Origin of the sequence: Sphingobium nicotianae, from assembly GCF_018603885.1 — a bacterium.
In the GTDB taxonomy this organism is placed as follows: Bacteria; Pseudomonadota; Alphaproteobacteria; order Sphingomonadales; family Sphingomonadaceae; genus Sphingobium; species Sphingobium nicotianae.
This window is the reverse complement of record NZ_JAHGAW010000005.1, coordinates 282,549-336,115: the sequence shown is the minus strand read 5'-3', so window position 1 is coordinate 336,115 and position 53,567 is coordinate 282,549. Positions and strand designations below refer to the sequence as shown.

Genomic DNA, 53,567 nt, shown 5'->3' with positions numbered 1-53,567 from the left:
AGGCCGGCCGCGTGCTCCTTCAAGATCCCGATGATCTGCTCTTCACTGAACCTCGATCGCTTCACTGCCTGTCCTCCTCTTCAAGGAACAGGCTAACCTCAATCCGAGGACATTTCAGGGGAGCAGGTCACCCCGGCAGTCCGGTGACCTCGCAGACAACCATTGGCCAGCGGTGGAGGAGATACCAATGTCGAAATCAATTAGACAACAATCTGGACTGTCAGCTTATTGACGCAGATCATACAAAGCGGTCGTCCAATCAAAACTAGGCAGCGACCTGTTTCGCCGTCCCGCCCGTTCATCCCTTTCGCTTTAAACTGCGCTCAATCAGCCTAGGAAAACGCTGAGCACTACAAGAGCAATGAACGCCCATCCTAAGCGCTGTGGGCCGCGTCGGAAGCGGGCCTGAAGCCCCGGCTGGCCGACTGACCAGTATTGCCTGTCACTGCCGTCCTGTTTCCTTAGGCGCCAAATGCCAGCCCATGGGCGCGTCGTATCGAACTCAACTCCCGCGAACATTGCAACCATACAGCCGGACATGCCCAGAATTCCGATGCAGAACAGTGCGATCGAAAGCCGTGCTTGAGTCATGCTCCCCACTCCCTTGCTGCCACAGCCTTGTTGGATAGAAGGCTCGGGGCCGCAGCTATCAGACCTTTGACGGGTCATGCTCCCTCGTTGTCGCTGGCGTGCCGGCCCAGCCGAATGCGGTGTGAATGTCATGGAAGAGCTGGATCGCTTGGCTCGACTGGTCGATGAGCTGCTCGCGGTGATATTGCAGATCGATGAGGCGGAAGGTGCGGATGATATAGGCGCCCTCGTCATCCGCCTCCGCAGCAGCAACGCGATCGAATTTTCGGAAGATGAAGCCAGCATCGCCTTCCGGCGTATGATGAAACTCGCAAAAGCCGTGAGCCAGCGGGTTCCGGATCTCGTGGTTCCCTTCGAACGCATCGAGCAACGCGATAAATTCGCCAGCGAACTGCTTCATCGGTCCGTCTAAGGCCAAGATCGAACGCACCCTGCCCACCCGCGTCATGGCGCTGTGGCTCACAGTCTTCGTGTATTCCGCATACTCCGGAAACACCCGGCAGCGCATGATCAGATCGCCCAGCAGATATTCGATCTGGGCGTAGGAATTCGAGATCCAGCCCCGATGATGGGTGCCTTGCTCGATGATGGCTTTGATTTTCGTTTCGTCCAACGCCTTGGTCCTAATGCCGTCGCAAAGCCTCGCTGCAATTGTTCAAATTCAAGGGAAATCAAAGGACTGCTGCTCAGATCTCAAGATCGGAAAGTTTCAGCAGGACGTGATCGCGGCTCAGCATTTCGCCGGCGTCGATCTTTCGCTCGGCGGCTGCTTTGGCGGCCTTTTGCCATCCCAGCGGCATGACGTAATGTTGCTCAGGCAGTTGGAGCTGAATGACGATCTCATCCCCATTATCTCGCCAAGCAGTGGCTTCTTGAAGCGCGCCATCCGGCCGAAGAAATTGGCGCTTCCAAGGGTTATCCCTCATGAGCAGAGTGGTTGGCATCTTTCCTCCTAGTTCCGCCAGGCCTGACCAAGCTCCTCGTCGAACCAGCGCTCTGCATCTTCCATAGCGCCTATCGTCGACCTGAAGTCGAAATAATGCCCGTATCCTTCTGACCGCGCCCACGAGACGAACTCGTCAAAGTCTGGCATGTCCCGTTGCCCCTTCACGACGCCAGCCGCTCTCGCCCACTTCGTGGCCATGTAGCGGATAGCTTTCTCTGCCTCGCTCTTGGTCATTTGCTCTCGTCATTCTCGGACCGCAGCAGGTCGGTGAATCTCGACGTCCGTCTGATCCGGCCGAATAACCCAGTTACAGGACCGGCCCTTGTTCCCAACTGCTTGAAGTCCTCAGCGGTGCGCTTGTCCACGAACAACTCTGCAACATATGGCGCTAACGCAGCCAAGCTGCCGTCGACCACATCGCTCCCAGAGCTGCGGATTCTTTCCTGGCCGAACTTTGCCAATGCCCGCTGAGTTTGCCAGCTAGGTAGCATGCGCATGTCGATCGTCGCCTTGAGTTGTGCGAACGGCACGCCAATGTTGTCGGCGACGATCTCCAGTCTTTGACGAAACACACCGAGTTCGTTCAGCTCTGAAAGAACGATGTCATCCCTAATTTCAGTCACGTCGATCCCCTGAGCCGTTAGAGCGATTTCCAGTAGGCGCCTCACAGTGAGCCCCTCCGGAACCGCCAACTTCAACACGTCCGCCATGAAATCGCCGGCCATGGCGGCGGGGTCAGAAATTTCGCGGTCACCCCGATTCTGAATGTGGTCGGAAATTTGACCTCGGAGCTGCGCGAACATTATCGCCTGCTCATTGAGTGATCTGATTGACCCCTTCGAAATTTCCCCGACTGTCCTGCTTTCGTCAAAGAGGGGAATTCTTTTAGTTGCCGCGATGAGCTTAGCATTGTCTCTTCGCTCGATGAATTCGGTCCGCAATACGTCCCAGACCCATGCTTCTGAACCAATAGCCTGCACTCCCGGTCCGGTTTTAATCAGCCTCGTCCGAGCACTATCGCGGATTTGCTCAAGCGATCGTGCGCCCTCTAGGACTGCAGCAACTTCGGAGCTCAGAACGTCAACCACCGAGCCAGGATGAGCACCGTCGGGCGAGAATTTCGGATAAGCAACAAGCGGAAGGGCTTGAATGTAGGCAATGCGCCTCCTCGCCCAATGCTCATCTTCGATCGCCAGCAACTCTTCTAGATGATGCCACGACAGCAGCGGAATGCGCCCAGCAGAAATCATGGCGGTATACAGACCGATCGCCGCGGCATGATCGGGCGAAGTGGATGACAGCGCTGCATCTATCCATTTAGCCCAGTGGGAAGTGTCAGGGACTATGACACGGACCGAAAAAATGGACATTGCTCCCCCCCCTCCCCGTCACGGATCCTAGCGCCAAGCTCTCAGCACTGCTAGCCTTCGGCGTTGATCAGCCAGGAGGGGAAAATGGCGAACGACAACAATGAGAACGAAAACGCGGTGGAAGCAAGGGTACCGCGAAAGAAACTCCTCAAAACAGGCGTCATGGCCCTAGCCATACTTGTGAGCGTAGTTTGTCTTATCGGCTGAAATGCATCTATAACATGGCCGGTCATGCAAGCCCTGCGGCCATCTTAGTTCGCGCTCTCAACTCATGGCAAAATACTGTTTTGCCATGATTTCGGCTGAATGCTGTCAAATGTCGGCTATGCCGTGTTTTGCGGTCGAAGAATTATCTGCAAGTTAGTTTCTATCCAGATTATTGATGGATAACAGAAGCTGCTGATGGTATCGATGCTAAGTCTGGCAACGGCGTGGACATGATTTAAATATACAGTCCATGTCATTTTGGGGAGAACGCCATGAAATATTTTACTGTATTGCTGTCGCTTATTTCGACTGCAACATTCGCTCAGGGCACGCACACAGTTACAGGGTATACGAGGGCGGACGGAACGTACGTAGCGCCACACGTTCAAACGAACCCCAACGCGACGAAGCTCGACAACTGGTCGACGCGCGGCAATGTAAATCCGATCACCGGTCAGGCCGGGACCGTCGACCCATATAAACCGACAACCAAAAATCCCGATGGTTCGCCTTACAATTCGGGAATTGGCGGCACGTCTACCGACAAAAAACACTAGGACTTCGGATTGAAGCGTCGCTGCAGTCGCCACCGAGCAGCAGCCGATTGAATCGCGAAAGTCACGACCGGTCCCGGGAATGAAAACCGCTTGACGCCTCAGCGGGGATTGTCGTTTGAGGAGCGCAGGTCACCCGGGATCGGCCCCAACAAGAGGGGACAAGATGAAGTGGTTTTTGGCAGCCTTGGCGCTAGTGGCGGCGAGTACGCCATCGGCCTCCGAGGCACGGCAACATCTGCAAGTTCAAACTGACTGCGGATCTGGGACTTATGTCGCCAAGAGCGGCCATCGGGTCTGCCGCCCTGTGCGAGCTGCCCGCACGCCAGCGGGGGCAAGCGCGCAATGTCGGGATGGCACGTGGAGCTTTAGCGAGAGCAGGCGCGGCACCTGTTCGCACCACGGCGGCGTCGCCCGCTGGCTCTAATGCTGCCACTCATCACGCTGGGCAGCACCAGTCCAATCATTGCGTACCACTAAAGCCGCACTGCTTTTGCTCCATCGCGATCTGTTTGGTGATGCGGCTGGCGTTCTGACCATAGGCCTCAGTCACCGATCCATGATTGACAGTCTTACCGCGGAGCGGACTGACCCCCTCGCAAAGATGGAACACATGCGGCGTCGACGAGGTCTTGGCACCGTTTTCTGGGGCAATCCAGTACACTACATCTAGGCCGGCCGGGTTTGTTGCGCTCTTCGTTGCGTCCGCCACCGTCTTGGAGTCCCTGACGATGTCTTTTGCTTGTTCGGCAACTTCCGGTGAACAAGCCGTGGTGGCCTCATTGGCTTTGATCTGAGCTGCGCACTTGTTCATGTCCTGCGTGTATTGCTCGACCGATGGCGGGTTGAAGCTAATCCCAAACAGCGTGGCGATGGCGGCCAGTGCGATGCCAATGCCACCGGCAATCTTCTTGTTCTTGGGGTCCGTGTCCTTGTCCATGAAGATCAGGACAATCAGTGGAAGGAAGGCGATCAGTGTGACGATCGCACCAAGCTGATTCTGGATGAAGAACTTGAATGGTTCGGCCTTGCTGGCCGGATCATGCTTGTTGGCGGCCTTCCACATCAAGCTGCCAGCAATCGCAAAAATCGCGACACCGACCAGCATGCCGATCAACAGCGCAAGGTTTCCATGGTCGAACGTGTGCCTGTAGAGCAGGATGATCCCGGCGATTTCGCCACCGATGGCCACAATCCAAGCGAGCGCGGCATAAATTCGGAGGCGCTTGGCGGCCGACTGTTGACCCTGCGTTGCTTGCCACGCTTTGGTCACGTCGACATCTGCAAGCGGCTTATCATCGGACATAGTTGAACCCCCTATAGGCATCTGCACGGCGGCGGCGTCACCACGCCCAATTGCCTCGCGCAGTTTCTTCGCGGGACCGTGAATGTCTAACAGACTAACCGACGTGGATGGTCGAAACCAGCAATAATCTGTCATCGGCCTCGCTTGAAAAGCGCCTGTTCCGTTGATGAGCGAAGCGGCCTCGCAACATTGCTAACATTCGATACGCCACAGCGCCGCGTTCAGCGATCGCGGTCGATGCGATCATAGTCCGCTTGAATGTCCTTTGGCGGATCTTCAAAACTTTCCCAGGGAAGCTCTCTTTTGCTCACCAGCGACCACCGCTCGAGCCAGTCGATGCCATCGCTCCCGATATAGTGGTCGCGCGTACGATAAGCAGGATCTCTCATTGCTTCCGCCAAGGTGACCCCACGCAGTCGATGGCGCTTGAGCAGCGCCGCGAAGTCATCGATGCAATCGGCGTCGAGACGGGTAGCATGAAGCAACATGACGTATGAAATGTCGCGCCGAAACAGCGCACGGGCGGCCTTCTGATACCAGTTGATCATCCGATCTGTATATTGTAGGTATTGCTGCTTGATCCGTTGCTGGCGACGCAGATCGCCCTGTGCAACAGCATCATCATAAGGTTCAGAAAACTCCCAATCGTCGGCGTTCATCGTCACGGGGGCAATGCGATAATGATGTTGGATCAGCCACCGCTCAATGGCGTGTTTGACGGCCGCCGTATTGCCAGTTTCAAGGTAGGGAAACCGATACCACGCGAGAGTTTTATGGAACTCTGCCAGTAAGGCACGGGTCACAGGTTCGCCGCGCGCGATATCCTCGACATATGCATTTGCGCCAAGGCTATTTGGCGATTCATGTGAGAAACTGTGATTACCCAGATCCAAGCCTGCTTCGAGCCAGCTTCTCAAAACGGCGATCTGTGCCTCCCGATTAAGCTCATCTAGCTTGCCTTCCACGACGAAACCAGTGGCGGGGAGATGATGACGCTTCAGGCCGCTTAAGAGCCGTGAAGTCAGATCGTTCACATAAGATTGGTCAGTGGACAGCGTAAGTGCTGGCAGGTCGTCGAATGTGAGAGCGATCTTGCCGCTACCGGCATGCGCGGCGCTTCCTCCGGCCGCAACAGACATCATGACGAGCCCCATCAATTTGGAACGCAATTTTTGGAGCGATACACCCTTCTCAGAACGGGCTGAAATTATGCGAATGGGTGCGATGGATATGCTTTTGAGCCTTGTCATCTGCCGAAAGCGCTAACGAAAATCGCCGGTCGCGACCAGAAGGATTGTGCGCGTCAACCGGGCTGAATCGCTAATGCGTTGGCACCTCGAAATTGCGATGTGCCATTGGATGGGGCTCTTTATCGCCAGTTGGATAACGCACTCGGTGTTCGAATGATCCGCAGAGGCGATCGCAGCTTGCAACCCGTCCCTGTAACCCTGTAGTTATATCGATGATGACCTCGGCTGCGATCGCAGCAGCAGGAGGAAGGAAGTCTGTTTGATTGCAAATGACGACTTGCCTGCAGAACGCGACGATTCCCGTCAGGGAACGATAAACGAGCTGCGGATGAAGGTCGCAGAACTAGAACAGGTCGTCGTCGCCACCAATGATGCAGCCTGTGGCCTGAGCGGTATCCTGTTCAGGGTTGCGGTCGACTCTGGCCTCATCAGCAGAGAGGCGCTTTCCGATGCGATCGAGGCACGGGCGGGCAGCATCGGAAGTGATGATCACAATCCAATCCTGCTCGCCTTCGCGCGCGCAATCCGGATGAATTTCCCAGGCGGCCGATTTGAAGTCATCGAAGGCGGGCAATCACAAAAGAGCGACGGTGACTGAGAAAAAAAAAGACACCATCTACTTCTTCACTCAAACAGTAGGCAGGAGAGACAAGATGCTTCGACTCATGAAATGGATACCGGCAATCATTGGCGCCGGCCTGATGTTTACCGCGCCGGCTCAGGCCCGGAATTACGACTGCTCTAAGGCAGGCAATGCTAACAAGGCGGCCTGCAAGACAACGTCCCCCGCCCCTGCCAAAGCGGCCCCAGCCAAGGCTGCTGCGGCGGCGCCCGCCGCGACCGCCAAACCCGTGGCGACCCGCAATTACGATTGCTCGAAAGCCGGGAACGCCAACAAAGCAGCTTGCAAAACGGCCGCAGCGGTAGTGCCGTCGCCCGCCGCGAAGTCGGCTGGCACGCGCAACTATGATTGCTCCAAAGCGGGCAATGCAAACAAAGCCGCCTGCAAGGGCGTTGCGTCCGCCCCGGCGCCTGCGGCGTCGAAGCCAGCTGCGCCTCGCCCGGCTGCCACGTCCAAGCGGGCGGTGGCGGTAGGCCCTGCTGGCGCAACGGCCCAATGCAACGATGGAACCTACAGTCAAGCGGCCACGCACGCGGGCGCTTGTTCGCATCATGGCGGTGTGAAAACCTGGTACAAGTGATCAAATTCGGCGGCGTCGCGATCGCGTGACGCCGCCATCAGCTTCGGCGAAATGGGGACAGATATGGGAATGCTCGACGAATTGATGGCCCAGGCCGGTGGAAACATTGATCTCGCTGCGATCGGCGCAAAAGTCGGGCTAACGCCTGAACAGGTCCAGCAGGCTGCCGGCCACCTGCTTCCTCAAATTGCCGACCCAAATATCGACAATCAGACGGCGATCGACGATGTGGCGACCAAGACGGGATTATCCGCGTCTTCGCTTTCCGAGTTGGTGCCTGCTTTGGTTCAGGCTGCAGGTCAAAGTAGCGCATCAGGCGCAGGCGGCGTGTTAGGATCGCTGCTTTCGGGCTTGGGGGGTGCCGGGCTCCAGCAGGGCGGGATGATCGGCACGGTCTCCAAAATGCTTGATCGCGATGGCGACGGTAATCCTATCAATGACATTCTGGGCATGTTCGGTAAAAAGTAGCGCACGTAGGGTCCCAATAGCGGCTTGTGCGGCAATCCGTGAGACTTGCTTGGGTCGGATCCATCGGATTTTCAGAGTCTATCACGACAAAGCTTCGTGATCGTCGCGATCGAAGCGGATATAGCTCCAGTCATGAAATCATGGGACTTCATGGCTGGTCTTTCCGTCGCCGGCCTGATGCTGCCCGAGGCAATCGGATACGCCGGGATCGCGGGGCTTCCGGCACAGCATGCCATTTTGGCGGCCTGCGCTGGCGCATGTGCCTACACTATTCTCGGCCGCAGCCGTTTCGCCATCGTCGCCCCGACATCGTCGTCGGCCGCAATCCTGGCTGCAACGCTCGCCACCTTGCCTCTCGGCGCAACAGGTCGCGCCATGGCGGCTGCACTTGTCGTGGCGTTGGTCGGAATCATCTTCGGCGTCATGGCCCTCGCGCGTCTCGGTGGTCTTGCGAGTTTCATATCGCGCCCGGTGTTGCGTGGCTTCGCACTGGGCCTGGCCATAACGATCATCATCAAGCAGTTACCGGTGGTCATCGGGTTGCCGCTCCATGCCGGCAATATCGGCGAACTCCTCGCAGCAATTTTCGTGAGCTTCCGACAATGGCACTGGATGAGTGTGCTGACCGCACTCATCGCTCTCGCCTTCCTCTTCGGTCTTCGACGCTTTCCCTCGATGCCGGGGGTATTGCTGGTGCTGGCAGGCAGCATCGTCGGCTCAAGCATTTTTGACCTTCGAGGGCACGGCGTGGCGAGCGTGGGCATGATCGACCTCATGCCGCAGTGGGATCACATCCAGTGGCCCTCATCCAGAGAATTGCTCCTTCTTCCACAATTGGCGCTGCCAATCGTCCTCATTCTGTTTGCCGAAAGCTGGGGAACGATGCGAACCTTGGCATTGCGGCATGGCGATCTCATAAATCCCAACAGGGAGCTAGGCGCGCTGGGCCTGTCTAACCTTGCATCTGCATTTGTCATGGGAATGCCAGTGGGTGCGGGCTTCTCGGCCGGCTCCGCCGCCGAAGCTGCGGGAGCAAGCTCACGATGGACAGGGCTGATTGCCGCCGCGGGCCTCGGCGCCCTCATTCTCGTGGCGATGCCGCTAGTCGCCGGTCTCCCCGAGCCAGTGCTCGCGGCAATCGTAATAGCAGCCCTCGTTCATGCTCTCGACCCCGCGCCCTTCGAGCGATTGTGGAAGGTGCGTCGCGATCTCGGCGTCGCCGTTGGCGCCGCGGCAGGCGTTCTGATCCTCGGCGTGCTCGATGGCATGCTGTTCGCCATCGCTTTGTCTTTGGCAGTGTTGATCCGCCGCTTGGCCGCGCCTCATCTGAGCGAGCTTGGCCGGCTCGGTACGAGCCGTGACTACGTCGATATCGCCTATCATCCCGACGCCGTACTACCAGCCGATATGGCCATCTACCGCCCGGCCGAGCCGCTCTTTTTTGCCAATGCCGAACGCGTGCTCGGCCGCATTGCCGCGATGCAAGCGGCGCAGCCGGACCGCGAGCGCATGGTGCTCAGTCTCGAGCAGAGCTTTGACCTCGACAGCACGGCGCTCGACGCCCTCGCAGAGTTCTCACAACTCATGCAGCAACGGCACGTCGTCCTAAAGCTCGCAAGGGTTCGCGATCATATCCGCGCCTTGATGCGCCAAGCCGAGATGCCGGATTTGCTCGCTCGAAGCAGCTATAGCGTTGATGATGCCGTTCAGTCTTTCGCGTTGAGGCAGGAGTGATGAACATGCGGGAAGATCGCCTAGAACCTCGTCTTCAATCCGTTGCCCTCAATGATCTGCGTCCGACGCAGATCACGGTCGGCTTCCTCGAGGTCGCGCGCAAACGCCATGAGTGGAGCATTCGCGAACGCGATGAACGGCCTGGCTTCCTGGGACGTCATATGATCCCGGTCGTGGTTGGCCCAAAGGGCCGCCGATGGATCATCGATCATCACCATCTCGCGCTCGCCCTTCATGAGGAGGGTGTCGAGCATGTTCTGGTAAGTGAAATTGCGCACCTCGATCATCTGACGCCCGCCGCGTTTCTGACGTTCATGGACAATCGAAACTGGCTTCACCCGTTCAATGACGAAGGTCATCGTCAGAATTACGACGTCATTCCGCGCACGATCGGAAAGCTTGTCGACGATCCGTATCGTTCACTTGCTGGCGCGCTGCGCCGCGCGGGAGGCTACGCCAAGGTCGAAACGCCTTATTCAGAATTCCTCTGGGCTGATTTCCTTCGCGGAAGGATCAAACGAGCGAAGCTGAAGGAGCGTTTCGACGACTGTGTGATCAAGGCGCTCGCAATTGCCAATTCGCAGGAAGCTCGGCATTTACCGGGCTGGGCAGGGATCACGAACGACTAAACTTTTCTAATCTCGATGAGCTGAACGAATAACCACTTCCCACCCGTATCGACATTTGGCGACCGACCGAATGAACGACCGCTTTCGCGACACGCGCATCGCAGTCGGCATAGCAGAGATCAGGGGAGAATCCTGTCACTAAGGCGAGCGAGAATGTTGCTCGTGACTTTTTCGCCATACGGCTGCGCCCTAACTAAGTCTGGCGCTTCACGAAATCCACGAAAGCGCGCAGCGGGGCGGGAAGATAATGACGACCCGCATAATAGAGAAACGGACCTGTAAAGGCTGGGCACCAGTCCTCCAGCACGGGTTCGAGGACGCCGCTGTCCAGTTCGGCGCGCATCCAGTCTTCGAACATGGCCAGAAGCCCGAGCCCGCCGACCGCCGCCTGGATCAGCAGATCTGACGCGCTGCCTGGCTGACTGATCAGCGGACCATCTGGATCGATGCGGACGATCTCGCCATCCTTTTCGAACTCCCATGTTGCCAATCCGCCGCCGGCGAACCGGCCGCACAGGCAACGGTGCCGGAGGAGGTCGCGCGGATGCCCCGGCCGGCCATGCTCGGCGAAATAGCCGGGCGTGCCGACGACCAGGATGCGCTGCGTCCGTGGACCAATCGGCAGCGCGATCATGTCCTGCTCGAGGCGTTCGTCATAGCGGATACCTGCGTCATAGCCGCCGCCGACCATATCGATGAAGCTGTCTTCAGCGGTCACCTCGATCCTGATCTCGGGATATTCCTTCAGGAATGACACGATGATCGGCGCGAGGACAGTGCGCGCGACATTGGCGGGCACATTGAGGCGCAGCGTGCCCGCGGGGCGGTCGCGGAAATTGTTCACGGTATCGACCGCGCGACTGACCTCGCCCAGCGCGGGGCGGAGGCTTTCATAAAATTTTTGGCCGGCTTCGGTCGGGGTGACACTCCGCGTCGTACGGTTGAGCAGGCGAACACCCAGCCGAGTCTCCAGTCGTCTCATCGCTTCGCTAAGCCCCGACGCAGATACACCCGAGGCACGCGCCGCGTCACGAAAGCCGCCCGCCTCAACGATGGCGACGAAAGTGGCGAGGTCGTCGAGCTGCCCGATCATTGTCCGAATTATCGCACAGGCCATGCGGAATCGCACGGCTTATCGCTCAGTAATCGAAGGTGCATATGGGATTATCACCAAGGAGACCCGCGATGATCACCAAGACGTTTTCCTTTGCCGGCCGCAGCATCAACCGCATGGGCTACGGCGCCATGCAGCTTGCCGGCCCCGGCGTCTTCGGCCCCCCAAAAGATCATGACGCCGCGATCGCTGTGCTGCGCGAGGCAATGGCGAACGGGGTCAATCATATCGACACAAGCGACTTCTATGGCCCGCACGTCACCAACCGGATCATCCGCGAGGCGCTTCACCCCTATCCCGGCGACCTCGTCATCGTGACCAAGGTTGGCGCGGTGCGCGGCGACGACGCGTCGTGGAACCCGGCGCTGTCACCCGACGAACTGCGTCGCGGCGTTGAGGACAATCTGGCCAACCTCGGACTGGATGCCATGGAGGTCGTCAATCTGCGCGTCATGGTGCCGGGCACACATGACGTCGGCACCCCGGCGAGCGGATCGATCGCGAAAATGTTCGAACCGCTTGCCGAATTGCAGCAGCGCGGCCTGATCCGGCATCTCGGGCTCAGCAACGTCACTTCGGCGCAGGTCGCGGAGGCCCAAACGATCGCGCCGGTAGTGTGCGTGCAGAACCAGTATAACATAGCCCTGCGCCGCGATGACGCGCTGGTCGACGAGTTGGCTTTGGCGGGCATCGCCTATGTGCCTTTTTTTCCGCTCGGTGGGTTCAATCCAATCCAGCTGGACGGGCTCGCCGCAATCGCGAATGAGGCCGGCGTGACGCCGATGCAACTGGCGCTCGCCTGGCTGCTCCACCGCGCGCCCAATATCCTGCTGATCCCAGGCACGTCTTCCGTCGAACATCTGCGGCAGAACCTGGCGGCCGCAACCTTGTCCCTCGACGATGAAATGCTCCACGGGCTGAACGCGATCAGTCAGTCAGGGCATTGAGCGCGGGTCGAACAATCTGGTCGTCCCGGCGACTTGCCGAGGTGCTAGGTTTCGGCTGAACAGATGGCAGGTTTTAAGCTGCTTCGCTAACCACTCAAATGACCGCTAAGAAGGCGATAGCTGGCTGTCAAACAGGATCTCCAAACCTGCCAGCTAGTCCATTCTTTCCATGAAAGTGAGACTGCTTCCTTCCCTGAAACCAAGTTTTCGATACAGGGCAGCAGCGTCACGGGTCAGGAGTGTGACCCGCCGAACATCGGTCAGATCTGGATGAAGGAGCATCCAGCCAGTGAACCGCTCACCTATGCCTTTGCCGCGCATACGGCCTGCAACCACCACATCGGTCAGATAGGCGAAAGTCGAGCGATCAGTCACAATTCGCCCGAAAGCGACGAGCGCGCCATCTTGCAAAAGTCCGAAAGTGAGAGAATTGGCAACGGCCAGAGCCAGCGTCTCAAGTGTCAGGCTCGTGGCCCAATGGGTTGTTTTCAACAATTCTAGCGCCGCGCCCAACTCTATTCGCGTACGATCGGTGGTTGCATCAAAATTCCCAAGGCGCGTGCTGATCGGGATGTCTTTCAACCTGCCCTCCTTCAAACTTTCCGTGGATTGTCACGACTTGCCGTGGATCTACTTGAATAAAATCAATGCGGTCCTACATATTTGATATGACTAGCTTGTTGCTCCATTTGAACGGTTTGCTCCAATACGGAGCCTAGGCCGGGCGCGGCTACGGCCCCGCGCCCGGCGAGAGCGTCTTTAATCAGGCGCGCCTCACTTTGGCGGAGCATGCGCATCGCGCTTGGCCGAAACCGCCGGATCTTCATCCGGAGTATTTCATGTCATATATTCAACTAAGGCACCGTCGCCCATTCGACGCTTCGACCGAGCGCTTCATTGAGCTGCTTGAAAAGTACCCGCACGTCCCGCCCGTCGAAATCGAGGAGATGGTCGGCCTTTATTCTCGCCTCACCATTCTGGACCTCGGCCTGCTGTCGAGCGACAGCTCGCTTTCACTTCCACTGGACTCCTTCGTGGCCAAACACTCACAGCGACTGAAGAGCTGGTGGAAGGATCATCTGGTATTCGCGGTGACGATGATCGGTACACTTGCACTGCTCGTTGGCCTCGCTGCATTTGCGTTCCGCTGACGTGTGACAAATTGCGCGTGCGCCCGCACTGGGCGCACACTTACTCGGATCATGGCCAGTCACGCCGCCCGAGTTCCGTAATTTGACTTTCGCGCCAGAGAGGTCATGTTGAGAATATGGACGCAACCATTCCCCTTCTGCACATGGACTTGCATCCCGGGAGCAGCACCGAGCGCCTCCACCCCTAGGCAGGCGCGTCTCCCGACAATCGCCTGACCTAGGCTCTCCTCCCGCCGGCTGCGTGCCGGCTTCCACACATCGCGGCGTTTAGCGCCGTCTGGGCGGCGAATGCGTCGCCCCATGAGGAGGTTTAGAAAATGGACGGATTCGCTGTAGAGGCAGATCGAAGGCTTGTCGGCGTCGCAGTTCGTGTGCGGGGCGGTTTTCAGTTCTTCACATCAGATTCCGATTTTCGTTCGATGGATAGCAAGGTCTTCCGCCGCGCCCGTGCGCTTGAAAGCGGGGTTGCTGAGTTGGCTCGGGTTCACCGCGTTCAACGCGAGAATGGCGAGCGGACTTAAGCCGTGTCGGCCGACTGGATCTCTCCTCATGCGGTCGAGGTGTTTGGCCGCATTTGGAAGTCCCTACACGCACATCTTCATCCGCGGCTGACGGCAGCGGATGTCGCATATCTCAAACGCATCCTGCTCGACGTTGAGGACGACCTCATCGCTCATCTGCTTGCGGCCAAACTCGGCCAAGCCGTGCATGTCCCTCAGGATACAGCCTCCCTGACCGTCGCTCGCATCGGCAGCCATGTGCATTTCACCCTCGATGGTAGGCATCGACATGCGATGCTCGTTCACGGCGGCGCGGACGGGTCAGGACTGCTTGGCTCGGGCACCCGTTACGGAGCCGCATTATTCGGCTTGCGAGCCCGTGATGAAATCCTCTGGCCGTGCGATGACCATCGCCTGGTTGAGGTTCGCTTGCTGGACGTGCGCCGGCGCGAGCGGCGCGGCAGTGGGCCAATAGAGCGCAATACATCTCTCGCGGGGCAAGCATGCGCATCTGGATAACCCGCACAGCGCCCGATAACGGTTTGACCGCACGCCATCTCGAGAGAATGGGTCACGACGTGATCCGGGCACCGGTGCTCGAGATTAGACGCGTTCCGAGCAGCGTGCCGCGAGCGCCAGCGGCAATCGCGTTTTCAAGCGTGAATGGTGTGCGCCATCATCCTGCGCAAGCAGATCTCTTCAGGCTTCCGGTCTTCGCGGTCGGCGATCGAACCGCAGAAGTGGCCCAGCAGGCCGGCTATCACCAGGTCTTCTCGGCAAATGGCGCCGTCGAGGACCTCCAACGGCTCATCCTGCAGAAGATTTCTGCGGCGCGAATTGTTCATTTCTGCGCGCGCGAAGCGGCTGGAAACCTAACCGTCTTCCTCAAACGCTGTGGCTATCTTGCAGAACGCAGCATAGTCTATGCGGCCGAGCCTGTGCCGTTGCGCGCCCTCGTCGAGGTGCGTCGCGCGCTTTCCCAAATCGACGGAATCATGGTGCATTCCCCGCGCGCTGCCGAACGCGTCGCGAGAGTGCTGAAAGGCCTCCAGTGGAACGGCACAATCTGGTGCATTTCGAAGGCCTGCATGAACAAGTTTTCAGATGTGCCCGGCATTGCGCTCTTTGCCGCGCGGCAACCGACCGAGGCCTCCATGATGGAACTCGTGCGGGATCAGCCAACATGCCAGGCGGTCCGTCAGGTTGCCTCAATTGCGCGTGTGCCTTGGTCGTCCGTGCGCACCGCGCATTCTCGTCGCCCGCCTGCAAATGACAACCTGTCGCACAGCAGATAGCGCGAAACGTCACGGGACCGCGCCGCTGGAATTCAGGCGATGATCCACCGTCGCTTTCGCAGATCGGTCGAACACAAGACTGTAGGATAACCGGAGCTTAATATTGCCTCTTACTCGATTCACGGCGCTGGGCTTATGCCTGGTCATCGCCATCGTCAGCGGTGTCTATATACCGCAAGCATGGGCGGTGCCGCTATTCGTGGCTAGCCTCTGGTTCTCCCTGGTCGGATTATACGACCTGGCTCAGCCGCTCCATTCGGTACGCAGGAACTATCCGCTCATCGGCCGGCTGCGATGGTTCTTCGAAGAAATTCGCCCCGCAATTCGACAGTATCTGATCGAAGCCGACAATGACGAGACGCCATTCTCACGTTCCCAGCGCTCGCTCGTCTATTCGCGAGCCAAAAACCAGAGCAGCGACCGCGCCTTCGGCACACTGGTGGACGTCTATCGCGAGGGCTATGAGTTCATCGCACACTCTACTCGCCCCGCTCCGATTGCTGACCCTGCCACCTTCCGGACCTCGATTGGAGGGCAGGACGGGGCGGAGCCTTACATGGCATCCATTTTCAACATCTCGGCGATGAGCTTCGGCGCGCTGAGCGCGAACGCGATTTTGGCGCTGAACAAGGGTGCGAAGCTCGGCGGCTTTGCGCATGACACCGGCGAAGGCGCGATCAGTCCCTATCATCGCGAGCATGGCGGGGACCTCATCTGGGAAATTGGAAGTGGCTATTTCGGCTGCCGTACGGCCGATGGCCGGTTCGACCCGGGCCGCTTCGCCGACCAAGCGGCCGTTCCCCAGGTCAAGATGATCGAAATTAAACTCAGTCAGGGCGCCAAGCCGGGACATGGCGGCATTCTGCCAGGCGCCAAGGTGACCGCCGAAATCGCCGCCACGCGCGGCGTGCCCGTTGATCAAGACTGCATCTCGCCTGCGCGACACACAGAATTCTCAACGCCGATCGAACTCGTGACGTTTCTCGCTCAGTTGCGTCGCTTGGCCAAAGGCAAGCCGGTCGGAATGAAACTGTGCATTGGCCAGCCTTGGGAATTCATGGGTATCGTCAAAGCGATGCGCGAGACGGGCCTGCATCCAGACTTCATTGTGGTCGATGGCGCCGAAGGCGGCACCGGCGCGGCGCCGGTCGAGTTCGCCGACAATCTTGGAATGCCGATGCGCGAAGGCCTGCTCTTCACCCACAACACACTCGTCGGCGCCGGCCTACGCAGCAAAATCAAGATCGGCGCGGCAGGCAAGATCGTGAGCGCGTTCGACATGGCTGCGGTTCTGGCTTTAGGCGCCGACTGGACCAATGCGGGAAGAGGCTTTATGTTTGCGCTCGGCTGCATTCAGTCGCTGTCATGTCACACCAACCGATGTCCGGTCGGTGTGGCTACTCAGGATCCAATGCGCCAGCGGGCTTTGGTCGTTCCCGACAAAGCGGAACGCGTACACAATTTCCATCGGAACACGATGAACGCGCTGGCGGAAATGATTGCCGCTGCCGGCCTATGTCACCCCTCGCAACTCGGGCCGCACCATCTCGTCCGACGCGTATCGCTTACTGAGATCAGATTATTCTCTCAGCTCCATATGTTTCTGGAGGAAGGTGAACTGCTATCTGGCTCGCACGATCGCGATTTCTATAGCGCGGCATGGAAGCTGGCACGAGCAGACAGTTTCGAGATGGCCGTCTGATGCACTTTTCCGGCTCTCAGCATCCCTCACCCACTGCCTGGAGCACTCATAATCCGACCGGTTTAAGCCCAAAAGACAGCTTTTTAGCGGTTTGACTGTTTCTGCGAAAGCGCAGTTCGGTCAGGTCGGTGCGCGCAACTCGCCGAGAATTGACCGCCCCCGTTTCTAGATCACGCCGAGTGCGTCCATCGCTTCGGCGACGCGCACGAAGCCCGCGATATTGGCCCCCAGGACATAGTCGGACGGCGCGCCATATTCCTCCGCCGTCTCCGCGCACCGGTCGTGGATGTCGTGCATGATTGCGGCGAGGCGGGCCTCCGTCTGCTGGAATGACCAGCTGTCGCGGGACGCATTTTGCTGCATTTCGAGGGCGGATGTGGCAACCCCGCCGGCATTGGCCGCCTTGCCCGGTGCGAACAATATGCCTGCTTCCTGAAAGAGGCGCACGGCGTCCGGGGTCGAAGGCATGTTAGCCCCCTCTCCCACCGCAACAACGCCATTCTCGATGAGCAATGACGCATCCCTGCCGGTCAACTCGTTCTGAGTGGCAGACGGCATCGCGATGTCGCACGGCACATCCCAGATGGACCCGCCTTCCACATAATGACTGCGCCCGCCCTTCAGGCTGACATATTCGCTGATGCGTTCACGGCGGACTTCCTTGATCTCCTTGACGAGATCAAGGTCGATGCCGTCTTCATCAACGACATAGCCATTGGAATCCGAGCAGGCCGCTATGATGCCGCCAAATTCGATGATCTTCTCCATCGTGTAGACGGCCACGTTTCCGGAGCCGGAAACGGTGACGCGCTTGCCGTCAAAGCTGAGATTGCGCGTCGCCAGCATCCGTTCGACGAAGTAGGTCGCGCCGTAGCCGGTCGCCTCGGTCCGGGCGCGCGAGCCGCCATGGAACAACGCCTTGCCCGTGAGTACGCCGGCCTCATAACGATTAGTCAGGCGCTTGTACTGGCCGAACATATAGCCGATCTCCCGCCCGCCCACGCCGATATCGCCTGCGGGGACGTCGGTATATTCGCCCAGATGCCGGTGAAGCTCCGTCATGAACGATTGGCAGAAGCGCATCACTTCGCCGTTGGAGCGGCCGCGTGGATTGAAGTCCGTCCCGCCTTTGCCGCCGCCGATCGGCATGCCTGTCAGCGCATTCTTGAAGGTCTGCTCGAAGCCGAGAAACTTGATGATGCCGACATTGACCGATGGGTGGAAACGGATACCGCCCTTATAGGGGCCCAACGCCGAATTGAACTGGACGCGAAAGCCCCGGTTGATCTGCACATTCCCGCTGTCGTCGACCCAGGGGACGCGGAAGATGATCTGCCGCTCGGGTTCGCACAGGCGCTGGATGAGCGCGTTGTCGATATAGTGAGGACGCTTGGCGATGACGCGCCCCAGGCTTTCCAGAACCTCTGTGACTGCCTGGTGGAATTCGGGTTCGCCCGCATTCCGCTTGATGACATCGTGCAGGATGGGCTGCAGCTTTTCGTCGATCCTCAACACGGCGTTCGTCCTCTTTTAGGTTATTGATCGAAGCTTCGGCGCGCGCGCTTCACGCGGTCGCGCAGCGCCTGTCGATCTTGATGATCAGTTTCGCGGGGAAGGCACCCGGTGATCGCCCGCCTCGCTGAGGGGACAGCGGCTCAGGCGTCCGGCGCTCGCTGAGCGACCTTCACCACCCTCAATCGCCGCTCGTGGCCTTCGCGGTCAGGCCACAGGATCGACTGGCCCTCTCGCAAGCCGATGAGCCCGGCGCCAACAGGCGTCAGGATGGAGATGCGGCCCGCGGAAATGTCCGCATCCTTGGGATAGACGAGCTGGACTGAACGACTGGCGCCGTTGGCCTCGTCGATGAACTCGATCGTGGCGAACATCGTCACGATGTCTTCCGGGATGGTCTCCCGCGAATCAATGACGGCCCTGCCTATTTCGACAAGCAGGAGTTCGCTGACCTGCGGCAAGCTGTCAGCGACCCCGATCGCGAGGTTGGTCAGGGCATCTGCCTCTTCATCGATCAGATGAATGGCGGGCTGTTTCTTTTCGGCGCGCATTTCCATGATGCTGGCTTTCGGCGATGAGGGGGCGCGAGGCCCGGTCAGCCTCTGCGCATCAATCTAGCGAAGGCGGCCCCGGGCTCGGGGCGTGTCGCACCAGAACCCGGGGCTAGATGCCCGCGAGAAGCTGACCCCCATGGTGTCGAAACCGAAGATGGAAGGTGTGACCAAACATGACCGGAGCATGGGGCCCTTAGCACTCTAAGTCAAACGTCATCGCGCCTTTTCGGAGATCAGACCATGTTCCGTGATAATGGCGGACATCGGAATATCGTGAGGTTGTGGATGTATCGTAACAATGGCGGCCAACGAGTAGCCCACGCCCAATACCAGCGGCTGTGTCGCCATTGCCGCCAACGTACGATCGAAAAAGCCGCCTCCATAGCCCAGCCGGTACCAATGGGGATCGAACCCAACGACCGGGGAAATTACGACATCGGGTTCAACAATGGCCCCGTCAGCGGGAAATGGGATTTTCCACAAGCCGCGCTCCAACCGATCGCCTGACTTCCATTCCCGGAAAATAAGCGGACGGCCAAGCGCGGTGGCAACCGGCAACGCGGTGCGGATGCCCCGCTTAGCGAGCGTCTCAAGAAGAGGCCGCAGTTCCGGCTCTCCTCGGATCGGCCAATAGGCACTGACGATGCGCGCGTCCGCCCCCTCAATCCGCTCAAGCAAATGCCGGGCGATGCGTTCGCTCCAACTCGCTCGCAAAGTCGACGGGATGCGTAGGCGTGCGTCCAGCAGCTCAGCACGCATCGCCTTGCGCCAAGCCGGAACCTCAGCAGCCGGCAAGGCATGGATTGCGGTGCGAATGTCGATAGAAGCGCTCACTACCTACCCTTCCAAATTCGAGACGAGCATCGCTGTTCATGGGCATAAGGGAATAACGCACCACGGATCGCGAGGAAGGTCATGGCGGACCCCGGCTCGATCCGTGGCGCGTCCCCCGGCCAAGCCGCCGAGAAGTAGTTAAACAGGTTCCGACTGCTTGGCGGCAGCTTCCACTGCAATGCCGAGCCTCGTACCGGTCATGATGCCGTTCTCAGTCGCGAATACAGAGGCCGCGACCTTGTCGCCGCCATCGAGACGCACCTTGAGCAATTCGATCGAGCCGCCCTGCGCGGCGACGATCACGCTGCGCTCGCCGACGGCCACGACCTCGCCAGGCTTACCGGCAACGTCGCTCAATTTGCGCACGGGAATCTTGCGGGCGTCGAACAGGCGCAGCGTTCTGCCATTCCAGGTCGTCCAGGCGCCCGGTGCCGGATTGCAGCCACGGATCAGATTATAGATCGCGTCCACATGTTGGTGCCAGTTGATGTGGGCTTCCTCATCCTTGCACCAGCCCTCATAGCTTGCATGGCTTTCGTCCTGGACGACCTCTCGATTCTTGCCCGCGACGACAAGATCGGCGGCTTCCAACATCGCCGCGACACCCATCGGAAAGAGGTGATTGAAATAGACGCTGCCGAGCGTGTCGTCGGGGCCGATGCCGACGATCTTCTGAAGCACGACCGGTCCTTCATCGAGACCGTCACTTGGCCGAAAAATGGTGAGCCCCGTCTGCGTGTCGCCGCGGATGATCGGCCAGTTTATCGAACTTGGCCCACGATATTTTGGGAGAAGCGAGGGATGATAACAGATCGTGCCATGCGGCGGGATGTTGACCAGCGACTGCGGCGCGAACTGCAGCACGTAGGCCATGACCGCAATGTCCACGTTGGCGGTCCGAAGCGCTTCAGCTGCCTCCGGCCCCTTGAGCGAGGGCAACTGGTGGAGGCGGATACCACCCTCCTGCGCCGCTTCGGCGAGCGGGTCGGGGCGTGCGCCGGGCTTAGTCGGCGCACAGAAGACGGCGGCGACTTCATCGCCACGGTCGAGAAATGCTTCGAGGACGCTCTTGCCGAAGGCCTGCTGGCCGAAGATGGCGATGCGCATATATGTCTCCTTCGTGAGGCAATAATGACCCATTCCGGCAGCGACCGGCTGACCGGGGAGTGCTGTGGTCGAGGGTGTCTGCGGCTCAGCGGCCGGTGTTGATCCAGACGACCTTGGGTTCGGTGAAATTCTCGATAGCCGCGTCGCCATGTTCGCGGCCGAAACCGGAATCGCCCATGCCGCCCCACGGCAAGCGCACATCAGTCGGCCCGTAAGTGTTCACCCAGACAGTGCCGGCCTTGAGGCGCCTGGTCATGCGGAGACCGAGCGTTATGTCGGCGGTCCAGACGCCGGCAGCGAGGCTGTAGCTGGTCCCATTGGCGAGACGGATGGCGTGGGCTTCGTCCTCGAAGGGAATGACCGTGGCGACGGGCCCGAAGATCTCCTCCTGGGAGATGCGCATCTCATGCTCGACGCCGGCGAAAACCGTCGGGCTGACATAATAGCCCTTGTCGCCATGGCGCGCGCCGCCGGTGGCGATCTTCGCGCCTTCCTGCTTGCCGACCTCGATATAGTTGAGCACGCGCTCCATCTGCGTCTGTGAGATGAGCGGACCCATGGATGTCTTCTCTTCACGCGGATCGCCCAGCCGCATGCCCTGCGCGCGGCCAACCAAACGCTCGACCACCTCATCATAAATCGAGCGGTGTGCGAGAATACGCGAGCCCGCCGAACAAACCTGGCCGGTGTTAAAGAAGATGCCGGAGCCTGCCGCCTTGACGGCAGTTTCGACGTCGGCATCTGGGAAGATGATGTTGGCCGACTTGCCGCCCAGCTCCAGCGTCACGCGCTTCAAGTTCCCGGCAGCACCGCGCAGGATCTGGCGGCCGACGCCCGGCGAGCCGGTGAAGGTCACTTTGTCGATGTCAGGATGGTCGACCAGCGCCTGCCCCGCCTTGTTGCCAAAGCCAGGGACAACGTTGAGCGTGCCGGCGGGCAAGCCTGCTTCCAATGCCAGTTCGCCGATCTTCAGGGCTGTCAGCGGAGTCAGTTCGGCGGGTTTGAGGACGACCGTGCATCCGCAAGCGAGCGCTGGGGCGATCTTCCACATGCCGATCATGAGGGGAAAATTCCACGGGATGATCGCGCCCACTACACCGATGGGCTCCCGCACCGTGTAGGTCAGGGCATCGGTCCGCGCCGGCACGACCTGGCCGTTAATCTTATCAGCCCAGCCAGCATAATAGATCAGCGTGTCGATGACGGAAGGAAGGTCCTGCCGGCGCACGGCAGAGACCGGCTTGCCGGAATCCAGACTCTCGAGCGCGATAAGTTCCTCCTGATCGCGCTTGATCAGTTCGGCGAGGCGCAGCATCGCAAGGCCGCGATCGGCTGGACGCCATTGGCCCCAGCTGTTCTCGAACGCGTCGCGGGCCGACTTGACGGCTGCGTCGACATCGGCCGCATCGGCTTCCGCGACCAATGCGATGACGTCCTCGGTGGAAGGATCGAGCGTCTCGAAATAGCGCCCCGATTTGGCAGGCACACGCTCGCCATGGATCAGTAGATCGTGGCGCGAGATCGCCGGCATATCAACGGCTGGGCGCTCAACATATGACGTCTGTTGCATATTTAAACTCTCTGGCAGATTCCGATGATCCTTGCCGGAGACGATATGGGCCATTGCTCAAACAAGGGAATATGATATTTCTCACCGGATCATGGGCAGAGTTTATGCAGCCAGAACACATTGTGGGCATCATAATATGTATTTGAATGCATATTATTCACGCCCTTTCTCGGCATGGAGAAAGTGGTCATGATCCGGATCGAGATCACACCTCAATGGCGTTTTCGCCGCGACGGCGACCCGCAGGCGATGCTTGTCCTTCTTGATTTCCTCAATGAAATCCGGGCGACCGGAAAAATCACGCGTGCGGCCAGCCATGCGCGACTCTCCTATCGTCACGCCTGGAATCTCATTGAGAATTGGGCCGGCTTTTTCGAAGCGCCTTTAGTCGAGCGAAAGCGCGGCAAAGGCACACATTTGACCCCGCTCGGCGAAAAGCTCGTCTGGGCCGGGCAAAGACTGCAAGCCAGGCTTGGACCTCAACTCCAAAATCTTTCGCAAGAGTTGGAGACCGAGATCAATCAGCTTCTGCCGCGGCAGGTCGCCGCGCTACGCATCCATGCAAGTCACGGCTTTGCTGTTTCCAAGCTGCGCGACATGCTCGACCGTGAGACAGACATCCCCTTTGATCTGCGCTATGTAAGCAATCCGGCCTCACTGATCTCGCTGGCCCATGACGGCTGCGATCTGGCCGGCATGCATCTGGCTCAGGGGATGTTGCGCAAGCGCGGCATCGCCGACGCTCGGAAGCTGGTCCTCCCGGCCCGGCATCGCGTCATCGGCTTCGTGACGCGCGAGATGGGCCTGATCGTCAAGCGCGGCAATCCCCTCAAGATCTACAATCTTGAGCGGCTACTCGATCCCACCCTTCGGTTCGTGAACCGCGACTCCAATTCGGGGTCGCGGCTACTGTTCGACCAGCTTCTGGAGCAGCACGGTTTCGATGCCAGCCAGATCAATGGCTATGAGCAATCCGAGTTCACGCACGCTGCTGTCGCCGCGTATGTCGCGAGCGGTATGGCTGACGCGGCCTTTGGTGTCGAAGCAGCTGCGCGTCAGTTCGATCTCGATTTTGTCCGACTGGTGACAGAAGATTATTTCTTCGTCTGCCTCACCGAGGCCCTCGATCTTGAGCCGGTCCAGCGCCTGCTGTCGGTGATGCGTGGCGACGAGTTCCACGAGGCAATCGCGCAAATTCCCGGCTACATGGCCAAGAACATGGGTGAGGTTCGGACCATCCCGGACATGTTCCGCAGCGCGGAATAGCGTCACCAATCTCAATGGCAGCTCGCGCGCTTAAAGAGGTATTTTTTATGCATTTATTATGATAGGCGCGGTTCGAAACAGTCGGGACTCAAACGTGGTTTCCAATCTGACAGTCGGCGAGCGGCAGGGCGCCCTGGCCATCCTCATCGTGTTGACGCTATGCGGTTTGGTGATGGCTGCGGCCGCCGCTGGGCACGGAGACCCGATGGAAATGCATGGCTATCTGGTCATGCTCTTTTCGCTGGGCGTCATGGCGATCTTGCTGCGCGGCTTTTTAGCACCGCCGCCAAGCGAGGCACGTCTCGCATCTTATTATGACGACCCGATCAAGGTCGGAATCATCATTGCCATGATCTGGGCGGTCTTCGGCATGATTATCGGTGACTGGGTGGCGTGGTTGCTTGCCTATCCGGACGCGACATTCGACGCCGCGTGGGCGAGTTTCGGACGAATGCGGCCGGCCCACACATCGGGCGTGATCTTCGGCTTCGGCGGCAACGCGCTGATCGCAACATCCTTCCATGTCATGCAGCGCACATCGCGCGCGCGTCTGCCCGATCAGCTCAGCCCCTGGTTTGTGCTGCTCGGCTACAACCTCTTCTGCCTCATTGGCATCTCCGGCTACTTCATGGGCGTTACCCAGTCGAAGGAATATGCCGAGCCGGAATGGTATGCCGACATCTGGCTGGTAGTCGTCTGGGTCGCCTATTTCATTCTCTATATGCGCACGCTCGCCCGCCGCAAGGAGCCGCATATCTATGTGGCCAACTGGTATTATCTTGCGTTCATCCTGGTTGTCGCAATTCTGCATATCGTCAACAATCTCGCCGTCCCGGTCTCTTTCGCGGGCGCAAAGAGCTACTCGCTCTTCGCCGGCGTCCAGGATGCGATGACGCAGTGGTGGTATGGCCACAACGCGGTCGCCTTCTTCCTGACGGCGGGCTTCCTGGGTATGATGTACTATTATCTGCCCAAGCGCGCGCAGCGGCCCATTTACTCCTACCGCATGTCCATCGTTGGCTTCTGGGGCATCACCTTCTTCTACATGTGGGCAGGATCGCACCATCTACACTACACCGCGCTGCCGGAGTGGGTCCAAACGCTGGGCATGACTTTCTCGCTCATGCTGCTCGTGCCCTCGTGGATCGCGGCGGCCAACGCCCTGCTCACACTTAACGGCGCCTGGGACCGGGTCCGCGACGACGCCACGCTGCGCTTCATGATGATGGCGGCCGTCTTTTATGGCCTCTCGACCTTCGAGGGCTCTTTCATGGCAATCAGGCCCGTCAATGCGCTCTCCCACTATACGGATTGGACCATCGCCCATGTTCACGCGGGCGTACTGGGCTGGGTCTCGCTCATTGTGTTCGGTTCATTCTACGCACTGATTCCATGGCTGTGGAAGCGCGAACGAATGTATTCGCCGACACTGGTAGAAGTTCACTTCTGGCTCGCCCTGTCCGGGACCCTCGTCTACGTCTTCTCGATGTGGAACTCAGGCATCATTCAGGGCCTGATGTGGCGCACCTATAATGACAGCGGCACGCTCACTTATTCTTTCCTCGATTCCGTCGTCGCCATGCATCCCTATTACGTGGCGCGCGCCATTGGCGGTCTCCTGTTCCTGAGCGGAACGCTCGTGGGTTGCTACAACATGTGGAGGACGATCCGCTGGTCCTCCGCCATATCCGCGGCGGCTCCGGACGAGCTGGCTCCACCTGAACTCCTGCCTGCGGAATGAGTGGCCATGTTCAAGACTCACTACCGGATCGAACGCAAATCCATCACGCTGGCGATCGCCATCATCGTGGTTGCGAGCATTGGCGGTCTTATGGAGATCGCACCCCTGTTTACGATCGACGAAACGGTCGAGCATGATCCCAACATGCGGCTTTACACGCCGCTCGAACTTGCCGGCCGAAATATCTATATCCGCGAAGGGTGCTACGCCTGCCATTCGCAGATGATCCGGACACTACAAGACGAGGTGGATCGCTACGGCCCTTACTCGCTCGCAGTCGAATCCAAATATGATCACCCCATGCTCTGGGGCTCGAAGCGTACCGGCCCCGATCTCGCGCGAGTTGGCGGCAAATATTCCGATCAGTGGCATACAGCGCATCTCAACAATCCGCGTGATGTCGTGCCCCAGTCCATCATGCCCCGCTACGACTGGCTAAGCCAGACGGAACTGCGCACACAGGACCTCGGCGATCATCTACGTGCGCAGCGGACGGTCGGAGTGCCGTATACCGATGCAATGATCGCCAATGCTCGGGCCGACGCGATCGCACAGGCTTCGCCGGGTGACGCCGATGAGGAGGCTCTAGCGAACCGTTATGGCAAGGCGACACAGATCCGCACCTTCGATGGCGATCCGCGCACGGTTTCCGAAATGGATGCGATCGTCGCCTACCTGCAGGTGCTGGGCAAGCTGAGCGACGCCACCCAGCCGAAAGGTAAGTAAAGCCGTGAGCATCGATCACAATCTGCTGGTCGCCGTGTCCAAGAGCGTTGGCCTCTTCTATCTGATAGCGATGGCCGCGACGGCGCTGGTTTATAGCTGCTGGCCAGCCAACCGGGAGCGCTTCAACAAGGCAGCGAGGGACATCATCGACGATGAGGATGCACCATGGCAGTGAGAGAGCGCGATCCGCACAGCGGGCACATGACCACCGGCCATGACTGGGACGGCATCAAGGAACTCAATACGCCAGTCCCGCGCGCCGTCTGGTTCTTCCTAAGTCTCGCGGCGCTGTTTTCGGTGGGATATTGGATTCTGATGCCCGCTTGGCCGCTGGGGCGGACCTACACCAAGGGCCTGCTCGGCATCGATCAGAAGTCCCAGGTCGCGAAGCATCTTGATGTGTCGGCTACGCAGAAAGCGAACTGGGCGAGCCGGATTGCCAAACTGGACGTGCCGCAAATACGCGCCGATGCAGCGCTGATGGCGGTGGTGCGCGAGGACGGACACCGCCTTTTCGGTGACAATTGCGCCGCATGTCATGGCATGAAGGCGACTGGCGGAAACGGCTTTCCCAATCTGGTCGATGCGGACTGGCTGTGGGGCGGAGATCCACAAACGGTGGCGCACACCATCGAAGTCGGCGTCAACAGCGGCATGGAGGGATCGCGGGTGAACCAGATGCTTGCTTTTGGCCGCGATGGAATTCTCGATAATGATGCGATCCTGGCGGTGACAGCCTATGTCCAGTCTCTCTCCGTTCCTTCATCGGCCAAGGGCCAAGCTGCGCAAGTGAATGCAGGCCGGGCAATCTTCGCCGCCAATTGCGAGGTCTGTCACGGCCCGACCGGCCGCGGCAACCAGGCGATCGGAGTCCCCAATCTGACCGACACTCACTGGATCTACGGCGGTGACGCCCCGTCGATCTATACCAGCATCTATGGCGGGCGGCAGGGCGTCATGCCGGCATGGGGGCAGCGGCTCAGCGCGGTGGATCGCAAGATTCTCACAGCCTATGTACTCGATCTTGGAACGAAGCAATGAGACTGTTCCGCTCGCGCTCCTTCTATTGGCTGCTTGTCGGCGCCGGCATGCTGCTCGTCATTCTTGCCAATGCGCACCTGGTCTATGTCGCTACGCAGTCGGACCCAGGCTGCGCGACCTCCGACACAAAGGGCCAAGCAGCGGGCACGCAAATCCCCTACTCCCCGGCGAAGCCGGCGTGCTGATGCATTGAGGAGAGACGGACGATGACTTTGCCCCCGGTTGTTCCCCCCCTGCCCCGCAACGAACCATTTGCGCGCCATCTGAAGACGGCCGTCGCCTTCGACTGGCTGGGCGCCGGGTGGGGCGACCTCGTCATCGATCCCGCGACGAGCCTGCTCTATGGCCTGCTTGTCTATCTCCTCTCACTCATCATCGTGACGGGCCTGATTTGGCTGGGCTGGGACTATGCGCTGTTCCCGGCCATGGCGGGGTTTCTCGTATTCGCGCCAACACTCGCGATCGGGTTGTATGCCAAGAGCCGCGCGCTCGAGTTCAATCAGCCTGTCTCCTTTTGGCGCATGGTTCTGCCGCATGCGCGCGCGGGCGGTCAGGTTCTCTTTATTGGCGCCCTGCTCTGCGGACTGATGCTCCTTTGGATGAGGGCCGCCGTCATTATCTACGCCCTCTTCTTCGGCGTTCGACCGTTTCCCGGGCTCGACCATGTCGCGGCTATGCTGTTCACGACGTCGACCGGGCTTGCCATGATTATTGTAGGCACGCTGGTCGGCGGTCTGTTTGCGGCTTTCGCCTTCGCCATCTCGGCCTTTTCGATCCCGATGATGCTTGATCGCCGGGTCGACGCATTGACCGCGATGGGCACAAGCTGGGCATTGGTGTGGAACAATCTGCGGCCAATGCTCGTATGGGCGATGATCGTGCTGGCGTTGTTCTTGTTCTCGATCGCAACGGCGCTGATCGGGCTCATCATCGTATTTCCGTGGCTCGGCCACGCAACCTGGCACGCATATAGGACGGTGCGGTGATGCCGTGACTGGCGAAGCTGCATTGAGGGTTTCATCCGAAGAAGTACTGCTCGCCAGCCGCGTCGTTGACGCTGGAATTCGCCAGACCGACCTGTCCGTGCCCGATGTACATTGCGGCGGCTGTATCCGAAAAATCGAAGACGCTGTCGAACGACTGCCCGGCGTGCAGCGAGCGCGCCTCAATCTTTCGACCAAACGTCTGGCGATAACCTGGCGCGAAAGCGACGGCCCGCCTCCGCTTGGAGCCACTCTCGAACAGCTCGGCTACGAGGCCCATCTCTTTGAAACGCGGGAGGACGGCAGGGATCTGCAATTCAGCCGTCTGATCCGGGCGCTGGCAGTCGCCGGATTTGCCGCGATGAACATCATGGGGCTTTCGGTTTCGGTCTGGTCCGGAGCAGCCGGCGAAACGCGTGATCTGTTCCATTGGCTGTCGGCCGCCATCGCCCTACCTGCGCTGGCCTATTCGGGACGAATCTTCTTCCAGTCGGCCTGGCAAGCGTTGAGGCATGGACAGACCAACATGGACGTGCCGATATCCATCGGCGTGCTGCTCGCCTTCGCGATGAGCCTTTACGATGCGGCGCATCACGAACCCTACGCCTATTTCGACGCGTCCATCTCATTGCTCTTCTTCCTGCTCATAGGGCGAACGCTCGACCATCTGATGCGTGAGAGGGCGCGAACGGCCGTGAAGGGGCTCGGCCGTCTCGCCACATATGGCGCGACGATCATCAACGCCGACGGGACGAGAAGTTATGTCCCGACGGAAGAGATCATTCCGGGCATGACCATCCTGATCATGGCAGGTGAACGGGTGCCGGTCGATGCAACCGTCGAGACAGGCTGCTCCGATGTCGATGTTTCGTTGGCGACCGGTGAAAGCGCACCCGAACAGGCGATTCCCGGCCGCGCGCTCCGGCAAGGGACCCTTAACCTGACCGGGCCTCTCACCCTCACGGCCGCGGCTGCGGCGAAGGACAGCTTCCTTGCAGAGATGATCCGGCTGATGGAGGTGGCCGAGGGCGGTCGCTCACGCTACAGGCGCCTCGCGGATCGCGCCGCGGGCCTTTATGCTCCCGTCGTCCACAGCGCGGCATTCGTGAGCTTTGTTGGATGGATGCTCGCCACCGGCGACCTTCACCGCGCGCTTACGATCGCTGTCGCCGTCCTGATCATCACATGCCCTTGCGCCTTGGGCCTCGCCGTGCCCATGGTTCAAGTCGTCGCGGCACGACGGCTCTACGAGCATGGCATCATGGTCAAGGACGGCTCGGCAATGGAACGTCTCACGGAGATCGACAGGATCATATTCGACAAGACCGGCACTCTGACATCCGGCCGTCCCAGCTTACGGCACGATGCCGCGATGGATGGGGCTCATCTATCGATTGCCGCCAGGCTCGCCGCGAATTCCCGTCACCCCTATGCACGAGCGCTGGCGCAGGCCAGTGAGCAGGCCGACATTGCCTTCGACAGCATCGTCGAAAAGGCCGGGCAAGGCATGGAAGCCCGGATCGAAGACAGCGTTTGGCGACTGGGTCGAAATGAATGGGCGCTCAAAAACTTTGACGCCGGCAAGGCTGCCTGCACCGTGCTGGCATGTAATGGGCGCCTCGTGCAGGCCTTCGCCTTTGAGGACGAACTACGGAAAGGAGCCAGGGAGACGGTCGCAAATCTGCGCTCGGATGGCTTCACCCTTGAGATCATGTCCGGGGATGCAACAGACGCCGTCGCGCGCGTGGCAGCCGATTTGGGAATAGACAAATGGCAGGCCCAACTCCTCCCCGGAGAAAAGACGGCGCATCTTGCGGAACTCGCCGGCACTGGGTCGAAGGTGCTCATGGTCGGCGATGGTCTCAACGATGCCCCCGCGCTGGTTGCAGCACATGTCTCCATGGCGCCGGGCAGCGCGGCGGACGTCGGCCGCCAGGCGGCCGACTTCGTGTTTTTGAACTCTAACCTTGATTCAGTGCCTTACGCGATCCGCGTTGCGCGCTCCGCGGATAGACTGATCCGCCAGAATTTCGCGTTTGCCGCGATCTACAACGCGATTGCCTTGCCGATCGCTATTGCCGGCCTGGTGACCCCATTAATCGCGGCTTTGGCCATGTCCGGATCGTCCATCCTCGTGGTCGCGAATGCATTGCGCCTTCGTCCGGCAAAGGCGGCGCGCCTGGTCAGACGCGAAAGCGCAGAATTGGGGACAACGCAGCGTGCCGGAGCGGGCATCACATGACTGTTCTCTGGTATCTGATTCCGATCTCTCTCGGCCTTGGTATTGTCGGGCTCGCGCTGTTCTTCTGGGCGCTTCGAAGCGGTCAGTATGAAGATGTCCTCGGTGCCGCTGAGCGGGTCTTGACGGATGACGACACGCCACTCTGACATGCTACAGGAAGACAATGAACTCGAACGCGGGGTGCCTATCGCCACGCGCCCAGTACGCTTGACGCGCGCTTGGTTCGCCACCGGCTACGCAGCAACCTGTACGTCAGCAGCAAAATCACGAGACATCCGTAGTTAAGAGGCGGGTGGTGATCGGCCTTCACCAGCCGATGCACCCAGCAATGCGCTTCCCCCGATCGCGGCGGCCCCGAGCATGAAGTCGCAGCGGTGAAGATAGAGCCGATATTCCGTGACGTCGCCTTTCCTAAGGTCAGGGGTATGGCGGATGATCACTGCGACCTCCTATCCCTTCTGTGCCATCGTCTTTGGAGACGGACGGCAGAGTCGGAGCTTTCATTTCACGCCGGAAGCGCACTTGCAGAATCGATCAGACCGCCCGAACGTCTTGTAGGAGCCTACGTAATACATGTATCATTGATGAGAAATATGATATGAGAGCACAATGCGCCTGACCCGATATACCGACTACTCGCTCAGGGTCCTGATTCATCTCGCTCTACATGAGGACCGGCTCTGTTCGATCGGGGAGATCTCCCACACCTACAAGATCTCGCATAACCACCTCATGAAGGTCGTCAACGCCCTTGCTCGGGACGGTTTCGTCGAAACGATACGAGGTCGGTCTGGCGGCATGCGACTGGCGAGACCCACCGACAAGATTACCGTCGGCGAGGTCGTTCGCAGAACCGAAGAGGGTTTTGACCTGGCAGATTGTTCAGGTTGTCTCTTGTCGCCGGCGTGCGGCCTCACGGGCGTTCTTGCCGAGGGCATGAATGCCATGTTGGCCGTGTTCGACTCCTACACCATCGCCAGTTTACTCGCAGACCGGGCAACAATGCGACGCCTCCTCGACGGTCAATCTCCGTTGAGCGTCGGGATGCGTTAAGCTGAACGAAAGCCCAATTCTGCGGGAATCGAAGTAGGCCCATCGACGTGATGCGTCGGTGCATTCAGGAAAAACCCAGCAGCCGCGACCTTTTTCTTCAATCATCTTGCGAGGTAACAACGATACGCGCCTGAATTGATGCCGAGGACCCTCGTTCTCGGTTGACGATGTCGCCAACTGAAAAGAAAAAATCCCGCAATCTGTTGTCGAAGGCAAGCAGATCGTCCGCGAAATAGCAACGTAACGGTGTCGTTGCGAAGGTAGGATGGATCTATCCCCAAGGCGCGCAAACGATTGAACCCACCACAGACTTTACCCGCTTTTACCCGATGCAACCATCGAGGCACTCGAGTTCTTGCATTCAGGATGATGTCAAGCCGACAGTAAGGAATCCGCCTTTGCCGCTGCGAGCGTGCCATCATGATTGCTCGGCTCAATGGAATTAGGTCAGATCGCGCGTTAACCTCGCGTCGCAATCCTATAACCGTCGGAACCTTCAGGAGACCATTCGGCCCAGCCCTCGAGTAACGCAACGCAGCGGATCCTGTGCCACGCGCGTCGTAAGACCAGTCGCCCGAGCAATGGCGTGCTGCAGGATGGATATCGATGCGCTACCCCCAGTGAGTAGAATTCCACGATCGTGAATATCTCGCGACAATTCCGGTGGTGTTTCATTCAGGACAGCGCGAACAACATCGACGATCGTGGCGGCATGCCGGTCAACGACACCAATGATCTCCTGGGCGCTCACGGCAAGCGCGCCGGGGCCGCCTGAAAGAAGACTGTACCCCTTCAATTGGAGATCTTTTGGGTGGGAATGATCATCCGCCATCCATTCGGCGACCTCGAGCTTCACCCGTTCAGCGGTCTCTGCTCCGATCCGGAATTTGTGTTTGGAATGAACATGGTCCGCAATGGCTTGATTCAACGCTTGCCCACCCGCGCGCACCGAACGTTTCAGACAAAGAGCACCGAGCGATAAGACCACGACCTCGGTCGTGCCGGCTCCGCATTCGATCAGCATCGAGCCTTCTGCCCCGTCCATCGGCACGTCAGCACCGAACGCGGCCGCCAGGGGCTCAGGTACAAGTTGAACCACCCGAACTCCAGCATCCTGCGCCGTCGTGATAAGCGCTTTTTGCTCGGCATCGGTGGCATCTGCCGGTACGCCCAGTATCGCGCGCGGTGAACGCAGGTGCCGCCGGCCAATACCAGTCCGAAGCGCATGACGGAGCAACTCACGGCCCGCGTCGATATCGTTCAGAACGCCGCGCACCAGTGGCCGCACGATATGAAGCGAACCCGACGTGCGGTCCACCATGCGAGTGACCTCACTGCCAGCGGCCACGAGATCGGGTCGGCCGGTCTCGTCGCGGAAGCAACATAATGACGGTTCCTCGAAGACGACCCCGGAGCCTCGCAGGAATATACGGGTATTGGCTGTTCCGAAATCAATCGCGATCTCAGCGTCAGCCCGGCTGGTGAAAAAAGCTTGGATTTGATGCATCCCACGACGATAGCAAAGTTTGGACATGTTGTATGCACAAACGGGGCATCGAACCGTGACGCCGGGCCGCACCGGGCAGGCGGTGGAGTTCACGGGCCTCCACGCTCCAGCGAATCTCAGGCACTCGTCACAATGTTCTCATCCCGGCGTTCGAACATTATTTTGTCGATCAAACGATCACGGGCAACGTCTCGAACTGGTGATAAGGTGGGGGACTCGACAAGGTCCACTCCAGCGTGTTCGCACCTTCCCCCCAGGGGTTGTCGCCGGCCACCGGCCCGCGAAACAGCGACCAGATGACGTTCGCGAAGAAGAAGACCATACCGAACGCCGCAACCGCGTAGCCGAGCGAAGCAACGTGATTCCAGGTGTAGTAGGCGTCGGGATAGTCCGGGACGCGACGTTGCATGCCGCTGACTCCGAGGAAATGCATTGGGAAGAACAGGATGTTGACCCCGATGAAGAAGGTCCAAAAATGCAGCTTGCCGAGCAACTCAGAATACATGCGGCCGGTCATTTTCGGGAACCAGTAATAAAAGCCGGCGAATAGCGAGAAGACCGCGCCGAGACTGAGCACATAGTGGAAGTGCGCGATCACATAATAGGTGTCCTGAAGCTCGTCGTCGATGCCGCCATTGGCCAGCACGACGCCGGTCACACCGCCAATCGTGAACATGAAGATGAAACCGAGCGCCCAGAGCATTGGTGTGCGGAAGGTCATAGACCCGCCCCACATGGTCGCGATCCAGGAAAATATCTTTATCCCTGTCGGCACTGCGATCACCATCGAGGCCGCGGAGAAGTATAGCTTCACGTTGAGCGATAGGCCGACCGTGAACATGTGGTGAGCCCAGACAAGAAATCCGATAATCGCGATCGCGACCATAGCATAGGCCATGCCTAGATAACCGAAGATTGGTTTACGGCTAAAGGTCGAGATCACTTGGCTGATGATGCCAAAGCCAGGCAGGATCATGATGTAAACCTCCGGGTGACCGAAGAACCAAAACAGATGCTGATAGAGCTCGGGATCGCCGCCGCCGGTGGGATCGAAGAACGTGGTATGGAAGTTGCGATCGGTAAGCAGCATGGTGATGGCCGCCGCGAGCACCGGAAGGGCGAACAGCAGCATGAAGGCGGTGACCAAGACCGACCAGCAGAACAACGGCATCTTGTGCAGCGTCATGCCTGGCGCGCGCATGTTCAAGATCGTGGTAATCAAGTTGATCGCGCCCAGGATGGACGAGACGCCGGCGAGATGTATCGACAAGATTACCATGTCGACAGCTGGACCGGGCGAACCGGTAGTCGAAAGCGGAGCATAGAGCGTCCACCCGGTCCCGGCGCCGTCACCCGAGCCTCCCGGCACGAATGCGGAGCCGACAAACAGGACAAATGACGGTACCAACAGCCAGAAGCTGATATTGTTCATGCGTGGGAACGCCATGTCCGGCGCGCCGATCATGATCGGCACGAACCAGTTGCCGAATCCGCCCACCATCGCCGGCATGATGGCGAAAAAGATCATGATGAGGCCGTGCGCAGTCACCAGCACGTTCCAGAGATGAAGCGCCTGAGCCATGTTGTCCGTACCGGCCCACATGGGCAGATACTGGATGCCGGGCTCGGCCAGCTCGAGCCGCATCATGCCTGAGATCGCAGCTCCGATAATGCCGGCGCAGATCGCAAAGATGAGATAGAGTGTACCGATATCCTTATGATTGGTCGACATGAACCAACGTATGAAGAATGACGGTTTGTGATCGTGGTCCCGCTCTGCGCGCGCGCTCTGGAATGGGTTTGCCGCCACTACCTCTTCGGCCATCGTCATCTCCATATTTCTCCGGGGAGACGAACGATCATCCATGCGTCACGGCGCAGGCACGCAACGCCGTGACAGCGATCAGCGCACCGATCACCGTGTCTTCATGCAAAAATCGGGATCGTCTTTCCTAACGCCCGGATAGCATCCGGAGACCATCCAAAAAAGATCATGTTTCCTCTCGGTTCCAGCAACTTTATTGGTTCCATCTTGCCAGAAGCCCGTGGAGCGCCGCCAGCAGCTCTGTACGGGAGCAGTCCCGAAATAGGCACATCCGCTTCAAGGACGCAGCACATGAGTGATGGTTCATTATTCATGTCGAGACTGCCGCCGCCGCACGCAAGCCAATGCGTATCCGGTCCATCACGCCCGGATCGGCCTGGGTCGAATGGACAACATAGGCCGAGTAGGAAAATTCCGGGCTATCCGGAACAACCGCCAGCCGACCTTCTTCGAGATAGGAACGGATAAAGCCCTTGCGAAAATAGCCGCATCCCCCGGTTGCGAGGATATAGTCGAGCGCGAGCGGCCCATAGCTAATCGACACCACCGCGTTGGGCTGGTCCGGGAAGGCAGCCTGGTAGCTGGCCGCAAAATCCTCGCCCCAGTCGACCTGCACATGATCCTCAGGCGCGAGAGGACGGTTTGCAGGTGTTGTACGCACGAACACGAGCTTTTCCTCGAACAGCAGTTCGGCGATCATGCCTGGCCTGCTCGGTGCCGCATAGAGGATGGCCACGTCCAGTGATCCATCCTGCACCCGAGCCATCAGTCGCTCGGATGTGTCGATTTGCGTGCTGACTGCAATGTCTGGACATTCGCGGCGCATCCAAAGCAGCCAATGACGTAGCAATGGACTCCACAGGCTGAGCTCTGCGCCTACCGTAACGACGGTGTCTCGTCCTGGCGGTAGGGCTATTGCCCGGCGGGCTCTGTCCCAAACCTGCACGAGCGTCGTCGCAAAGCGAAGAAACTGTTGCCCCTCCGGCGTCAGCCGAGCGCCGGCCTTGTTGCGGATAAAGACCGGGCGGTCGAGTTGCTCCTCCAACACCTTGATCCGGGCGCTCACTGCCGTCTGGGTCAGGTTGAGATTGTTAGCGGCGGCCACGAAGCTGCCGGTCTTCACGACTTCGAGGAACGTGCGCGCGACGACGATATCCATCCAGAACATTCTCGCATATCAAAGTACAATTATATTCGCTTGCTTGATGGATACTAAAGCAGGAAAGATGGCCGGGCAAGGAGAGACCATCATGGTCCGACATAGGCTATCAGACTGCGCGCCCGTTGAGGTGACACGTCCGGTGCGAACGGCATGAAGCCGATCGAACCATTTCGGCCGGCGCGTCCATCGCCGATCGTTCGGCGAGTTCATGCGATTGCAGCTACGCTTGCCATCGTTGCCGTGAGCGCGGGACTCTATGCGCTCGACGAAGCCGGCGTGATCGGCCAGGGGCTTATGGTTTGGGCGGCCATCATTCTCGTTCCCCTTACAACTTGTTTGACCATTGCTCTCGAATGGAGGTCGCTGAACCTGTTGGCGCGCGACAAGGCTCCTCGGCGGGAGCCGATCGATATCGTGAAGCTCTTCCAGGAGGACCTCGGCCAGATCCTAGCAAACAGGGGGTCGCATGCCGACGATGTAGACCATCGAACCCCGTGAGTGCGGGCGGCCTTTCGCTGTGAGGCGAGATCGGCTCAATCATCGTAAGAGCGGACCCGACCGTGCGGTGACGGCGGTCATTGCGTTCATAATTATTCGGATCATCATTTGGTTCATGATGCAATTCGAGATTATCGGCGCAGCGGATGCAGATGCCGTGTTCTTTGGCGCTCTGGTGGTGGCTTTCATCACGATTGCCCTGTTCATTCCATCACGCGCTCGATGATAATATCAAACAAATTCGCTTTAAGTGGAAATATCATTCATTTGCTTGTCGATTGATTGACGATCACATTGCGACGCCAAATTGCCAAGGAGCCTCCATGACCATTCAGCTTGGGCAGATAGCCCCCGACTTCGAGCAGGACAGCACCCACGGACCCATTCGGTTTCACGAATGGCTCGGAGCGAGTTGGGGCGTCCTTTTCAGCCACCCCAAGGACTTCACGCCGGTATGCACGACCGAACTGGGGGAAGTCGCGCACTTACGCCCGGAATGGGACAAGCGTAATGTGAAAACTATTGGGCTCTCGATCGATCCGCTCGAAGCCCACTGTATCTGGGAAGAGGATATTGCGGAGACCCAGGGCAAAGCTGTGGATTTTCCCATGTTGGCTGATCCGGATGCCTCCGTTTCGAAGCTCTACGGCATGATTCATCCCGAAAGCGATCCGAACGTTACCGTACGCTCGGTCTTCGTTATCGATCCCGCTAAAAAGGTGCGCCTGATCCTCACCTACCCGCCCAGCACCGGCCGCAATTTCCAGGAAATCCTCCGCGCGATCGACAGCCTTCAATTGACCGATACGCGCGCGATTGCGACGCCCGTTAACTGGGCACAGGGCGATCCGGTGGTCATTTCCCCCAGGCTTTCAGACGAGGAAGCCTCGCGCCTGTTTCCGCAGGGCTTCAGGACGCTCAAACCCTATCTGCGCCTCGTGGATCTCGAAGCCGTGGAATAACGGGTCCAGGCTCGGAAAAGGACCGAACGTCGGCAGCGGGCTCGCTTGCCACACACCCCACAGCGGGCCGGCCAGAAAATTGACTTGTTCCGACGTTGAGACAGGTTTGACCCATGGAAGACACCTCAGGCGCCTTGGTCTCGGCACCTCCCTCGCCTGACGTTCTGACGATGCACGCCAACGTCGACTTCATCGATGAGACGAACGGCCCGCAGAGCGAGATCCAGCTTGTCTATCCTCGCGAAGAGGACATAGCAGCCGGTCACTTCTCGACCCTGATGCCTGTCGGCGCTGGTCTCATCGGCCGCCGCGAAGGTTAGTCCGTCCTCCGGCCGGACGATGATGACCACCAGCGCCATCTGATCATCGCCAAAGTTTTCAACCGGCCGTTGAGAACCGGAAGCCATGGTGAACAGCCTGACCGGACGTCAGGTCCGTCAGATCAAACCGTGACTTCCAGCAACGGCGCCCAGGAGCGTGATCACCGCCAGGAGGAGAAGGATGCGATGCATCCGTTCCAATCGGTCAAAGTCAGCGATGGGATTGGTCGACTCTTCCATGTGACGATGGAGAAACAAAGGTTCGATCACGAACAGCATCATGATGAAGATCGCCCATAGTGCGACCATGGCGTGCATCCACCAGAAGTGCGGATCCGCGAAGCGACTCCATAGCGAGGCGCGGTGAACCATCCAGAAGCCACTGGCGCCGGCAAGCAGGACCCAGATGCGAGCCTGCGGCGCGAAGCGCCTCTCGAATTCTTGAAATGCAGCTAGGCGCCGCGCAGGTAACCGGCCGTGCCGGACGTAGGGTGTGACCACGGTCGTGACGAAAGCAAGACCGCCGATCCACATGAGGACAGCCAGAACATGTATCGCGCGCGCAACGATAAAATCGTCCATGACCAGACCTCTCAAACGCCTTGAATCACGAATTTCCAGCAATCGACCATGTCAGATCTCCGGCGGACCATGGTAGAATTCCACTCGCATCTTCATTGGTCCCAAGGGCTCCACAAAATGTGGTTGCCCCGGTAGCAACAGCCCCGGTGTCACGGAATCGAGGACGATCTCTGATTGTGGATCGAGATAGACGAGCCGCAGACTGCCTTCGATGATCCGGACAAGTCCCCACACGCCCTCCTTCGTGTTGTGGCGTTGCCGAAGGGCCGAGGGCAGACTGTCCTGATCAAAGACCGGTGTCGATCGATAGGGTTCAATGGCCAATTGACGTCTCCTAGGCGAGCGGCGTCAGAGCCGGAAGAACATGCCGAGCTGCAAGCTCTCGGCGATACGGGAAGCCTTAAACTGAATGATGCGGGCGGCGTCCTGGTCCATTACTTCGCTGGTCGTCAGTTGCCAGAGCGCGAGCCAGCGGTCGAAAAGTTCGGGCGTAATCCGGTCGCGATGCTTAATATGCGCTGCCAAGGGATTACCCTTGTATCGGCCGCTTGTGAGCATCACCGAGGACCAAAAGGCTGTTAGCTTGTCCAGATGCTCCGGCCAATCCTGGATGGCATCGTTGAAGATCGGTCCAAGCTGCTCGTCTTCCCGTACGCGAGCATAAAACCGCTCGACCAGTTCGCGCAGGCTCCGCTCGTCCACGCGATCGACTTGATCATGCATGGCCTCCTCCTTCAAATATGCATTTAAATTGCATGTATAAGAACATTACAAAAGATACAACTGCTATCGGCCACTTGCGCGACACGCGAGCATCGATCGGCCGCAAGAATTTTTAGCGCCCTTCCAACAACCTCGTTATTCGGAAGCACAGGCAGCGAGGCGTTGACGATGCGGGTCGTCTGCGCGATCGAGTCTAGCCCGCGCACCGGGCACGGTCATTTCGCGCAAAGGTTCTGATGGCCGGGAGCCTCCGCCCGTTCATCCCTTCTGCCTCGATGACCCAGCTGATCGCGCCCCGCAGAAAACTGAATCAATGAACGTGACGTCCCCGGGCCGAGGTTTATCGCCCCTCGCTCCATCGTCTCGGACGTCCAACGCCGAAGAGCGCATTCCCATAGCGGACACTCGTTCAGTGCCAAGCGCCACTCGCCAAGGCGACTTCAGCGGCTGCGCGCGCGCTCCGCCTCGACGCCGATACGTCGCGCCTTCAATAGATCGTGACGTGACAGAATACCGATCACTCGGCTGGTGCTCGGGTCGACGATCGGAATGCGCCCGACGCCCGTCTCGACCATGAGATCGGCTACCACGCCAACCGGAGCTTGTGGCGCGGCAAAAGGCTGTGAGGCATCGGAAACGACGTCCGACAAGGCGGAGTCTCGCGGTGCGTTCTCAACTTGCCAGCGCAGCACGTCTGATCTTGATACCAATCCGAGCAACCGCCCGTCGTCATTGGTCACCGGATAGCTGCGGTGCTTGGCGGTGCTTCCGAAGAAGGCGATTGTCTCGCCAATGGTCGTCGATCCTGACAACATCTCCGGTTTGGCAGTCATGATCTGCCCGGCCTGCAGGAAATCGAACGGATCGACGCTATATTCCTGGAGGATATGCCGGCCGCGTCGCGAGATCTTTTCGGTCAGGATCGAGCGGCGCATGATAAGCACGCTGACCGCATAGGCGCATACAGAGGCGGCGAATGCGGCGGGCAGGCTGTCGAAATGACCCGTCAATTCAGCCGCGAACACTGCGCCAGTCAAAGGCGCCCGCATGGCTCCACTCAAGATGCCAGCCATGCCCAGCATGGCGCAGAAGCCGGGATTGGCGCCGACCGCCAGGCCCACTAAGGAAGCGCAGGCGCCGCCCAAGATCAGCAACGGCGCCAGAACACCGCCTGATGTGCCGGAACCCAGAGCGACCAGCCAGACAACTGCTTTGACGACAAACAGAGCGAAGACAACCCGGGTCGCGAGCGATCCATTGAGCAGATCCTGGATACTCTGATAGCCCGCCCCGAGCACATGTGCGTCGATGAGCCCGCCGACACCGACGACGATGGCGCCTAGCGCTGGCCACCACATCCAGTGGATCGGCAACCGGTGAAATTGATCCTCGATGCGGTAGAGTAACGTCGACAGCAGAACGGCTTCGAGACCGACGAGCAGCCCGATGCCAGCCGCGCCCACCATGACCAACCAACCGGTGACCGGCACGCCGTGAAAGGGAAACAATGGCCCGCTTCCGACGAGCAGGGGGCGCCAGGCCAGAGACACGAGCGCGGCGACGACCACCGGTACGAAGCTGCGCGGTTTCCACTCGAACAGCAACACTTCCACCGCGAGCAGAATTGCAGCGACGGGCGTCCCGAAAATCGCCGTCATACCGGCAGCTGCGCCTGCGACGAGCAGCGTCTTGCGCTCCGCAGCGCTTAGATGGAAGCACTGGGCGAAGAGCGATCCGATCGCTCCGCCGGTCATAATGATCGGCCCCTCAGCACCGAACGGGCCTCCACTGCCGATCGAGATGGCAGATGAGAGGGGTTTGAGGAACGCAACTTTGGGGGACAGGCGGCTTTCACCATACAGAATGGCCTCGATCGCCTCTGGTATTCCATGGCCACGAATCTTGTCCGATCCGAAGCGAGCCATCAGGCCAATGATCAGGCTGCCGATCACCGGAATGATGGCGACACCGAATCCGATCGAACTGTCAGTGATGAGTGCCGGGCTGGCGGAGAATCTGCCGAACCAGAAGATATTGGTCGCTATCGCGATGAGCTTGAGCAATGCCCAGGCCCCGAAAGCGCCGCCCGTGCCAACGAACAAAGAGGCTGCGATCAGAAACAGCATGCGCCGATCGGCGCTATGATCAGCGAGTTCGTGAGCATGAGGCTGGGATGCAATTGCGGTCATGATGCCTTTCCGATGAATCCGCGGCGGATTATATCGCAATGTGATATTTATCAACGGGATTAGGAGCAATCATGAACCAGATGCCTGTTACTGATGCCGACTACGCAATCCTCGCGGACTTTCGTCACACCTTGCGACTGTTTATGGCATTCAGCGAGAGCAGGGCCGCTGCAGCGGGCCTGACGGCTCAGCAACATCAGGCATTGCTCGCAATCCGCGCCGCTCGACCCGGCGCGGCGACGATTGGCTATGTGGCCGAGCGGCTCATTCTCAAGCCGCACAGCGCCAGCGGCCTCATCCACCGGCTTGAGGCGCTAGGGCTTCTTATGCGTCGTTCTTCGGTCGACGACCGGCGACAATCGCTTCTTGAACTGACGGCGAAGGCGGAGATGATCCTTGCTGACCTATCAGCAACGCATCGCGAAGAGTTAAGGCGCCTGCGTCCTCTACTGACAGCATTGCTGGATCGCGCGGGAGAATAGACAGCAAATTTCGGGTCGGTCGTCTGCTTCAATTCGGTCGTTCGCGAGCCGAGCCCGACATCATGGTACTGGCCATTCGTTCAGGCTCGGATTCGCCGTGTTTGAGCGAGGAGTTCTGATCGCTGTGTAAAATCGAAGATAAAACGGCTATTTCGACGGCAATACCAGTTCGCGATATTCGCGGAACGAACAATAATAACGCTGCCTGACTGACTGCCATTGCCCTACGGTAACCCAAAGGAAGGAAAGCGGAGCTCTGTGAAGCTGGCGATGTGCAGCGTCATCGGAAAGACGCGCGACTGCGATACGCATCTGTTGGTGTGCCGTGCGACACTATCTTAGAGAGCAGGAGAGCGCCGTGGCCGACTATACTTCCCAATTCTCGATTCGCCGTCTGTGGATCATCCTCTGCGTTGGCATGGTGGTGATGTTCGGCGCGCTGCTCTTCTTCGGGGCGCAAATCTATCATTCGAAGCCGCCGATGCCGGGCGCGGTGCGATCCGCTTCCGGTCACATTCTTTACACCGGCGAGGAAATCCAGCGCGGGCAGAGCGTGTGGCAATCGACCGGGGGAATGCAGCAAGGCTCAATCTGGGGTCATGGCGGGTATGTCGCGCCCGACTGGAGCGCTGACTGGCTACACCGCGAGGCGATCGCGCTGCGGGACAGCATCGCCGCTACCGAGTTCAACGCATTGCCCGAACCCGATCAGGCGCGCATCGGCGCTATCCTCAAGCACGAGATGCGCACCAACAGCTATGATCCGAAGACCGCGTTAATCACCGTGAGCGATCAGCGTGCTGCCGCCATTGTGGCGACAGCTGCGCATTACGAGGATCTCTTCACCAATCGCACACCAGCCGACCAGCATCTGCGCGAACTCTATGCCATGCCGCAGCACGCGGTCCTGACCAGGGATGAGGCGCATGCGCTGGGCGGCTTCATCTTCTGGACTGCGTGGGCGACTGCAGCGGAACGGCCGGGCGAGAAGATCAGCTACACCAGCAACTGGCCGCACGAGCCGCTGGTGGGCAATGTGCCCACAGGAGCGATCTTCCTCTGGACTTTCCTCTCGATTTTCGTGCTGCTCGGCGCGGTCGGCACTTTGGTGTGGTATTATGCGCGTGAATTCGACGTCTGGCGCGGCGACATCGAACCGATCGAAGGCTTTGCTCAGACCGACCTGCTGCGCGCGGTTACGGTTACGCCGTCGATGCGCGCGACCGCGAAATATTTCTTCGTTGTCACTGCAATGCTGCTCGCGCAGGTGCTGCTAGGGATTGTCACCGCGCATTACGCGGTCGAGGGCCAGGGTCTTTACGGCCTGCCGATGACGGAATATTTCCCCTATGCGCTCACGCGCACCTGGCACACGCAGCTGGCGGTGCTGTGGATCGCCACAGCATGGCTGGCGACCGGGCTATATGTCGCACCGCTGCTCGGCGGGCGCGAGCCCAGGTTCCAGCGGCTGGGCGTCAACTTCCTGTTCGTCAGCCTGCTCATGATCGTTATCGGTTCGTTCGCCGGCGAGTGGGCGGCGATCGATCGCCGGATGGGCACCGGCGCGGTCAATTTCTGGTTCGGCCATCAGGGCTATGAATATCTCGACCTCGGCCGTTTCTGGCAGATATATCTGTTCGTTGGGCTGTTGCTCTGGACGCTGCTGGTGCTGCGCGGACTCTGGCCTGCACTCAAAGAGAAGGGCGGCAGGTCGCTCGTCTTCCTCGTCGTTATCGCAACGGTCTCTATCGGACTGCTGTTCGGAACGGGGCTGCTTTACGGCGAGCATACGCACATCTCGATAATGGAATATTGGCGCTGGTGGGTCGTCCACCTGTGGGTCGAGGGCATTTTTGAGGTATTCGCGACAGCGATCGTCTCGGCGCTTTTCGTTAAGATGGGTCTGGTGCGGGTGTCGGTGGCGGCAACCTCCGTGCTGTTCGCGACGGTCATCTTCCTGTTCGGCGGCGTGCTCGGCACCTTCCACCACCTCTATTTCAGCGGTACTCCGACCGTGGTGATCGCGCTCGGCGCAATCTTCTCCGCGCTCGAGGTGGTGCCGCTCGTGGTGGTCGGGTTCGAGGCATATAATCGCGCCAAGGTCGAGCATCAGCATGACTGGCAGACAGCCTACCGCTGGCCGTTCGCCTTTTTTGCGAGCGTGCTGGTGTGGAACATGGTCGGCGCGGGAATGTTCGGCTTTTTCATCAATCCGCCGTTGGCGCTCTACTACATGCAGGGGCTCAACACGACCGCTACGCACGCCCATGCCGCGCTTTTCGGTGTGTACGGGATGCTCGGGCTCGGGCTCACGCTGTTCTGCATGCGCGGTCTTTCGGACCCAGCGCGCTGGAGCGACAAGCTGCTCAAGTCGTCGTTCTGGTGTCTTAACATCGGCCTTGCGATGATGCTGTTCTTCTCGCTGTTCCCGCAAGGACTGTACCAAGCCTACCAGAGCTACACGCACGGCTATGCCTATGCCCGCAGCGCTGAGGTCATCCACGGTCCGGTGATGCAGGCTTTGGTCTGGGCCCGCGTCCCAGGCGATGTAGTGTTCGCGACCGGTGTCGTCGCCTTCGCAATCTTCATGGTGCGCGCATTGTTCACGCGCGATCGACGCGGCGACGCCAACGGCACCCCTGCCCCGGCCACCCTGCCGCTCGCAGGTGCATGATGGAGCAGTTCACTTGAGACATGCCGTCATGGAAGGCACATGACGACGCGAGGTGAACGCACGCTCGCGCTTCGGCGAGCACGGATGGGGGCGGCGCACTCTTTCCTCCGTGGTGGCTTCAGGCCCTTTTTTTATCGGCCCCATCTGGGCCGTCATCGCCTTGTTGCTCTGGCTCTTGGCTGCAGGTGGCGACCTGACGCGTCCTTCCGCCTTCCCTCCCTTGATCTGGCATCGGCATGAAATGCTGTTCGGCTTCGCGGGTGCCGTCATCGCCGGCTTCCGTTTCCAGCGAGTCCCGCGTTGGTGTTAGCCAAGCTAGTCGGCCGTTTGGGCAGTCAAAGTCTCTCTATCACGGCTCTGAGTTTTTGGCTGACCGTCTCGGCAGCCTGCGTCAGTGCTGGATTGTCGATGGCCTGCATCGAGGCAACCGGATCGATCGCAGCGACCTCGCATCTACCGTCGCCGGTCTCCTGAACGACCACGTTACAGGGAAGCATCGTGCCGACCTTGTCCTCAAGCGACAGTGCTTCATGAGCCAGGGCCGGGTTGCATGCGCCCAGTATCCGGTATTTGCGGAAGTCGATGCCGAGCTTGTCCTTGAACGTCTTTGTCACGTCGATTTCTGTGATGATGCCGAAACCCTCCTGCTTCAAGGCGTCGGTGGTGCGCGCCACAGCGACATTAAAGCCGGCTGCGAGAGTCTTGGCAAAATAGTAAGTCATTTATAGCCTCCAGATAGAGCGCCGAAGTTGGCATGGTCGTAGGCCTACACTGGCGGCCTGACTGTCAGGGAATGCCCGTAGAGCCTTCGGCACACTGCGGGAGGGAGGCCAGCACCCCGAGTTACCCGCAATCCCAGAGGTCGCGCCGGTTTGCGCCATCTTTGTATGTACGGCGCCACCGTCCCGGCGTCATGGCGACATGGCGCACGAACGTGTTGGTGAAATGGCTCTGATCTGAAAAACCGCACTCGAGTGCAATCTGAGCCAATGGCAGCGCACTCCGGATCAACAGGCCTTTTGCATGTTCCACCCGAGCGGATAAGAACCATCGGTAGGGCGCGATGCCCACCGTATTGCTGAAGGCACGGACGAAGTGACTCAATGAGAGCTTACAGATTTGCGCGACGTCGACCATGGCAATTTCCGAGTTCAGGCGCGCTCTCATGGTCTCTTTGGCGCGATGCTCCTGCCACGGCGCCAACTTGGGCGATGATCGTCGATGATGACGACGCGGCGTTGGCGCCGGGCCGATCAGGCAAACGGCGTTGGCGTCGTTGCCGCATATTTCGCGGACAAGCGTACGAGCGCCCGTCGTCAAACGTGCCGTGCCGCCATGGCGACCTCCAAGGGACGATGAGCTGCCAAGAGCGCGGGACGCGGTCCTGATTCCAACCCAATAGCCGGCACGGTCGGCCAGGAAACGCCCAAAGTGGGCGTTTGTCCCAGAACAGCTGTGCAGACCCTGTGACTCCCGACAGATCGACAATCAGGAACGCCCAAAGGCGCCCCTCTTCAGCAAAAAATTGTCCTAAGTGCTCGCCGCGGAGTTTAGCTCTATTCCGGCATCGCAGCCGAAGCGCGCAGGAACCGTTCGGCTTTCGCCAGTTCTTTTTGAACGGTACGCTTGTGTAGGCCCAGCAGCGCGGCAATCTCGATGTGGCTGAGATCATCGCGCCAGCGGGCGAGAAAGATGTTTCGTCGTTGCGCTGGCAGCGCGTCCAGAACCGAAACCAGCTTATTTACGTCCAGCCTGGCCAAAGCCGTGCGCTCCGGCCCCGGTACGTCGTCGTGAAGGCCATTGATCATATTCTGCGGCGCGGTGGTCGAGCGCGCTTCGCGGAGCCTCACATTGTGCGCCAGATTGAGGGTCATTCGATAGAGATAGGCCAATGGATTTCTGACATCGCCAACCAGAGGAAGAGCGCCGAGCTTCACATAGGTGTCGTGCAGCGCTTCGGTGGCCCGATCTTTAGACCTGAGCGCCTTGGTCAGCTGATTTATCAGCGGCCCATAGTCTTTTTCGAGTGCGGCCTGGAGCCGCTGCAGCTGCTCGGCAGCCACGCCAGCTACCGCAGGCTCGGGAAGGGCGTTCCCAAGGGCCTCGTCGTCGTGAACATGCGCACGTGGAGACCCGCCATCCACCTCGCTCTTGCCTCATTGTCGTTCCGTGCCGGCCGCTCTGTCGAGCGGCCTCCCCTCGCCAATCTGCTACAAGCCTCGGCAAACGACAAGCCGCATAGGGCAATGTTCCTGGTTGGCCATTTTGGCGATGGGTGGCGTCTCCCAGATCGTACGGAGCAATACGCTCGAACATTATTACAGCAAAAAAGCAGGCAAGTTAGTTTGCGACATTTCTGACCCAGTTACGACCGGCGACGTCTAGGGCGCGCCAAAGCACGCGGGATCGGCATTATAGTGCCTCATCTCTTGCAACTTCTTGCTGGACGCGGCGAAACATGTCCGACGGGGCATTGAAGGAGTTGAATATGCTCCGGGATCGATATTGGGAACGACCGACCATAACGCTTGCCGAGTTTGCTGACTTTGCGTGCATCTCCGTGCGGCATTTGAACCGGCTGAGGGCAAAGCGGGACGGGTCCTTCCCAACCGAATTGCGCCCTGCCGGTTCAGCCATTTTCAAAAGAGTTGAAGTTGAAGACTGGCTTGAAGCTCGCGCGACCCATCGAAAAACACTGTGGCTTCATCCGGAATGGAAAGCGCCTCATTCAGCCCACCCTTGACTGCCAGTTGGACGAGGAAGGACTCCCATTTGGCGAAGCCCTCACGTTTCTCCTCAAAAAGATCGTAGCCATCGTAGACTTCTTCGAGTCCCTTCTTCTTGTGGTTCAGCATCGCCTCCGCTGTCTCGAAATCGATTTTTAGCCGCTTTGTATTCGATCTCATTGTTCGCCTTAGGTCGTGGAGAGTGAAATGCGGAACTTCGCGACCGGCGTAGGCTCCCATTCGCTGCTCGATGCGGGTCAAAACCTTGCACCAGCCGTCCCTTCGGGGTCCGTCCTTTCGATCCGAGGCGATCAGCCAAGTCTGGTTTGTCTGTGTTAGCGAGAGCGTCCAGGGGGCCAGCGGGATTCGATGACACTGAGAATTCTTCGTTCGCGCAGCCGGGATCGTCCAAACGTCGCGTTCGATTTCTGCGGTGGGGGCGCTCAGCACTTCTTCTTTGCGACAACCCGTTAGCAAGATAAGAAGGACAGCCCTCTGACGGATCCGCTCTTCATGCGCGAGCGCTTTGAGAAGCCAAGTCAGCTCATCATGGCTCAGGAATCGTGCCCTGGGCTTTTGAGGAAAATAGTATGCGTCCAAGCTTGTCGCGGGGCTGATCTTGAGCGTGATTCCGGTTTGCTTTCCCGCACGGCCAGCGCACCATTTCATGAAGACTTTCAGTTCGCCTGCGAGCCGATTTGCTCGGATCGGGGCGCGCTTCCCCTTGTCAAGAACGAGGTCCCAGAGGTCATCGTCGCTAACCTCTTGCAAGTCCCGATCCCCGATCTGCACCTTCATGTCAGCGCTCCAGATCTGCTCCTTGGCGCGAATGGATCCTGGTTTGAGAGTGCGCCTGATTCCGGACCGTACATAAGCCATGTAGAGGGCATGAGCTTCAGCAACAGTGTGCCTCACCTCCTTAGCTCTTTCGGTTTCGTGAGGATCTTCGCCACGCTCAGTGCTGAGGTTGAGGTTCGTGGCCCATTCTCGAGCATCGGCGATGCTGTACGATGGGTAGCACCCCAATGTCGCCTTGAGAGCAGCATTTGAACGACCCGCGATGCGGCGACGATATTTCCAAACGCGACTGATGCGGCCGCGGCCATTCTTCACTTCGATATAGAGCCCAGGCGTCCGAGCATCTTGGAGGCTGCCTGCTCGAAGCGCCTCGATTTTAGAGGGCGTGAGGTTGGGTTTGTGGGCCATGAAATGATCCAAACATGCGACGGTGAGGGGCATGCTTTCACGGGCACAATTTGGGCACAATGGGAGTCCGCCGTGGTCACAGCTTGTCCCGATCTGTCCGAACTTTTGCCCATCTGAGGCGGCCCGTAACCGTACGAAAACTGCCGTTTGGCAGCCTAAAAGCCCGGATTCGCGTGGCATTTGTGAGTTCTAGGAAATCATCCCCAGATCAAATTTGTAAACCGAAGGTCGCGGGTTCAAGTCCTGCATCCGGCACCATTTCTTCCTATAGGCCGAACCACCAGCCCGCCCATGCCGCGGGGAGCACTGCGAGGCACAGCAACGTGCCGAACGGCAGCCGGGTCGTTCCGTCGATCTCCTTCCCCAGCAGCCTTGCCGCCAGCGCCCAGAGCAATCCCGCCATGCTGGCTGCCAGCAGCACCAGCGGCAGCAGGTGCCAACCGAGCCAGGCCCCGATCGCCCCGAGCAGCTTGGCATCGCCCAGCCCGAGCCCGTCCCGCCCGCGCAGGCGGCGATAGAGGGTGGCGATGGCGAACAGCGCGCCATAGCCAAGCGCGGCGCCGATCAGCCGATCCTGGAACGGCGCGGGCATCACCCAGTCGCCGAACGTCAGGCCGAGTGCCGCGAGCGGGAAGGTGAGCGCGTCAGGCAGCCAGAGATGGCGCGCATCGAGCACCGCCAGGGTCAGCAGCATCCAGCCGGCCAGCGCGAACAGGATCGCGACCGGCACAGGCAGCAGCCAGAAGGCAAGGCCGCCGATGATCGCGGCTCCCAACTCCATCAACCCATGCACGGGATCGATCGGCGCACGGCAGCTGCGGCATTGGCCCCGGGCCGTCAGGGCGCTGACGAGAGGAATGAGCTCGACCGGTCGCAGCGTGCGTCCGCAGGCATCGCATTTCGATCGGCCGCGCACGACAGTCTCGCCGCGCGGCCAGCGCGTCACGATGGCGCCTAGAAAGCTGCCGAGGATAGCGCCAAGGCCGCTTCCGGCAAGGAAGCGGACGGCATCGCTGGCGAGCACTTTCAAAGGACTGCTGTCACAGACGTCCGACGGTGCGCAGCATCAGCTCGCCGCCGATTTCGCGAAAGCCGTTGGCGGCCAGCGCGGCCGTCATGGCCGGATCGCCGGTGCGCACGCGCATCGTCGCCTGATAGCTGCCGTCCTGCGCGATGCGGATATTGACCTGCTCCTGGCCGGACTGGCTGACCAGCGGCAGCTCGACCACCTCGCCGGCACAGCGCGCCTCGCCGCTCAGGCCGTTGGCGAGATTGAGGCCGCTGATCAGCGCCGGGACACGCGCGCGCACGCGTCCCTCGGCTTCAGTGCACTGGCCGCCGGAGAAATGAATGGTCAGGCCATCGAACTCGACCCGGCTGATCGGCAGCGGCGCCAGCGGCGCGGCGAGCGCCAGAGCGCCGGTCACATCGTCGATGCCGCGCCGACCCAGGCCCACGGTGATCGCGCCGGCAATATCCTCGGGCGTCCCGAGCCGGCGGGAAACGTCGATCCGCACGCGGCCGATGAGGAGCTGGATGGGATTGAGGAAGACATCGACGGTGCCGAGCTGGATACCACGGATCTGCAGCTCCTCCGCCCCGCCCCACCAGATCGGCCCGCGCAGCGAACGCGCCGCGACGCCCATATCCTTGAGACCGAAGATGCTGAACGCCGCGCGCAGCGGCCAGGTGACCAGCAGGCTGATGGCCAGGATCACCGCCAGCATGATCTTGGCGCGGGTGGTGCCGATCCAGCCGGTCATCGCACTGCCTCCTGGAACATAGCCTGCACGGCGACCGTGCCCTCGGTCGCGCCTGGCGCCATGGTGATCGTCTGGACGCTGATGCCGGCACGCTCGAGGCCCGAAATCCACTGGAGCAGCGGGCCAACGCGCGCCGAGGCGATGTTCACGGCCATGCGCCCCTCGCCCTGCAATGTCGCGCGATCGAGGGTGAAGCCGGCTTCCGCCGCGCTCTGGCCGATGGCCTGATCGATCGGCGCACGATTGGCCTGGTTGCGCTGCGCCGGCCGCTGCCGAAGCTCGGCGACCTTGGCGCGGACCGAGGCATAGCGATCGAGCGCGAGGCCCTGCCGCTCCCATCCGCTCGCCAGCCCGCTCTCGATTGGCCGCCACACGCCGAGCCAGAGGATCACGCCGAAGATGAGGACACCGAGCACCACCATGAAGCGCTGCTCGCCTTCGCTGTGATTGGCCCACCATGTGCGCAACGCCTGCATCAGCGCACCACCATGATGTCGGCGACCAGCCGCGCGCCGCGCTGCTGCACCGCATTGGCGCTGAGCCGCCAGCCGGCTTCCTGGAAGGCAATCAGCACGTCGTTGATCTCCTCGGCCTTGTTGGCGGCGAGCTGCACCCGCAGCGCTCCATCGGCGCTCTGGCTAACATTGGTCAGCACGACATTGGGATTCGCCTGCATGGCCGTCATCAGTCCCGCCATCATGCCGCTGAAGCCGCCCCGGCCGCCGCGCTCCGCCAGCAGACCCGAGATGCGCGCCTCGGCCACGGAAGGATCGTCGATGCCGGGATCGATCGTCTTGGCGAGCGCGACGGTCTGCGAATCGAGGCGCGAGGCTTCGGCGTGCAGCCGGATAATTGTGATCAGGGAAACGAGCAGGCCGCACAGCGCGATCAGGCCGATCATGATGGCCATGCGCCGCAGCCGCGCACTGTCGAACATGGCCGGGGCGCGGCGGGCGAAACGACCCTGGCGCAGGTCCAGCGGCGGCTCGTCGAGCGCCAGCACCAGCGCCTCGTCGATGCTGTCAGCGGGCAGGCTGATGACGGGCGCGTCACCGATGATGAGGGTGGCGGTCTGGTCGTCGCCTTCGAAGGCGGTGTCAGGCCCGCGCACGACCTCCGTGCTACCGACGGGCGCGCGCACGAAGCCATTGTCCGGCGCCGGCAGCAGCAGCGCGGACGGGACGATGCTCGCCTGGCCGATGCCGTGCTCCTTCGCCCAGCCCATCCAGTGCGCCATCGCGCTCTGGCTGGCGACGGCGACCACGTGCGGCGCGTCGGGATCGTCATTGGCCGCCACGGCAGCGTGGAGCTGCTCCGCATCGCCGATGCTCGCCTCCAGCGCCATGAGCCGCGCGGCGGCGGCGCCCTGCTTGGGCGTCATGCCGGGGCAGGCAATGAAATGCAGCGTCGTGGCATGCGGCGGCAGGACCAGCATCGCATTGCCGACGGCGTTTTCCGCGTCTTCGGCCAGCGCCGGCGGCAGCCATTCGGTGCCACGCCCGCGCCGCACGATCCGCTCCTCAGCCACGCGATACCAGAGCGGCTGCGCCTCGCGGTCGGCGGGCAGCAGAATGATATAGTCGTGCTTCAAGACCCTTCGCCCCATTGGCGGCGAACCAGATGCACTTTCTGCCCCCCCGCATCGATCAGCACCGTTTCTTCCACCTCATCGCCCCCGAGATCGGCCCGCAACGCCACTTCGAACCAGCGTGTCTTCTGGACCAGCTGTCCTGTAACGGTTTCGTTCAGGGCCAGCCTTGCGATTGCCGGTTGCGCCGTGAAGGCGCCAAGGCTGCCATAACCCTCAAGTGGCCGCTGCGCCAGCACTTGCCGCGCCTGCTCCAGCGCCAATTTGTCGGGTGCGAGCATGGCGAGAAGCACCGCCTGGGCAGGCAGCAAGGTATTGATATTGATCGGCGACATCCGCGTCGTCGGCAGCGCGCAGAGCCATGGGCGGATGCGCTGGTAGATGTCGGGCGTGACGCTGCTGACCATCAGCAGTTCCGACGGATCGGCGACGAGGCCGTTGGCGGCGCGATAGGCGGGCGTGAGGCCGGCATAATATTGGTCTTCAGCGCCACCGTTCCCCGGATTGATGTCGCTGTCGATCCAGTCGGCTGCCGAGACGGCGATCTGCTGGGCAGCCCCCTGATCGATGCCGAGCAAGCGCATGAGCGCCGCGAACTGGGCGATGCCTTCGGGCCGCGCGACGAGGCTCGCGTCGTCGGCCGGCACGCCGTCCTGGCTGTCCGGGCCGTTGTCAGGGCCGCTCACGAGGCTGTTGAGATTGAAGCAGTTGCCGCGATCGATCATCCGCGCCGCGACCGTGCCGCCGGGTACGGCAATGAGCTGGTCGCGCCCCAGCCAGCCGCCTTCCAGGGTCGTGCGGTCGGGCCGCAGCTTGACGAGGTCGCCGATGCGCGTCGCCGCCATCTCTTCCGCGCTCAGCAGATAGGCGCGCCCCTGATCGGCCGAGACGATGTTGCGCGTCATCCGGCTGGCGATCGTCAGCCGCTCCAGCGCGACCGCCGTCACCACCGAGAGGATGGCGACCAGCAGCAGCACGGTCAGCAACGCCGCGCCGCGTTCCTCGGGACGCGCCGGGTCAGGTCGCATTGTCGGCCCCGCCGGGCGCGGCTTCGTCGGGGTCGGGCTGGTCGATCGCCGTGCCGACCAGGAAGCGCAGGGTCAGCGGCGCCTCGCCTGTGCGGTTCAGCACGATCTCGACCGCTGTCGGCATATCGGACGCGCGCTCCGGCGCCCAGCGTTCCAGCCAGGCGCCCTTGCGGTCGCGGTAGCGCAGGGTGACAGCCGTGACCTTGTCGAACAAGGTTGCGGGCTCCGGCGGCGCGGCGCCGTCGAGCGCCTCGTAGCCGACCCGCTCGAACCGGCCGTCGCGCCACCAATATTCGACCTTCTGCAGGCTGGGGTGGCGCAGGTTTCCAGGGTTGCTCCAGCCGTCGCGAACGAACTGCATCAGCGGCTCGTCGCTCTGCGCCGCGCGGCCATAGAATGCCGGCGCCAGCGTGCCGGCCTCGGTGCGGCTGTTGCGCATCGTCGCCTGGCTCAGATCGGCATCCAGCGTCGCGAGGCCGCGCTGGACGTCGGCCAGCGCATCGAGATGGGTGCGGATCGCCGCCTGCCCGTCCACGCTGTTGCGCAGCAGTGCAACGCCCGCGATCGACAGCATGGCGAAGATCATCACCGCGACGAGCAGCTCGACCAGCGTGAAGCCCTGTTCAGCGAAGCGCACCGGGCGGGTGGAGCTGACATCCTCCCTAAGTCCAGCCAAATCCCGTTGGGAGAGGGTTTCTTGACCGCTCATCGCGCGGCGCCCTCCCCGCTCGTCACCT

Annotated in this window: 60 protein-coding genes (1 of these 60 only partly in view); 29 read left to right on the top strand and 31 right to left on the bottom strand. The window is 60.1% G+C overall.

What is annotated here, in order from left to right:
* Positions 1–649: 649 nt before the first annotated feature.
* From KK488_RS09715 to KK488_RS09700, 4 genes are all read right to left on the bottom strand, one after another.
* Positions 650–1,204, bottom strand: a complete 555-nt coding sequence (locus tag KK488_RS09715) for a hypothetical protein (RefSeq protein WP_214622950.1) — start codon at positions 1,202–1,204, stop codon at positions 650–652.
* A gap of 73 nt (positions 1,205–1,277) precedes the next feature.
* On the bottom strand, positions 1,278–1,535 hold the full coding sequence (locus tag KK488_RS09710) for a hypothetical protein (protein WP_214622949.1): 258 nt from the start codon (positions 1,533–1,535) through the stop codon (positions 1,278–1,280).
* An 8-nt stretch (positions 1,536–1,543) separates the two neighbouring features.
* Positions 1,544–1,771: a hypothetical protein gene (locus tag KK488_RS09705; RefSeq protein WP_214622948.1), complete on the bottom strand. Its 228-nt coding sequence runs from the start codon at positions 1,769–1,771 to the stop codon at positions 1,544–1,546.
* The gene (locus tag KK488_RS09700; RefSeq protein ID WP_214622947.1) at positions 1,768–2,907 is read right to left on the bottom strand and encodes a hypothetical protein; all 1,140 of its coding nucleotides are present in this window, start codon (positions 2,905–2,907) and stop codon (positions 1,768–1,770) included. The genes KK488_RS09705 and KK488_RS09700 overlap by 4 nt, the downstream gene beginning before the upstream one ends.
* Positions 2,908–3,386: 479 nt before the next feature.
* Here KK488_RS09700 and KK488_RS09695 point away from each other — a divergent pair, with 479 nt between their 5' ends.
* Together KK488_RS09695 and KK488_RS21800 are read left to right on the top strand one after the other, a co-directional pair.
* Entirely contained in the window at positions 3,387–3,671 is a 285-nt protein-coding gene (locus KK488_RS09695) for a hypothetical protein (RefSeq protein WP_214622946.1), read from the top strand.
* 163 nt (positions 3,672–3,834) lie between these two features.
* A complete protein-coding gene (locus KK488_RS21800) occupies positions 3,835–4,095 on the top strand; it encodes a DUF3761 domain-containing protein (protein WP_214622945.1) in 261 nt (86 codons plus the stop codon).
* 36 nt (positions 4,096–4,131) lie between these two features.
* On the opposite strand, the gene KK488_RS09685 is transcribed toward KK488_RS21800, so the two are convergent.
* Positions 4,132–4,974 carry a hypothetical protein gene (locus tag KK488_RS09685; protein WP_214622944.1) on the bottom strand — a complete coding sequence of 281 codons (843 nt, stop codon included), beginning with the start codon at positions 4,972–4,974 and terminating at the stop codon, positions 4,132–4,134.
* A gap of 221 nt (positions 4,975–5,195) precedes the next feature.
* Positions 5,196–6,224 carry a polysaccharide deacetylase family protein gene (locus KK488_RS09680; RefSeq protein ID WP_250890220.1) on the bottom strand — a complete coding sequence of 343 codons (1,029 nt, stop codon included), beginning with the start codon at positions 6,222–6,224 and terminating at the stop codon, positions 5,196–5,198.
* A 259-nt stretch (positions 6,225–6,483) separates the two neighbouring features.
* On the opposite strand from KK488_RS09680, the gene KK488_RS09675 reads away from it, so the two are divergent.
* From KK488_RS09675 to KK488_RS09655, 5 genes are all read left to right on the top strand, one after another.
* Positions 6,484–6,822: a hypothetical protein gene (locus tag KK488_RS09675; RefSeq protein ID WP_214622943.1), complete on the top strand. Its 339-nt coding sequence runs from the start codon at positions 6,484–6,486 to the stop codon at positions 6,820–6,822.
* Entirely contained in the window at positions 6,776–7,426 is a 651-nt protein-coding gene (locus KK488_RS09670; protein WP_214622942.1) for a DUF3761 domain-containing protein, read from the top strand. Before KK488_RS09675 ends, KK488_RS09670 begins: the two co-directional genes overlap by 47 nt.
* 69 nt (positions 7,427–7,495) lie before the next feature.
* The gene (locus KK488_RS09665) at positions 7,496–7,894 is read left to right on the top strand and encodes a hypothetical protein (RefSeq protein WP_214622941.1); all 399 of its coding nucleotides are present in this window, start codon (positions 7,496–7,498) and stop codon (positions 7,892–7,894) included.
* A gap of 96 nt (positions 7,895–7,990) precedes the next feature.
* A complete protein-coding gene (locus tag KK488_RS09660; RefSeq protein ID WP_349356869.1) occupies positions 7,991–9,628 on the top strand; it encodes a SulP family inorganic anion transporter in 1,638 nt (545 codons plus the stop codon).
* 5 nt (positions 9,629–9,633) lie between these two features.
* Positions 9,634–10,257, top strand: a complete 624-nt coding sequence (locus tag KK488_RS09655) for a ParB-like protein (RefSeq protein WP_214622940.1) — start codon at positions 9,634–9,636, stop codon at positions 10,255–10,257.
* Positions 10,258–10,450: 193 nt separating this feature from the next.
* Here KK488_RS09655 and KK488_RS09650 read toward each other — a convergent pair whose 3' ends face one another.
* Positions 10,451–11,350, bottom strand: coding sequence for a LysR family transcriptional regulator (locus KK488_RS09650; RefSeq protein ID WP_214622939.1), 900 nt, complete (start codon positions 11,348–11,350; stop codon positions 10,451–10,453).
* A gap of 92 nt (positions 11,351–11,442) precedes the next feature.
* Here KK488_RS09650 and KK488_RS09645 point away from each other — a divergent pair, with 92 nt between their 5' ends.
* Positions 11,443–12,318, top strand: coding sequence for an aldo/keto reductase family oxidoreductase (locus KK488_RS09645; protein WP_214622938.1), 876 nt, complete (start codon positions 11,443–11,445; stop codon positions 12,316–12,318).
* A gap of 153 nt (positions 12,319–12,471) precedes the next feature.
* On the opposite strand, the gene KK488_RS09640 is transcribed toward KK488_RS09645, so the two are convergent.
* Positions 12,472–12,900 carry a GNAT family N-acetyltransferase gene (locus KK488_RS09640; RefSeq protein ID WP_214622937.1) on the bottom strand — a complete coding sequence of 143 codons (429 nt, stop codon included), beginning with the start codon at positions 12,898–12,900 and terminating at the stop codon, positions 12,472–12,474.
* 257 nt (positions 12,901–13,157) lie between these two features.
* Between KK488_RS09640 and KK488_RS09635 the strand changes: the two genes are divergently transcribed.
* The 5 genes from KK488_RS09635 to KK488_RS09615 all read left to right on the top strand — a co-directional run bounded on the left by KK488_RS09635 (position 13,158) and on the right by KK488_RS09615 (position 16,966).
* Positions 13,158–13,469 (top strand): hypothetical protein, encoded by a 312-nt coding sequence (locus KK488_RS09635; RefSeq protein ID WP_214622936.1) that lies wholly within the window; start codon positions 13,158–13,160, stop codon positions 13,467–13,469.
* A gap of 317 nt (positions 13,470–13,786) precedes the next feature.
* On the top strand, positions 13,787–13,990 hold the full coding sequence (locus KK488_RS09630; protein WP_214622935.1) for a hypothetical protein: 204 nt from the start codon (positions 13,787–13,789) through the stop codon (positions 13,988–13,990).
* 3 nt (positions 13,991–13,993) lie between these two features.
* Entirely contained in the window at positions 13,994–14,488 is a 495-nt protein-coding gene (locus KK488_RS09625; RefSeq protein ID WP_214622934.1) for a GreA/GreB family elongation factor, read from the top strand.
* Positions 14,473–15,264: a uroporphyrinogen-III synthase gene (locus KK488_RS09620; protein WP_214622933.1), complete on the top strand. Its 792-nt coding sequence runs from the start codon at positions 14,473–14,475 to the stop codon at positions 15,262–15,264. Before KK488_RS09625 ends, KK488_RS09620 begins: the two co-directional genes overlap by 16 nt.
* Positions 15,265–15,367: 103 nt before the next feature.
* The gene (locus KK488_RS09615; protein WP_214622932.1) at positions 15,368–16,966 is read left to right on the top strand and encodes an FMN-binding glutamate synthase family protein; all 1,599 of its coding nucleotides are present in this window, start codon (positions 15,368–15,370) and stop codon (positions 16,964–16,966) included.
* Between the two features lie 165 nt (positions 16,967–17,131).
* Here KK488_RS09615 and gdhA read toward each other — a convergent pair whose 3' ends face one another.
* The 5 genes from gdhA to KK488_RS09590 all read right to left on the bottom strand — a co-directional run bounded on the left by gdhA (position 17,132) and on the right by KK488_RS09590 (position 22,543).
* Positions 17,132–18,481 carry an NADP-specific glutamate dehydrogenase gene (gene gdhA, locus KK488_RS09610; RefSeq protein ID WP_214622931.1) on the bottom strand — a complete coding sequence of 450 codons (1,350 nt, stop codon included), beginning with the start codon at positions 18,479–18,481 and terminating at the stop codon, positions 17,132–17,134.
* Between the two features lie 140 nt (positions 18,482–18,621).
* Positions 18,622–19,035, bottom strand: coding sequence for a nucleoside diphosphate kinase regulator (rnk, locus tag KK488_RS09605; RefSeq protein ID WP_214622930.1), 414 nt, complete (start codon positions 19,033–19,035; stop codon positions 18,622–18,624).
* Positions 19,036–19,245: 210 nt separating this feature from the next.
* Positions 19,246–19,866, bottom strand: a complete 621-nt coding sequence (locus KK488_RS09600; protein ID WP_214622929.1) for a 5-formyltetrahydrofolate cyclo-ligase — start codon at positions 19,864–19,866, stop codon at positions 19,246–19,248.
* Positions 19,867–20,004: 138 nt separating this feature from the next.
* Entirely contained in the window at positions 20,005–20,973 is a 969-nt protein-coding gene (locus tag KK488_RS09595; protein ID WP_214622928.1) for a methionyl-tRNA formyltransferase, read from the bottom strand.
* 85 nt (positions 20,974–21,058) lie between these two features.
* Positions 21,059–22,543 carry an aldehyde dehydrogenase family protein gene (locus KK488_RS09590; RefSeq protein ID WP_250890219.1) on the bottom strand — a complete coding sequence of 495 codons (1,485 nt, stop codon included), beginning with the start codon at positions 22,541–22,543 and terminating at the stop codon, positions 21,059–21,061.
* 189 nt (positions 22,544–22,732) lie between these two features.
* On the opposite strand from KK488_RS09590, the gene KK488_RS09585 reads away from it, so the two are divergent.
* The 10 genes from KK488_RS09585 (at position 22,733) to KK488_RS09540 (ending at position 31,595) form a co-directional block, all read left to right on the top strand.
* Positions 22,733–23,809 carry a substrate-binding domain-containing protein gene (locus KK488_RS09585; protein ID WP_214622927.1) on the top strand — a complete coding sequence of 359 codons (1,077 nt, stop codon included), beginning with the start codon at positions 22,733–22,735 and terminating at the stop codon, positions 23,807–23,809.
* Positions 23,810–23,903: 94 nt separating this feature from the next.
* Complete coding sequence (ccoN, locus tag KK488_RS09580; RefSeq protein ID WP_214622926.1) at positions 23,904–25,550, top strand: cytochrome-c oxidase, cbb3-type subunit I; 1,647 nt, start codon at positions 23,904–23,906, stop codon at positions 25,548–25,550.
* Positions 25,551–25,556: 6 nt separating this feature from the next.
* Positions 25,557–26,276, top strand: coding sequence for a cytochrome-c oxidase, cbb3-type subunit II (gene ccoO, locus KK488_RS09575; protein WP_214622925.1), 720 nt, complete (start codon positions 25,557–25,559; stop codon positions 26,274–26,276).
* A gap of 4 nt (positions 26,277–26,280) precedes the next feature.
* Positions 26,281–26,451 carry a cbb3-type cytochrome c oxidase subunit 3 gene (locus tag KK488_RS09570; protein WP_214622924.1) on the top strand — a complete coding sequence of 57 codons (171 nt, stop codon included), beginning with the start codon at positions 26,281–26,283 and terminating at the stop codon, positions 26,449–26,451.
* Positions 26,442–27,317 carry a cytochrome-c oxidase, cbb3-type subunit III gene (gene ccoP / locus KK488_RS09565; protein ID WP_214622923.1) on the top strand — a complete coding sequence of 292 codons (876 nt, stop codon included), beginning with the start codon at positions 26,442–26,444 and terminating at the stop codon, positions 27,315–27,317. The genes KK488_RS09570 and ccoP overlap by 10 nt, the downstream gene beginning before the upstream one ends.
* On the top strand, positions 27,314–27,502 hold the full coding sequence (locus tag KK488_RS09560) for a hypothetical protein (protein WP_214622922.1): 189 nt from the start codon (positions 27,314–27,316) through the stop codon (positions 27,500–27,502). The genes ccoP and KK488_RS09560 overlap by 4 nt, the downstream gene beginning before the upstream one ends.
* Positions 27,503–27,694: 192 nt before the next feature.
* On the top strand, positions 27,695–28,303 hold the full coding sequence (locus KK488_RS09555; protein ID WP_349356868.1) for a DUF2189 domain-containing protein: 609 nt from the start codon (positions 27,695–27,697) through the stop codon (positions 28,301–28,303).
* Between the two features lie 4 nt (positions 28,304–28,307).
* The gene (locus KK488_RS09550) at positions 28,308–30,542 is read left to right on the top strand and encodes a cation-translocating P-type ATPase (protein WP_214622920.1); all 2,235 of its coding nucleotides are present in this window, start codon (positions 28,308–28,310) and stop codon (positions 30,540–30,542) included.
* On the top strand, positions 30,539–30,688 hold the full coding sequence (gene ccoS / locus KK488_RS09545; RefSeq protein ID WP_214622919.1) for a cbb3-type cytochrome oxidase assembly protein CcoS: 150 nt from the start codon (positions 30,539–30,541) through the stop codon (positions 30,686–30,688). Before KK488_RS09550 ends, ccoS begins: the two co-directional genes overlap by 4 nt.
* 463 nt (positions 30,689–31,151) lie before the next feature.
* Positions 31,152–31,595, top strand: a complete 444-nt coding sequence (locus KK488_RS09540; protein WP_214622918.1) for an Rrf2 family transcriptional regulator — start codon at positions 31,152–31,154, stop codon at positions 31,593–31,595.
* A 496-nt stretch (positions 31,596–32,091) separates the two neighbouring features.
* Here the strand turns inward: KK488_RS09540 and KK488_RS09535 are convergent, their stop codons facing one another.
* The 3 genes from KK488_RS09535 to KK488_RS09525 form a co-directional block, all read right to left on the bottom strand.
* Positions 32,092–33,102, bottom strand: a complete 1,011-nt coding sequence (locus tag KK488_RS09535; protein WP_214622917.1) for a rod shape-determining protein — start codon at positions 33,100–33,102, stop codon at positions 32,092–32,094.
* Between the two features lie 169 nt (positions 33,103–33,271).
* Positions 33,272–34,927 (bottom strand): cytochrome c oxidase subunit I, encoded by a 1,656-nt coding sequence (ctaD, locus tag KK488_RS09530; protein WP_214622986.1) that lies wholly within the window; start codon positions 34,925–34,927, stop codon positions 33,272–33,274.
* A gap of 310 nt (positions 34,928–35,237) precedes the next feature.
* Positions 35,238–36,086 carry a LysR family transcriptional regulator gene (locus KK488_RS09525; RefSeq protein ID WP_214622984.1) on the bottom strand — a complete coding sequence of 283 codons (849 nt, stop codon included), beginning with the start codon at positions 36,084–36,086 and terminating at the stop codon, positions 35,238–35,240.
* A 153-nt stretch (positions 36,087–36,239) separates the two neighbouring features.
* On the opposite strand from KK488_RS09525, the gene KK488_RS09520 reads away from it, so the two are divergent.
* The 3 genes from KK488_RS09520 (at position 36,240) to KK488_RS09510 (ending at position 37,869) form a co-directional block, all read left to right on the top strand.
* Positions 36,240–36,587 (top strand): hypothetical protein, encoded by a 348-nt coding sequence (locus tag KK488_RS09520; protein WP_214622916.1) that lies wholly within the window; start codon positions 36,240–36,242, stop codon positions 36,585–36,587.
* A 323-nt stretch (positions 36,588–36,910) separates the two neighbouring features.
* Positions 36,911–37,549: a peroxiredoxin gene (locus tag KK488_RS09515; RefSeq protein ID WP_214622915.1), complete on the top strand. Its 639-nt coding sequence runs from the start codon at positions 36,911–36,913 to the stop codon at positions 37,547–37,549.
* A 113-nt stretch (positions 37,550–37,662) separates the two neighbouring features.
* On the top strand, positions 37,663–37,869 hold the full coding sequence (locus KK488_RS09510) for a GreA/GreB family elongation factor (protein ID WP_214622914.1): 207 nt from the start codon (positions 37,663–37,665) through the stop codon (positions 37,867–37,869).
* Between the two features lie 117 nt (positions 37,870–37,986).
* On the opposite strand, the gene KK488_RS09505 is transcribed toward KK488_RS09510, so the two are convergent.
* The 4 genes from KK488_RS09505 to KK488_RS09490 all read right to left on the bottom strand — a co-directional run bounded on the left by KK488_RS09505 (position 37,987) and on the right by KK488_RS09490 (position 41,300).
* Positions 37,987–38,451 carry a hypothetical protein gene (locus KK488_RS09505; protein ID WP_214622913.1) on the bottom strand — a complete coding sequence of 155 codons (465 nt, stop codon included), beginning with the start codon at positions 38,449–38,451 and terminating at the stop codon, positions 37,987–37,989.
* A gap of 51 nt (positions 38,452–38,502) precedes the next feature.
* The gene (locus KK488_RS09500; RefSeq protein WP_214622912.1) at positions 38,503–38,775 is read right to left on the bottom strand and encodes a TehB family protein; all 273 of its coding nucleotides are present in this window, start codon (positions 38,773–38,775) and stop codon (positions 38,503–38,505) included.
* A gap of 24 nt (positions 38,776–38,799) precedes the next feature.
* Positions 38,800–39,174 (bottom strand): group III truncated hemoglobin, encoded by a 375-nt coding sequence (locus KK488_RS09495; protein WP_214622911.1) that lies wholly within the window; start codon positions 39,172–39,174, stop codon positions 38,800–38,802.
* 440 nt (positions 39,175–39,614) lie between these two features.
* Complete coding sequence (locus KK488_RS09490) at positions 39,615–41,300, bottom strand: chloride channel protein (RefSeq protein ID WP_214622910.1); 1,686 nt, start codon at positions 41,298–41,300, stop codon at positions 39,615–39,617.
* A gap of 134 nt (positions 41,301–41,434) precedes the next feature.
* Here KK488_RS09490 and KK488_RS09485 point away from each other — a divergent pair, with 134 nt between their 5' ends.
* The 3 genes from KK488_RS09485 to KK488_RS21795 all read left to right on the top strand — a co-directional run bounded on the left by KK488_RS09485 (position 41,435) and on the right by KK488_RS21795 (position 44,829).
* On the top strand, positions 41,435–41,845 hold the full coding sequence (locus KK488_RS09485; RefSeq protein ID WP_250890218.1) for a MarR family winged helix-turn-helix transcriptional regulator: 411 nt from the start codon (positions 41,435–41,437) through the stop codon (positions 41,843–41,845).
* 358 nt (positions 41,846–42,203) lie between these two features.
* On the top strand, positions 42,204–44,519 hold the full coding sequence (locus tag KK488_RS09480; protein ID WP_214622909.1) for a nitric-oxide reductase large subunit: 2,316 nt from the start codon (positions 42,204–42,206) through the stop codon (positions 44,517–44,519).
* Positions 44,520–44,571: 52 nt separating this feature from the next.
* Positions 44,572–44,829 carry an NnrS family protein gene (locus tag KK488_RS21795; protein WP_214622908.1) on the top strand — a complete coding sequence of 86 codons (258 nt, stop codon included), beginning with the start codon at positions 44,572–44,574 and terminating at the stop codon, positions 44,827–44,829.
* Positions 44,830–44,854: 25 nt separating this feature from the next.
* Here KK488_RS21795 and KK488_RS09470 read toward each other — a convergent pair whose 3' ends face one another.
* From KK488_RS09470 to KK488_RS09420, 11 genes are all read right to left on the bottom strand, one after another.
* The gene (locus tag KK488_RS09470) at positions 44,855–45,241 is read right to left on the bottom strand and encodes a DUF302 domain-containing protein (protein ID WP_214622907.1); all 387 of its coding nucleotides are present in this window, start codon (positions 45,239–45,241) and stop codon (positions 44,855–44,857) included.
* A 121-nt stretch (positions 45,242–45,362) separates the two neighbouring features.
* Entirely contained in the window at positions 45,363–45,839 is a 477-nt protein-coding gene (locus tag KK488_RS09465) for a helix-turn-helix domain-containing protein (protein WP_250890217.1), read from the bottom strand.
* 236 nt (positions 45,840–46,075) lie between these two features.
* Positions 46,076–46,582, bottom strand: coding sequence for an RNA polymerase sigma factor (locus KK488_RS09460; protein WP_214622906.1), 507 nt, complete (start codon positions 46,580–46,582; stop codon positions 46,076–46,078).
* Between the two features lie 576 nt (positions 46,583–47,158).
* Positions 47,159–48,451, bottom strand: a complete 1,293-nt coding sequence (locus KK488_RS09455) for a site-specific integrase (protein WP_214622905.1) — start codon at positions 48,449–48,451, stop codon at positions 47,159–47,161.
* 265 nt (positions 48,452–48,716) lie between these two features.
* Positions 48,717–49,475, bottom strand: coding sequence for a prepilin peptidase (locus KK488_RS09450; RefSeq protein ID WP_214622978.1), 759 nt, complete (start codon positions 49,473–49,475; stop codon positions 48,717–48,719).
* Positions 49,476–49,491: 16 nt separating this feature from the next.
* Positions 49,492–50,214, bottom strand: a complete 723-nt coding sequence (gene gspN, locus KK488_RS09445; RefSeq protein WP_214622904.1) for a type II secretion system protein N — start codon at positions 50,212–50,214, stop codon at positions 49,492–49,494.
* Complete coding sequence (gene gspM / locus KK488_RS09440; RefSeq protein ID WP_214622903.1) at positions 50,211–50,690, bottom strand: type II secretion system protein GspM; 480 nt, start codon at positions 50,688–50,690, stop codon at positions 50,211–50,213. Before gspM ends, gspN begins: the two co-directional genes overlap by 4 nt.
* Positions 50,690–51,805: a type II secretion system protein GspL gene (gspL, locus tag KK488_RS09435; RefSeq protein WP_214622902.1), complete on the bottom strand. Its 1,116-nt coding sequence runs from the start codon at positions 51,803–51,805 to the stop codon at positions 50,690–50,692. The genes gspM and gspL overlap by 1 nt, the downstream gene beginning before the upstream one ends.
* Entirely contained in the window at positions 51,802–52,830 is a 1,029-nt protein-coding gene (gspK, locus tag KK488_RS09430; RefSeq protein WP_214622901.1) for a type II secretion system minor pseudopilin GspK, read from the bottom strand. The genes gspL and gspK overlap by 4 nt, the downstream gene beginning before the upstream one ends.
* Entirely contained in the window at positions 52,820–53,506 is a 687-nt protein-coding gene (gene gspJ / locus KK488_RS09425) for a type II secretion system minor pseudopilin GspJ (RefSeq protein ID WP_250890215.1), read from the bottom strand. Before gspJ ends, gspK begins: the two co-directional genes overlap by 11 nt.
* Positions 53,507–53,535: 29 nt before the next feature.
* Positions 53,536–53,567 carry the final stretch of a GspH/FimT family pseudopilin gene (locus tag KK488_RS09420; RefSeq protein ID WP_214622899.1) on the bottom strand. The gene runs 490 nt beyond the window's last position, so only the last 32 of its 522 coding nucleotides appear in the window; its start codon lies beyond the right edge, outside the window; it ends in the stop codon at positions 53,536–53,538.

Bases quoted from the DNA above. Each gene is read 5' to 3' on its own strand.
- gspM (WP_214622903.1), bottom strand. From the start codon at position 50,690: ATGCAGGCGTTGCGCACATGGTGGGCCAATCACAGCGAAGGCGAGCAG.
- KK488_RS09680 (WP_250890220.1), bottom strand. From the start codon at position 6,224: ATGACAAGGCTCAAAAGCATATCCATCGCACCCATTCGCATAATTTCA.
- ccoO (WP_214622925.1), top strand. From the start codon at position 25,557: ATGTTCAAGACTCACTACCGGATCGAACGCAAATCCATCACGCTGGCG.
- KK488_RS09540 (WP_214622918.1), top strand. From the start codon at position 31,152: ATGCGCCTGACCCGATATACCGACTACTCGCTCAGGGTCCTGATTCAT.
- rnk (WP_214622930.1), bottom strand. From the start codon at position 19,035: ATGGAAATGCGCGCCGAAAAGAAACAGCCCGCCATTCATCTGATCGAT.
- KK488_RS09595 (WP_214622928.1), bottom strand. From the start codon at position 20,973: ATGCGCATCGCCATCTTCGGCCAGCAGGCCTTCGGCAAGAGCGTCCTC.
- KK488_RS09510 (WP_214622914.1), top strand. From the start codon at position 37,663: ATGGAAGACACCTCAGGCGCCTTGGTCTCGGCACCTCCCTCGCCTGAC.
- KK488_RS09620 (WP_214622933.1), top strand. From the start codon at position 14,473: ATGCGCATCTGGATAACCCGCACAGCGCCCGATAACGGTTTGACCGCA.
- KK488_RS09710 (WP_214622949.1), bottom strand. From the start codon at position 1,535: ATGCCAACCACTCTGCTCATGAGGGATAACCCTTGGAAGCGCCAATTT.
- KK488_RS21800 (WP_214622945.1), top strand. From the start codon at position 3,835: ATGAAGTGGTTTTTGGCAGCCTTGGCGCTAGTGGCGGCGAGTACGCCA.
- gspK (WP_214622901.1), bottom strand. From the start codon at position 52,830: ATGCGACCTGACCCGGCGCGTCCCGAGGAACGCGGCGCGGCGTTGCTG.
- KK488_RS09455 (WP_214622905.1), bottom strand. From the start codon at position 48,451: ATGGCCCACAAACCCAACCTCACGCCCTCTAAAATCGAGGCGCTTCGA.
- KK488_RS09505 (WP_214622913.1), bottom strand. From the start codon at position 38,451: ATGGACGATTTTATCGTTGCGCGCGCGATACATGTTCTGGCTGTCCTC.
- KK488_RS09520 (WP_214622916.1), top strand. From the start codon at position 36,240: ATGAAGCCGATCGAACCATTTCGGCCGGCGCGTCCATCGCCGATCGTT.
- KK488_RS09490 (WP_214622910.1), bottom strand. From the start codon at position 41,300: ATGCTGTTTCTGATCGCAGCCTCTTTGTTCGTTGGCACGGGCGGCGCT.
- KK488_RS09655 (WP_214622940.1), top strand. From the start codon at position 9,634: ATGCGGGAAGATCGCCTAGAACCTCGTCTTCAATCCGTTGCCCTCAAT.
- KK488_RS09485 (WP_250890218.1), top strand. From the start codon at position 41,435: ATGAACCAGATGCCTGTTACTGATGCCGACTACGCAATCCTCGCGGAC.
- KK488_RS09695 (WP_214622946.1), top strand. From the start codon at position 3,387: ATGAAATATTTTACTGTATTGCTGTCGCTTATTTCGACTGCAACATTC.
- KK488_RS09585 (WP_214622927.1), top strand. From the start codon at position 22,733: ATGATCCGGATCGAGATCACACCTCAATGGCGTTTTCGCCGCGACGGC.
- ccoS (WP_214622919.1), top strand. From the start codon at position 30,539: ATGACTGTTCTCTGGTATCTGATTCCGATCTCTCTCGGCCTTGGTATT.
- KK488_RS09700 (WP_214622947.1), bottom strand. From the start codon at position 2,907: ATGTCCATTTTTTCGGTCCGTGTCATAGTCCCTGACACTTCCCACTGG.
- KK488_RS09685 (WP_214622944.1), bottom strand. From the start codon at position 4,974: ATGTCCGATGATAAGCCGCTTGCAGATGTCGACGTGACCAAAGCGTGG.
- KK488_RS09650 (WP_214622939.1), bottom strand. From the start codon at position 11,350: ATGATCGGGCAGCTCGACGACCTCGCCACTTTCGTCGCCATCGTTGAG.
- KK488_RS09635 (WP_214622936.1), top strand. From the start codon at position 13,158: ATGTCATATATTCAACTAAGGCACCGTCGCCCATTCGACGCTTCGACC.
- KK488_RS09470 (WP_214622907.1), bottom strand. From the start codon at position 45,241: ATGACTTACTATTTTGCCAAGACTCTCGCAGCCGGCTTTAATGTCGCT.
- KK488_RS09525 (WP_214622984.1), bottom strand. From the start codon at position 36,086: ATGGATATCGTCGTCGCGCGCACGTTCCTCGAAGTCGTGAAGACCGGC.
- KK488_RS09560 (WP_214622922.1), top strand. From the start codon at position 27,314: ATGAGACTGTTCCGCTCGCGCTCCTTCTATTGGCTGCTTGTCGGCGCC.
- KK488_RS09515 (WP_214622915.1), top strand. From the start codon at position 36,911: ATGACCATTCAGCTTGGGCAGATAGCCCCCGACTTCGAGCAGGACAGC.
- KK488_RS09630 (WP_214622935.1), top strand. From the start codon at position 13,787: ATGGACGGATTCGCTGTAGAGGCAGATCGAAGGCTTGTCGGCGTCGCA.
- KK488_RS09705 (WP_214622948.1), bottom strand. From the start codon at position 1,771: ATGACCAAGAGCGAGGCAGAGAAAGCTATCCGCTACATGGCCACGAAG.
- KK488_RS09665 (WP_214622941.1), top strand. From the start codon at position 7,496: ATGCTCGACGAATTGATGGCCCAGGCCGGTGGAAACATTGATCTCGCT.
- KK488_RS09495 (WP_214622911.1), bottom strand. From the start codon at position 39,174: ATGCATGATCAAGTCGATCGCGTGGACGAGCGGAGCCTGCGCGAACTG.
- gspN (WP_214622904.1), bottom strand. From the start codon at position 50,214: ATGACCGGCTGGATCGGCACCACCCGCGCCAAGATCATGCTGGCGGTG.
- KK488_RS09535 (WP_214622917.1), bottom strand. From the start codon at position 33,102: ATGCATCAAATCCAAGCTTTTTTCACCAGCCGGGCTGACGCTGAGATC.
- ccoP (WP_214622923.1), top strand. From the start codon at position 26,442: ATGGCAGTGAGAGAGCGCGATCCGCACAGCGGGCACATGACCACCGGC.
- KK488_RS09590 (WP_250890219.1), bottom strand. From the start codon at position 22,543: ATGCAACAGACGTCATATGTTGAGCGCCCAGCCGTTGATATGCCGGCG.
- KK488_RS09645 (WP_214622938.1), top strand. From the start codon at position 11,443: ATGATCACCAAGACGTTTTCCTTTGCCGGCCGCAGCATCAACCGCATG.
- ctaD (WP_214622986.1), bottom strand. From the start codon at position 34,927: ATGGCCGAAGAGGTAGTGGCGGCAAACCCATTCCAGAGCGCGCGCGCA.